Here is a 46,402-nt window from a genome sequence, read left to right as displayed (position 1 = left end):
CCCGCTGCCCAGGGCCAGTCGTAATCCCTTCGAACGCAGGCCTTCATCGCCGGCTGGCAGCTCTACCGCGCTCGCGGACCTCTTGGGGAGCGGGTGCATCGTCTTGCTCATGATGCTCCATCCCACTCAGGAATGTGAACCCCGGCAAACCTGATGCGGGGCAGTCTGCAATCGCCATAATGCCGGTCTTCAGCCGATCGCCAGCCTCGACGCGTGCGCCGCGTGCCTTTTCAAACCGATACCAAGTCTTCCAATGCTGACGCATCACGCCTTGAGATTGCTCAGGCGCTGCTCGGGCTCGTATGAGGCGGATAATTCAAGCGGCACTTGACACCCATCTGCAAACGCGGCTTAACTATCATAGTAATGGCTGCTATTATATAATTATGAAGCAGAGGGAACGAGGATGTTGAAAAACGCGTTGCTGGCAGCAGCAATCATGACGCTGCCGCTCTATCCAGGACTGACGTTGGCTGCGGGAAAGATCGATGTCGCGACGATCGGTGAACCGCCGACGCTGGATCCGATGGTGTCGACCGCCGACGTCGTCGGCATGACCACTCAGCATATCTTCGAAACGCTCTTCACCTATGACGGCGAGTGGAACGTGGTGCCGCTTCTCGCCGACGCCATGCCGGAGATTTCCGAAGAAGGCAGGGTTTACGACATCACCTTGCGAAAGGACGTGCGGTTCCACGATGGAAGCACCATGGATGCCGGCGATGTGCTCGCCTGCATCGAGCGCTGGATGTCGATCGCCTCACGCGGCAAGCAGGCTGCTCCGTATGTCGAAAAGGTTGAGGTGACGGGTGACAATGCGATCCGCATTACACTCAGCAAGCCCTATGCGCCGCTTCTGTCGCTTCTGGCCTTCAACAACTCCGCAGCCGTGATCATGCCGAAGGAGAATCTGGCTGAACCGCTCGTGGCCTTCACCGGTACCGGTCCATACATGTTGAAGGAGCACAAACCGGACCAGTACATCCAACTCGTGCGCTTCGATGATTACGCAGCCCGTACCGAATCCGCGAATGGCTTCGGTGGCAAGCGCGAAACCATACTGGACGAGATCCGCTTCGTGCCTGTGGCGGATGCCAATACCCGCCTGGAAGGCATCCTGTCCGGCCAGTTCGACTTTGCCGATTCACTGCCGGCGGAGAGCTATGGGCGTCTGGAGAGTGCCGACAAGGCGCTGCCGGTCGTGCTGGAGCCCTTCGGCGCGCCGGTTTTCGTCATGAACACCAAGCAGGGAATGATGACGAGCAAGGCGGTCCGCCACGTCATCCAGACGGCGCTGAACCCCGAAGACATGCTGCTCGCGGCCTTTGGCAATGAGAAGTTCTTCAGGGTCAGTGGCTCACTCTATCCGCAAGGCTATATCTGGCACACCGATGAAGGCATCCAGCGCTACGGCAGCGGCGATCCCGTGAAAGCAGGAGAAATGCTGAAGGAAGCCGGTTATGACGGCAAGCCGCTGCGCATCCTGACGAGCCGGCAATACGAGTTCCATTACAAGATGGCACAGGTCGCGGCCGAGTATCTGAAGATGGCGGGTTTTACGGTCGACCTCGGGATTTATGATTGGGCGACGCTGACGCAGCGCCGTGCCGATCCAGCGCTCTGGGACATCTTCATCACCCATGGGCCGTTCCCGGCAGAACCTGCCCTCAACGGCTGGATGTCCGATGATTTTCCAGGCTGGTGGAACTCGGCCGAAAAGCATGCCGTTACCGATCCCTTCCTCGCGGAAGCCGATCCGCAGAAGCGCAAGGCGCTTTTCGCTGAAGTGCAGAAGGCATTTTACGAGGAAGCTCCTGTCTTCAAGGTCGGCGACTTCAATGCCTTGACTGCGGAAGCGAAGACGCTGGAAGGCTTCAAGCCATCGCCTTGGCCGTATTTCTGGAACGTCAGCACCGAAAACGGCAAGTAATCCTGGTTCCTCCCAGGACCTTGTCCCGGCCGGTGCTCACCCACCTCACCGGCCGGGATCCTTTTTATCTTGTTCATTCCGCGACTTGAGCAGGTACTCCCATGACAAGAGCCTTTCCGAGCGGTTTTCTCTGGGGCACCGCCACCTCGGCCTTTCAGATTGAAGGGGCAACCAGGACGGACGGCCGGGGACCGAGTGTCTGGGACGTCTATGCCCACACGCCCGGCCGGACCACGAATGGTGACACCGCCGATATTGCCTGCGACCACTATCACCGCTATCCGGAAGACATCGGCCTGATGCGCGATCTCGGTGTCGGGGCCTATCGCTTGTCGACCGCATGGCCGCGGATCTTTCCCGAAGGCAAGGGACAGGTGAATCAGCGTGGGCTCAATTTCTACGACCGGGTCATCGATCTGCTTTTGCATGAAGGGATCGAGCCCTGGATCTGCCTTCACCACTGGGACATGCCGGTGGCGATCGAAGAGAAAGGCGGCTGGCGGAATCGCGATACCGCAAGCTGGTTTGGCGACTACGCGGCCGAGGTGATCCGCCACTTCTCCGATCGGGTCCAACGCTTCGTGCCGGTCAACGAACCCAATGTCATTCCATGGGTTGCCTACAATCTCGGCCGCCACGCTCCGGGCAAGCAGGATTATGCGAGCTGCCTCGCCTCGATCCACAATCTCAATCTTGCCCACGGCAAGACGGTGACGGCAGTGCGCGCGGAAGCCCCCGCGGCGGAGGCCGGCAATATCGTTTCGCTCGGGCCGGTTCGTCCGCATTACGACGACGAGGCTCATCGTGAGGCATGTGTTCTCGGCGATGCGCTCTGGCGCCGCGTCACAGTCGACCCGTTATGGCTCGGCACCTATCCCGAACCGCTGAGGGACCAGCTCGATGGACTGGTGAAGCCCGGCGACATGGAGGAAATCAGCCAGAAGCTCGATTTCTTCGGCCTCAATCACTACAACCCCGTCTATGTCGCGCCGCATCCCGGTGCCACCTGGGGCGTGGCCGAAACCATGCCGCCGACCGGTGCCGGCCCGCTCACGGACGTCAACTGGGTGGTCGATCCGGGTGCCTTCCTCGAGCAGATCCGGGATACCAGTGCCCGCTACGGCAATCCGCCGATATACATCACGGAAAACGGCGCCTCCTTCCACGATGCGCTGAGGCCCGACCGGACGGTCATCGACAAGGAGCGGATCGCCTATTTCGAGCGTTATCTGAACACCGTTCTGGATGCGATCGAGGAAGGCCACGACATCCGGGGTTATTTCGCCTGGTCGCTGATGGATAATTTCGAATGGGGCCGCGGTTTCAGCAAGCGTTTCGGCCTGGTCTATGTCGACTACCCGACGCTGCAGCGCATTCCCAAACAGTCCTATTACCGCCTCGGCGGCATTATTCGCGAGAATGCTCTGTGAGGGCGGTCTCTTTTCCTGCCGGCACTTCGCATGACCCGCGCTCGGCCGGGCGATGCGTCAGACACGGTGAAGCTGCATGATACGTTATGTATTCCAACGCCTGCTCGGCATGATCGTGGTCATGATGCTCGTAGTGACGATCGTCTTCGTGATCGTTCGCGTCACTCCGGGTGATCCGGCGGCCGTAATGCTGGGACCCGATGCGACCGCCCAGGACGTAGCCGATCTCAGGACCCGTCTCGGCCTCGACCAGCCTATCCTCGTGCAATATGGAAGCTATGTGCTTTCGCTGCTGCAGGGCGATCTCGGGCGTTCGATCTTCCTCAATATTCCGGTTACGGCGGCGCTGGCGCAGCGCGCGGAGCCTACCTTCTTCCTCACGGTCTTTGCACTGATACTTGCGAGCGCCGTCGCTCTTCCCGTCGGCATCTATGCCGCCTACCGCCGCGGTTCAATCATCGACCAGGCGGCAACGGTGATCGCCATGACGGCGGCCAGTGTGCCGAGCTTCTGGCTTGGGCTGATCCTGATCCAGTATTTCGCCGTGAAGTTCGGTGTCTTCCCGGTCTCTGGTTATGGCGGGCCGGGCGCGAGCTTTTTTGAGCGGCTGCATCATCTGGTTCTGCCAGCGGTTTCGCTTGGCCTTGTTTCGTCCGCGCTCATCCTGCGTTTCACGCGTGCGGCCATGCTCGATGTCCTGAACGAGGATTACATCCGCACCGCCCGCTCAAAGGGCCTGGTCGAACGGCGGGTGATATTGAAACACGCTCTGAAGAACGCGCTGATCCCGATCCTGACGGTCATCGGCCTCACCGGTGCCGTGCTCGTGGCCGGTGCCGTGGTCACTGAAACCGTATTCGCGCTTCCCGGCGTCGGCAGTCTCGTCGTTTCAGCCGTGCTGCGCCGTGACTATCCGGTCATCCAGGGAGCACTGCTCGTGATTGCCGGCCTTTACGTTCTCATCAATTTTGTCATCGACATGCTCTATCTGCTGGTCGATCCAAGGGTGCGCTACTGATGGCCGAGGTCCAGATTTCCTCCCCTGCGGGGGCCGCTTTGTGGGTTTTCCTGCGCCGGCTGACCAGGCGCAAACCGGTGCTGATCGCGCTTGCCGTCCTTGTCATCTTCGTCCTGCTCGCCGTGCTCGCGCCGGTGATTGCGCCTTATTCCCCGACCAAGCTGTCGATCGCGAGCCGGCTGAAGGAGCCAAGTCTCGAACATTGGTTCGGGACCGACGAGTTTGGCCGGGATGTTTTCACACGCACGATTTTTGCTGGCCAGGTTTCACTCTTCATCGGGTTTGCGGTGGTGGTGCTGTCGGCGCTGATCGGAGTGACGCTCGGCTTGCTGGCGGGTTTCTTCTCGCGGCTCGACACGCCGATTGCCCGTCTGATCGACGCCATGATGGCGTTCCCGGACATCCTGCTGGCGATTGCGCTGGTCGCGGCCCTCGGCCCATCGATGTCGACGGTCATCGTGGCTCTGTCGATCGTCTACGCACCACGGCTCGCACGCATTGTGCGCGCCTCGACACTCGTCATCCGTGAACTTCCTTTTGTCGAGGCTGCCCAGTCCATGGGCATCTCGACCTACCACATCATGACGCGGCATGTGCTGCGGAACCTCATCTCCCCCATTCTGGTGCAGACCACCTTCCTCTTCGCCAATGCGATCCTCGCCGAGGCCGGGCTTTCCTTTCTCGGCGTCGGCGTCAGCCCCGAAGTTCCGACCTGGGGAACCATGATTTCCTCCGGCCGGCAATATCTCGATCAGGCCAGCTGGATGACGCTTTATCCGGGCCTGGCGATCATCCTGGCCGTTCTCTCACTCCAGATCGTCGGCGATGGAATGCGCGACATGCTGGATCCCCGTTTGCAGAAGGACTTGTAAGATGGTGCAGGCAAGAACCGCCGAACCTCTGTTGATACGCAACGTAAAGCCCGTGGGCTTCGATACGGTGCAGACCGGAACCCCGATCGATGTTGCCATCGGCGCTGATGGCAATATCGAGGCGGCCGCGCCGGGCCTGCCGCAGGCTGGCGGCCGGACGGTTGTCGACGGGCAGGGTGCCTGGATCTCGCCGGGATGGATCGATCTTCATGTTCACATCTGGCATGGAGGCACGGATATCTCGATCCGGCCGTCCGAATGCGGCGCGGAACGCGGCGTCACCACGCTCGTCGACGCGGGCTCTGCGGGTGAGGCCAACTTCCACGGTTTCCGGGAATATATCATCGAGCCGTCGCGAGAGCGCATCAAGGCGTTCCTGAACCTTGGCTCGATTGGCCTGGTGGCCTGCAACCGCGTGCCGGAACTGCGCGACATCAAGGATATCGACCTTGATCGCATCCTCGACTGCTATGAAGCCAATAAGGAGCATATCGTTGGCATCAAGGTGCGGGCGAGCCATGTCATCACCGGCTCCTGGGGTGTGACCCCGGTCAAGCTCGGCAAGAAGATCGCCAAGATCCTCAAAGTGCCGATGATGGTTCATGTCGGCGAACCACCAGCGCTATACGACGAGGTCCTGGAAATCCTTGATCCTGGCGATATCGTCACCCACTGCTTCAACGGCAAAGCAGGCTCCTCCATTCTGGAGGATGAGGATCTGTTCCAGCTCGCCGAACGCTGCGCGTCGGAGGGCGTGCGCCTGGATATCGGCCATGGCGGCGCTTCGTTCTCCTTCAAGGTGGCGGAAGCTGCGATCCAGCGCGGCCTGATGCCGTTCTCGATCTCGACCGACCTGCACGGCCATTCGATGAACCACCCAGTCTGGGACATGGCGACGACGATGTCGAAGCTTCTGTCGGTTGGCATGCCCTTTACGGAGGTCATCCGCGCGGTCACGGCGGCCCCGGCCTCGGTCATCGGCCTGCCGGGCGAAAACCTGCTTTCGGCCGGTAACCGGGCGGAGTTCACGATCTTTAATCTGATCGATTCAGATCTGGAAGCGACTGATTCCAATGGGGATGTCGCCCGGATGAGCAAGCTCTTCGATCCGGTCTACGCCGTGATCGGCAGTGAGGTCATCAAGGCCAGCCGCTACCAGCCGCGCCCGCCGAAACTCGTTCGCCACAGCCATGGTTATTCCTGGCGTTGAGCCGGGTCTGCAATTTCATCAGATGACAGGTGCTTTAGTGTCCTATTCCTCCGCCCTCGAAAATGATCTCTCCGGGGCCGTCTATGCGCGGCTTGCCGAACTGAACATCGAGATCCCGCCACCGGCGCCGCCGATCGCTAATTTCGTTTCCCACAAGATTGAGGGCAACATGCTCTACCTGTCAGGTCAGGGGCCCCGGGAGGCTGACGGCACGCTCCATACCGGCAAGGTTGGTGGCGGCGTCACGACGGAGGAGGCCTATCAGCACGCGCGGCTGACGGGGCTCAATCTTCTTGCTGTCATGCAGGATGCGCTGGGTGATCTTGGCCGGGTCAAGCAGGTGGTAAAGCTTCTTGGCATGGTCAATGCCGTGCCGGATTTTGCCGATCACCCGAACGTCATCAACGGTTGCTCCGATTTATTGATCGAGATCTTCGGCGAAAATGGCCGTCACGCGCGCTCAGCCGTCGGCTTCGGCTCTCTTCCCAACAACATCACGGTCGAGATCGAAGCGATCGTGGCGCTCAAGGAGTAGGGGGCATCAATGGCTGCGCCAACCCATCAGCCTTTCGATATTGGCGGCCGAATCCCGCACCAGGTTGCCGTAATGAGCATCTTGCTGGCTGACCTTCTGTTCGGGAAGCACGATGGAGATGGTGGCCACGCACTCGCCCTGACCGTTGCAGATGGGAGAGGCGATGCAGGCCACAGCGTAGTCGGACTCACCCGCCTGGATCGAAAGCCGGTTCTCGAAGGCCTTCGCCGCCGCAGTCGACAGGGAGGCAGCGTCGATATCTGCACGGCCCGTCGGCGAGGAGCGCGCACCGCGCTTGAAAAGCTCGATGCGCTCATCTTCCGGAAGATGGCCAACAAGCAGGCGGCCGGACGCGGTCCAGTTGAGTGGCACCCGGGTGCCGACACGCGAACTCACCTGAAAATGGCTGGGCCCGTCGGCCATGGCGAGCACCAGCATATGGTGTCCGTCGCGGCCGCAAAGCTGAACCGTTTCCCCGGCCAGCCGGCAAAGATCGTGCATCTCCTGGGTGGCAACGCTCATGAAATCGATCGAGCGGGCATAGGCGAGGCCATAGTGGTAAAGCCGCGGACCAAGCCAGATTGCTCCGTTGGCGGTACGCGTCAACATGTTCTTCTCAACGAGGTCGTCGATGATCGTGTAGACAGTCGACAACGGTGCACCCACCGCTTTTGCGATCCCGTATGCCCCTTCTGGAACGCCGGTTTCGTAGAGATGGTCGATGATCTGCAGTGTGCGGTCGATCGCACTCACCCGGGAGCCGCGGCTTTTTTTCGTGGTGTCAGCCGTGGTTTCGGTAGTCTCGGCCATAGCATGCCTTTCTTCTTCGCCTCGGGTGGTCAAGGGACAACCGCAGGTACTCAATGCGTTATTACATTATTACGTTATGGCGTCCGCTTCTACCGGCGGTGCAGCGTGATCGCAATAGGAGAAATCAATGAGTGAGGATATCCGGGCACGCCTCGGTCTGCGCCCCGTCGTTAATGTATCCGGCACGATGACGAGCCTCGGTGCGTCGATCGTGGTGCCGGAGGCAGTCCGTGCCGTACAGGCCATCATGCCCCAGTTCGTTGAAATCAATGACCTGCAGCGCAAGGCGAGCGCCGTCATCGCGAGATTGACTGGCGCTGAGGCGGGCTTCGTGACTGCCTCCTGCTCCGCGGGCATCAGTCTTGCCGTTGCCGGTGCGATCACGGGGCCGAACCTGCTCGCCATCGAGAAGCTCCCCGATACGCTTACCGACCGCAATCAGGTGATCGTGCAGATGGGCCATGTCGTAAGTTATGGTGCGCCGGTCGACCAGTCGATCCGTCTTGCCGGCGGCAAGGTGGTGATGATCGGCCAGGCAACCTCCACCCATCGGTATCACATGGAGCAGGCGATCACCGACAAGACGGCGGCGGCGGTCTATGTCGTGTCCCACCACGTGGTCAATTACGGGCTGCTGCATCTTTCGGAGTTTGTCGAGATCGCCCACGCCAGAGGCGTGCCGGTGATCGTCGATGCTGCATCCGAATATGATCTGAAAGGCTTTCTCGCCACCGGCGCCGATATCGCGCTCTATAGCGGGCACAAGTTTCTGGGTGGTCCAACCTCGGGCATCGTCGCCGGCAGAAAGGAACTGGTGCGCTATGCCATGCTGCAGAATCTTGGCATCGGGCGCGGCATGAAGGCCGGCAAGGAGAGCATCTACGGCGTGATGGCGGCATTGGAGGCCTGGGAAACCCGTGACCATGAGGGCATTCGCGCCCGCGAAAGTGGTTATCTCAAACTCTGGAAGGAGACGCTCGAGCCCTATCCGGGCGTGACGGCGGTGATCGATCCCGATCCGACCCGCAATCCGCTCGACCGGCTGAAGGTCCTCATCAGGCCGGATGAGGCGCATATTACGGCTTGGGATCTGTCCCGGGCCTTGGCGTCCGGTGACACGCCCGTCATCGTCCGCGATCATGAGGCCGAGCATCATTACTTTTATCTCGATCCCTGCAACCTGCACCCCGGTCAGGAAGAAATCGTGGCACGCCGCCTGAGGGAGGAACTCGACAAGGCCCGCAGTTCCAACGAGGTGATTGCGACACCGATCGAAGATCTGAGCCGCCATCGTTTCGATGGGCTCATGCGTTGGCCCGACTGAGGCAAGCACGAAAGGAATGCCGGCGATGACGACACAACCCGTTCTCTCCGTCCAGAACCTGACCACCTCCTTCTTCAGCGAGGGCGAGTGGAAAAGCGTCATACGCGACGTCTCATTTGACGTCGCGCCGGGAGAGACGCTCGCCATCGTCGGCGAAAGCGGCTCGGGCAAGAGCGTGACGTCGCTGTCGATCATGCGGCTTCTGCAGCGGGAGACCAGCCGCATCGAGGGCAAGGTCTTCCTCGGAGGGCGCGAATTGCTCGGCCTGCCCGAGCGCGAGATGCGCAAGGTTCGTGGTGCCGGGGTGGCGATGATCTTCCAGGAGCCGATGACGAGCCTCAATCCGCTCTTCACCATCGGCGACCAGATCTCGGAAGCGATCCGCTGCCATAGCGATGTGTCCAAGGCCAGCGCGCGATTGGAAGCCATTCGGCTTCTGGAAAAGGTACGCATACCTTCGGCGGCTTCACGCTTCGATGAATATCCGCACCGTTTCTCCGGTGGTATGCGCCAGCGGGCCATGATCGCCATGGCCCTCGCCGCAAAGCCTAAGCTTCTGATCGCCGACGAGCCTACGACTGCGCTGGACGTGACGATCCAGGGCCAGATCCTCGATCTCATCAAGACCCTGCAGGAAGAGGAAGGGACCTCAGTCCTCTTCATTACTCACGACATGGGCGTCGTGGCCGAAATAGCTGACCGGACCGTCGTGATGTTTCGCGGCGAGCAGATCGAAACCGGCAGGACGGCGGACATCTTCCATGACAGCACGGAGCCCTATACCCGGGCGCTTCTGTCGGCTGTTCCCGTCTTGGGCTCGATGGCCGGCTCGACACTGCCCGCCCGTTTTGCCATCACCGATACGGTGACGGGAGCCGTGGAACCACCGAAAGATCTGCCTGACACGGTTGCGCGTGATGCGGCGCCAGTGCTGGAGGTCAGGAATCTCACCAAGCAGTTCGACATCTATTCAGGCTTTTTCGCGCGTCCTGCCGGCCGTGTGCACGCTGTTGGAGATGTTTCGTTCAAGCTCCATGCCGGCGAAACACTATCCCTTGTTGGCGAGTCCGGCTGCGGCAAGTCGACGACCGGCCGCGCCATCATGCGGCTGATCGAGCCGACGAGCGGTTCTGTCCTGATCAACGGGGAAAATGTTCTGGCTTTCGACCGCAAGGAAATGCGCAGTCTCAGACGCTCCGTGCAGATGATTTTCCAGGATCCTTTCGCCAGCCTCAATCCGCGCATGACGGTCGGCGAGGCGGTGGCTGAACCTTATCTTGAACACAAGCTCGGAACGAAGGCCGAGGCACGCGAGATGACGGCGGCGATGCTGGAAAAGGTCGGGCTCTCGCCGGACATGGCCCGGCGCTACCCGCATGAGTTCTCCGGTGGCCAGCGCCAGCGCATCTGTATTGCACGTGCGCTCGCCCTCGAACCGAAGATCATTATCGCCGACGAAAGCGTCTCTGCGCTTGATGTATCCATCAAGGCGCAGGTCATAAATCTCATGCTCGACCTTCAGGAGAGCATGGGTATCGCCTTCCTGTTCATCTCTCACGACATGGCGGTCGTCGAGCGCGTTAGCCATCGGGTAGCTGTTATGTACCTTGGGCAGATTGTCGAAATTGGTCCGCGCGCTTCCATATTCTCCAGTCCGCAGCATCCGTATACGCGAAAGCTGATGGAGGCTGTACCGGTTCCCGATCCGGACAGGCTTGGACGGCGCCGCAATATCGAGGCGGAAGAGTTGAGAAGCCCGATCCGGGAGATCGGCTATTCAAGACCCGAAGCACTCTATAGTGAGGTTGCTGCCGGTCATTACATCTTGAAGGACTTCGCGGGGTAACGGCAGCTTCTCGATGCGCCTTTCTCGTCGAGCATTGGTCAGGCTCGTGCGAACCTGATACCGGTGGGACGGCAAGCCTGGTGCAGAAGGCTGGCGGCTATCCGGCTGCAATTTCCCGCTCGGGGCGATGTTTGTCATTCATTGCCCGGTCAGCCAGTCAATGAAAATCGCGGCTCCGGAATAGAAGCTTGGCCTGTTCACGCGGATGGCGGGCGCCGGGTTTTCCGCCCCTCAGATCAGCGCCGCCGGGCGCGGCAGGCGTTCTGCCCGTGGCATCTATCTCTCCGCCAAACTGGCCGAGGCCGGGCAGGATGTGGGACAGGTCCTCGATCTGTCCGGCGATGAGATGCACCACCTGCCCTTCGCGCTGCAAACGCCCCGTCACGCGCAAAAGCCGCCCGCCGATGACGGCGCGGCGGAAGGCTTCATAAACCTTGGGCCAGACCACCACATTGCTGACGCCGGTTTCATCCTCCAGCGTCAGGAAGATGACGCCCGAGGCGGTGCCGGGGCGCTGGCGGGTGATGACGAGACCGGCCACACTCACCTGCCGTAGGTCCGGCCGGGTCAGCTGGTCATGGGCCGTGAGGCCCGGCAGCGCGGGGCGCAGCAGTTCCATCGGGTGGGCACGCAAGGACAGGCGCAGGGCGACGTAATCCTCCACCACTTCCTCGCCCAGCGACATGGAGGGCAGGGCCACTTCAGGCTCGGCAATCGCTTCCCCGTCCATGCCGGAGAACAGCGGCAAGGTGCGGGCCTGACCCAGCGCCTTGACCTGCCACAGGGCGGTCCGGCGGGTGAGGCCAAGGCAGGTCAGCGCGTCGCCTTCCGCCAGCCGCTGCAGCACATCGCCTTTGAGGCGCGTGCGCTGCCAGATGGTTTCCACATCCGGATAACCGTTGCCCCGGCTGGCGGCGATAACCTGGCAATCCGCCTCGCGCAGGCCCTTGATCTGGCGGAAACCGAGGCGCAGGGCCAGTGCGCCGTCGCTGCGCCGCTCCAGCGTGTTGTCCCATGCGGAGTGGTTGACCGAGACGGGCCGAACCTCCACTCCATGCTCGCGCGCATCGCGCACGATCTGTGCCGGAGCATAAAAGCCCATGGGCTGGGCATTGAGCAGGGCGCAGGCGAAAATGGCCGGGTGGTGGCACTTCATCCAGGCGGAGATATAAACCAGCCGGGCAAAGCTCGCCGCGTGGCTTTCGGGAAAACCATATTCGCCGAAACCCTCGATCTGGCTGAAGCAGCGCTCGGCGAACTCCGGGCTGTAGCCATTGCCCAGCATGCCGGAGATGAACTTGCCCCGGAACGTATGGATCGTGCCCATGCGCTTGAAGGTGGCAAGGCTGCGGCGCAGCCGGTCGGCCTCGCCGGGCGTGAAGCCCGCTGCCACCACGGCAATCTGCAGCGCCTGTTCCTGGAACAGCGGCACGCCCAGCGTCTTGCCCAGCACACCCTTGAGCGCGTCAGAAGGATAATCCACCTTCTCCTTGCCCCGCCGCCGGTTGATATAAGGATGCACCATGCCGCCCTGAATGGGGCCGGGGCGGACGATGGCGACCTCGATCACCAGATCGTAGAAGTCCCGCGGGCGCATGCGCGGCAGGAAGTTCATCTGCGCCCGGCTTTCCACCTGGAAGACGCCGATGGCATCGGCACGGCACAGCATGTCATAGACGGCCGCATCCTCCTCCGGCACGCTGGCCAGCGTCAGCGCCTGCCGCTCGTGCTGGACCAGAAGATCAAAGCCCTTGCGCAGGCAGGTGAGCATGCCGAGAGCGAGCACATCCACCTTGAGGATGCCGAGGGCGTCGATGTCGTCCTTGTCCCATTCGATGACGGTGCGCCCCTCCATCGCGGCATTTTCGATGGGGCACAGCTCGTCTAGCCGGTCACGGGTGATGACGAAGCCGCCCACATGCTGGGACAGATGGCGGGGAAAGCCGATGATTTCCGCAATCAGCTCCAGCGTCATGGCAAGGCGCCGCTCCGACGGGTCCAGCCCGATTTCGCGCAGCCGCGCCGGATCCGGCGGGCCATTGGACCAGCCCCAGCTTTGCCCGGCAATGGCGGCGAGCACATCCTGCGACAGGCCCATGACCTTGCCCACCTCGCGGATGGCGGCGCGGGAGCGGAAATGGATGACAGTGGCGGTCAGCCCGGTGCGGTGGCGGCCATAGCGCTCGTAGATGTGCTGGATCACCTCCTCGCGGCGCTCATGCTCGAAATCGACATCGATATCCGGCGGCTCGCCGCGCTCGGCGGAAATGAAGCGCTCGAACACCATCAGCGTGGTGCCGGGCTTCACCTCGGTGATGCCAAGCGCGTAGCAGACGATGGAATTGGCCGCCGACCCGCGCCCCTGGCACAGGATGTTCCGGCTGCGGGCAAATTGCACGATGTCATGCACGGTGAGGAAATAGGGCGCATAGGCCTTGAGGCGGATGAGCACCAGCTCCCTTTCCACCTTGGAAAGCGTGTCCGCATCCGCGCCATCGGGAAAACGCTCGCGGCTTTCGAGACCGGCCCGCACCAGCCGCTCCAGCCGGCCTTGCGCATCCTCACCGCCGCTCACTTCCTCCGGGTACTGATAGCTGAGATCATCCAGCGAAAAGGCGCAGCGGGCGGCAATCTCCAGCGTGCGGCGGAGCGCTGCCGGATAACGGGTGAAAAGACGGGCCATGCCGGCCCCGTCCTTCAGCCGCCGCTCCCCATTGGGCAGGGCGCGGCGGCCGAGGGTGGCGATAGTGCAGCCCTCGCGCAGGCAGGTCAGCACATCGGCGAGCGCGCGGCGGCCCGCCCGGTGCATCAGCACATCGCCAACGGCGACCAGAGGCGCGGCCGTTGCCAGCGACAGGCGGTACAGCGCATCGAAGCGGGCCTGATCCTGCCCGTCATAGCCGGGCACCGCGCCGGTGTAGACATGGCCGGGGAACTGCTGGACGAGCCGGTTCAGCACGGCCTTCACCTCCAGCGCCGTCTCCGGCTTCGCGGTGAGAAGATCTGGCGGCAGGGCGATGAGGATGAGGCCGCGGCCCCATTCCATCAGGTCGGCGGGATAGAGCGTGCAGGCGCCTTTGACGGCACGGCGCTTGCCGAGGGTCAGCAGGCGCGATAGCCCTGCATAGGCGGGTTTGTCCACCGGCAGGGCTACAAACTCCACCGGACACTCCTGCAGCACCAGCCGGGCTCCGGTGATCAGCTTCGGCAGGGTGGGGCCGGCGGCGGGCCGCGCCGTAGTCTGTTTCCTGTCCTGTGTGCCTTCTACTTCCGGTGCGTGCTGATCCAGGCAGCCCATATCCTGCGGGGCCATGTTCTGGTGGCCCATGTCCTGACGGCTGGACGGATCCACGCGCCGGCGTGAGCGCACATCTGCACGCATGGTGTTTTCCGGCGGATTTCTGACCGTTCCGGCGTCGTGTCCGGGTGGAGATGGCGCAGCCAGCCCTTCTCCGGGGAGCTGTTCCTGAGCCTGTTCCGCCAGCTGCCGCCGCAGCTCGCGCAGGGCTACATGGGCCCGCACCACGCCTGCAAGGCTGTTGCGGTCGGTGATGGCAATCGCCTGCAGCCCCAGTTCCGCCGCCCGCAACACCAGTTCCTCGGGATGCGAGGCGCCGGTCAGGAAGGTGAAGTTGCTGGTGACGCAAAGCTCGGCATAGCCGCCCGCTGCCGGTTCAGGCAAATTCGCCATGGACGTACCATCCCGGATCCTGCGGTGTATGGAACAGCCAGAGGCGGCGGCCCTCGCGGGTTTCGACGAACCAGTAATCGCGCAGGCCCCGGCGCCAGGCGGGATCATCCAGCCACCATTCCGGCGACAGGCGCTCCGGCCCCGAGGCGCGGCCAAGGGTGAAGCGCATGCGCCGCCAGGAGAAACGGGCGGGCGGGCTTGTCCCTTGTGCCGTCAGCGGCTCGGGCGGAAACAGGAGGAGCGGGCGGCGCGGGCCACTCTGGGGAAAAGGCTCCGGCCGGCTGAAGGCGGCGGGGGCGGCGAGATAGCTGCGTTCCGGAATGTGGCTGTCCGCAGGCAGGTGGCGGCGCACGGCATCAAAGCCCAGACGGTTGCCGATGCGGGTGATGAGATCGGCGAGCTTGCCCTCCGCTTCGCCCTCGCCGGCGCTCGTCAGCTGCTGCGGCTGCATCTCCTCCACGATGCTGACGGTCATGCGCAGCTGGTCGAAGCCGAAACCGGCATCCACCTTCTCGATCGAGCGGGCAAACAGGCGGGCGATGGCGACGGGGTCGCGCATGGGCCGGGCAAGGCCCACGTCCAGCTGCGCCAGATCGCCATCCACCCGCCGCAGTTCCACATGCAGCCGCCGGGCGCCGAGATTGACGGCCGCCAGCTTTTCGCACAGCCGCTCCAGCAGGCGGGTCAGGCCGGCCATCACGTCATCGACAAGGCCTACCGGCTCCGGCAGGGTGATGCGGGCGCCGAAATGCGGCGGCGGGCCATCGGGAGAAACGGGCTCTCCGGCCAGGCCGAGCGCCTGATCGAGCCGCAGCATCAGCGAGGCGCCGAAGCGGCGCGCCAGTGGCGCACGCGGCACCTGCGTGAGATCACGGATACTGCGCAGGCCCATTTGCTGCAGGCCGCTGGCCGTCTCCCCATCGATCCGCAGGGCCGAGGGCGGCAGCGCGCCGATGGCGGCGAGCGCCTCACCCGGCGGAGCAATGCCGCCGCCATGGCGCGAGAGCGCATAGGCCGCCCCGCGCGTACCGGCAATGGCGGCGGCGGCTGTCAGTCCGGCATGGCTGAAGCGGCCATGGAGATCGGCGAGAAGCCCTTCCTCGCCGCCGAAAAGATGCGGCACGCCGGTGATGTCGGCCACCAGCCCATCGGCGCCATCGCGCCCCACCATGGGGCCATAGCGCCCGGCCCAGCGGCCAAGGGCGGCCAGAAACTGCCGTTCGCCGGGCAGGTCTGCCGGTTCGCTGACAAGCTGCGGGCACAGGGCGCGTGCATCGGCAAGGCTCATGCCCCGGCGCAGGCCGCGTGTTTCGGCCGTTCTGTTCAGGCAGTGGATATGCTCGCTGTTGCTGCGGTTGAGGCTGATGGCAAACGGCCCGTCATGAGGCCGCAGCCGCAGGATACGGTCGCTCGCCAGTCTGGGAAACCAGATGCACAACACCCGCCGGGCCAGAGCTCTTGTCATTGAGGCGCACCATCCAGTTGCCGTTTGTTCCTCTTTTGTTCTTTATAAGCGACCAGGCCTGCAGAGTCGAGTCCGCCTCATCCCACAAGGGCACGCAGTGCCAGCGGGTTTCGCTGGCGTTGCTGCCGCCCTCCTGTCCGGTGACGAGCAGGCCCAGCGTGCGCCCGCTTTCTGCGGCCAGCTGCAGGCGGCGGCCCTGCGTCAGGGTCAGGGGCTTTTCCGTCAGGGTGATCACCGCATGCATCGCGCCGGAGCGCAGCGCTTCTTCCATGCTCCACAGCTGATCGGTCTGTGTGGGGGCCTGCACGGTGATGAGGCGGCTCGGGTCGATCAGCGGCGCAACGCCTGAGGGCAGCAGTCCGCCGCGCAGATGAGTGGGCACGATCAGCAGCACCGCCTTGTCCGTTCCCCTGCCCTCACGCAGTTGCGCCGCCTGCAGCAGCGCAAAAGCCAGCGCTGCCGGGCCGGAGGCTTCATGCACCCGGTCCGGGGCCAGAACGGGAAGGGAGACTGACGGACTGTTGCTCATCACTTGGCAGGTTTGGGGTAAAACGTGAACATACCCACCTATAGCCTGAAAGCTGCAGCGAGTCTCCCTGTTGAATCTGGCAGGGCGTCTCCGGACCTTTCGCCACGAGAGGTGGGCTCTTCAGGATGTCCAGCCAAGCAACAGTTCCGGCTTCAGTGCTGGCTTGCTGGAAGCTCCACCACCAGCCCGTCCATGGCCTCGCTGACGGTGACCTGACAGGTGAGGCGGCTTTGCGGGCGGGGGTCGATGACGCATTCGATCATCGCCCGTTCCATCTCTTCCGCCTCCGGCAGGGCGATGCCCTGTCCCTCGGGGATGTAGCAATGGCAGGTGCCGCAGGCGCAGGCACCGCCGCATTCGGCGGCGATTTCCTCGATGCCATGGGCAACGGCGGCACCCATCAGGCTCTGGCCGCTTGCGGCCTCCACTTCGGTGCGGGTGCCATCGGCGGACTGGAAGATGATACGGGGCATGGGGGCGTGTCCAGTTGGAAGCTGAAGGCTCAGGCAGGAGCCAGATGCAGGTTAAGGCGCTTGGGCCCGCGCACGGAAAGGCCGCGCTTGTAGTCCACCTGGTCTTCGGCCAGCTCCAGCCTTGCGCAGCGGCGCAGCAGGGTGGCGAAGATGATTTCCATGTCCAGCCGCGCCAGATGGTTGCCCAGGCAGAAATGCGTGCCGCCGCCAAAGGCCAGATGCCGGTTGGGCTTGCGGCCTGCGTCAAACCGGTCCGCATCGGCAAAGGCCGCCGGGTCGCGGTTGGCCGCGCCATAGAGCAGGCCGAACTTCGTCCCGCGCGGATAGGCGGTGCCGGCGATGGTCACGTCTTCCGTGGCGTAGCGGTGGAAGAAGGGCAGGGGCGATTCGAAACGGAACATCTCCTGCACGGCGGTGGGCAGCAGCCCGGGATCGGCCTTCAGCTTCTCCCGCTCGTCCGGAAAGCGGAACAGGCAGTGCATGCCCGATCCCAGCACGTCGATGGTGGAGCCATGCCCGGCCATGAGGATCAGCATACAGGTGGAGATGAACTCGTCCTCGGTGAACTGTCCCGAGGCCTCGGCGCGGATCAGCTCGGAAATCAGGTCCTCACGCGGGGCCTTCTGCCGCTCGGCCTTCAGCGCGGTGAGATAGGTGTAGAACTCGGTGGTGGCGGTTTCGGCCAGCTGCTTGCGGGCGTCCGAGCGGTCGATATCGAAGAACTGGACAATATTCTCGGACCAGATGCGCAGCTGCGGGCAGTCCTCATCCGGCACGCCGAGCAGCCGCCCGATGATGTGGCCGGGCACCTGCGCTGCCAGATCTTCCACGAAGTCGATATCCCGCTGGTCCAGCAGGCGGTCCACCAGCCCGTCCACGTAGGACTGGATGCTGTCGCGCAGCCTTGCGATCATCGCCGGGGTGAACAGGCGGAACACGGCCTTGCGCAACCGGTCATGCACCTCGCCGTCGCTGTCCAGCAGGCTGAACTGCACGAAGCGGGAATGGTGGGGCATGTCGTGCCAGTTTCCGGCGCGCTTTTCAGCGGCGATCTCCTCGGGGCTCACCAGCCCGTCCAGCGAGCGCACCATCCGCTTGTCCATGACAATGGCGGACACATCCTCGAAGCGGGAGGCGAGATGGATCTTGAAATCGGGGAACCATGTCAGCCCCTCGCGCGCCCGCAGCTGCGCATAGGCGGCATAGGGATCCGCCGCAAAGGCAGGCTCCAGCGGCGCAAAGACAAACTCATCCTGTGACGGCGCTGCGCCGGCTGCGGAACCTGACATGACAAAATCTCCCTCAAGAGGCGGAAGATAGCTTCAGAAAATCCGCGCGAAAATGCAAGATCAACGCAAAAGCTGGACAAAACTCGCAAGGCCCCGCATCGTCAGCGCATGATGGACGAGCGTGAAGAGATTGCCTTTCACACCCCCGGTGCGCTGGCGGCGGTGCTGCCCTATGCGCTGCAGGCGGCCGGTCACGGGCTGGCGCTGCCCGGCGCAGAGCCGACACGCAAGCGCTACCGCGATCACGTGCTTCTCATCGCCACGCAAGGGCAGGGCTGGATCGAGACGGGCGGCGCCACACACGCGGTCCTGCCGGGTATGGTGGCCTGGCTCGACACATCAAGGCCTTATGCCCATGGCGCGGCGGGGGAGGGCCGCTGGCGCTATTACTGGATGGGTCTGCGCGGCGCGGGGCTTGATGCGCTGCACCGGGTGCTGGATGTGGCGCGCCAGCCGCTGTTTCTGCCCGAGGCCTGCAGGGACATGGAAGCTGCCTTTACGGCTGTGCTGCGGCTGGCACAGCAGGGCGGGCCTGCGGTGGATGCCCTGGTGAATGCGCAAGTGGCGCTCATCGTCTCGCAGCTGGCGGCCGGGCGCCCGGCGGATGAAGGACGCACGCAGGATCCTCGTATCGCCGCGCTGATGGAGCGCCTGCGCGCCAGTCTTTCCCATCCCTGGCGGATCGGGGACATGGCGGCGCTGACAGGGCTCAGCCCCTCCCAGCTTTTCCGGGCCTTCCGGGCGGCCACGGGCACGACGCCGATGGATTTTCTGCGCCATGAGCGCATCACCGCCGCCAAGCGGGTGCTGACGGAAAGTTCCGGAACCGTGGCAGAGGTTGCCGCCGCCTGCGGCTATGCCGACCCCTATCATTTTTCCCGTGACTTCCGCCGCCTCACCGGGCTTCCACCTGCGCGGTTCCGCAAGGGCGCCGGTTTCTGACGGGCGGCAGCTGCGGCCTTGGCTTTGGCTTGCCATTGGAAACCTCCGCCTGCCACGGTATCTTCTGCCCGAAGAGGACCTGACCTGATGGCAGATGCAATATCTCCTGAAAGACGCATCATTGCAGCGCGGCGGATGATTGCGGCGCTGATCGTGCTGCTGGGGCTTTCGGCCCTGGCGCTTGTGACGATCGGCGACAGGACCCTGACACGGCATTTCATGCAGGAGGCCTCGCTGCAGGCCGGCAGTGCCTTGCGTCTGGCGGTCGCAGCCCTCAGCGGCCATCTCAGCCGCTATGAGCCGCTGCCAACCCTGATCGCCGATCATCAGGACATGAAGGATCTGCTGATGGATCCGGACAATGCCGGCCTGCGCCAGCTGGCAAACCAGTATCTCAAGGACATCAACACGCTGCTGGAATCCTCCGACATCTATGTCATGACAACGGACGGAACGACGATTGCCGCCAGCAACTTTGACGGGCCGGCGAGTTTCGTCGGCGAGAATTTCAGCTACCGCCCCTACTTCCAGGAGGCCGCAGCCGGGCGGCCGGCGCGCTTCTATGCCCTTGGCACCACTTCGGCCAAACGCGGCTATTATTTTTCGGCACCGGTCCGGGTCTCGGGAGAAATCCGCGGGGTGATTGTCTTCAAGGTCGATATCGAAGGCATCGAAAGCTCCTGGCAGGGCGGTGAATACAAGATCCTCGTTTCGGATCCGGAAGGCATCATTTTCATGACCGGCAATCCCGAATGGCTCTATGCCTCGGTGCTGCCGCTGACCCAGGAGCGGCTGAGCCGGACAGAAGAATCCCGCCGCTATTCCGACGCCATCCTGCGGGAGCTGCCGGTGGCGCGGAGCAGTTTTGCCGGGCATGATCTGATGACCATCAGTCAAACCGGCAGCCAGACCGGTGGCCAGTCCGGCGGCAGCCGTGAATATCTGATGCTCGAGCATTACATGCCCGGAGCCGACTGGACCGTGAAGGTGCTGCTCGACACGGCCTCGATCCACACCCAGGCGCGCACCAGCCTTGTCGCCATCCTCCTCTTCCTCTGCCTGTCCGTGCTCGGGGGTTCCGCCGTCATCCAGCGCCGCGCCCGGCTGCAGGAGCGCATGTTCATGCAGATCGAGGCGCAGGCGGAACTGGAGCGGCGGGTGGAGGAGCGCACGGCCGATCTTGCAAGGGTGAACCTGCAGCTGCGCCAGACCCAGGCGGATCTGATCCAGGCCGGCAAACTTGCCGGGCTCGGCCAGATGTCGGCCGCCTTGTCGCATGAGTTCAACCAGCCGCTGGCTGCCGCCAAGACCTATGCAGACAGTGCCGCCCTGCTGATCGAGCGGAACCGCATCGCGGAGGCGCAGGACAATCTCGGCCGCATTTCCAAGCTCATCGACCGCATGGCGTCGATTTCACGGCATCTGCGCAATTTCGCCCGCAAGCCGAACGAGCGGCTTGGGGCGGTGCGGATCGAGGATGCTGTCCGCGATACTCTGGAAATTGTCTCGGCCCGGCTGGCTTCGGCCGATGCAACCGTGACCACCAGCATTCCTGCGGGCCTTCCGCCGGTGCGCGGCGGTCCTGTGCGCCTGCAGCAGGTGCTCGTCAACATCCTGACCAACGCCTGTGATGCAGTCGAGGAGCTGGAGGACCGGGAGATCATGCTCAGCGCCCGCGAGGATGGCGGGCATATCATCATAGAAATCGGCGACCGGGGACCCGGTGTGCCGCCGGCAATCATCGAGCGGATTTTCGATCCCTTTTTCACCACCAAGGGTGTCGGCAAGGGGCTTGGTCTGGGCCTTTCGATTTCCTATAACATCATCAAGGACTTCGGCGGCAGTCTCGCAGTTCTGTCAAGGCCGGGGGGCGGAGCGCTGTTCCGCATCGGGCTCATACAGGCGCAGGTGGAAGCGGGCGCCGGGACTTTGCAAGAGGTGGCCGTATGAACTCCGGCGTGGTGCTGCTTGTTGATGATGAGGAGGATCTGCGCCTCTCCACCAGTCAGGCGCTGGAGCTCTACGGGCTGCAGGTCAAGGCGTTCTCCTCCGCAGAAGAAGTGCTGGCACGCACCGGATTCGGCTTCGACGGGATTGTGGTCAGCGACATACGCATGCCGGGCATGGACGGCATGACGCTGCTGCAACGGATCCGGGAGCTGGATCACGAGATCCCGGTGATCCTGGTGACCGGCCACGGGGACGTGCAGCTGGCCGTGAAGGCCATGCGCGAAGGGGCTTATGACTTCATCGAGAAGCCTTTCACCACCCAGGCGCTTGCGGGCGTGGCGCGCCATGCGCTGGACCGGCGGGCACTGGTGCTGGAGAACCGCCGCCTCAGGGCCGTTGCAGGCAAGCGTGATGATATCGAGACGCGCCTGCCGGGCCGCACCCCGGTGATGGTCGATCTGCGCTACCGGTTGCGGGCCATCGGCGCCAGCGATGCGGATGCGCTGATCATTGGCGAGACGGGGGCGGGCAAGGAAGTCGTCGCCCGCAGTCTGCATGACATCAGCGCCCGCGCCAAGGGGCCGTTCATTGCCATCAATTGCGCGGCGCTGCCGGAAACGCTGATCGAGAGCGAGCTGTTCGGCCATGAGGCGGGAGCCTTTCCCGGGGCGCTGCGCGCGCGTTACGGCAAGTTCGAGCATGCGCGGGGCGGCACAATCCTGCTGGATGAAATCGGCTCCATGCCGGTGGACTTGCAGGCCAAGTTTCTCAGGGTGCTGCAGGAGCGCACGATCACCCGGCTCGGCTCCAATGAGGCCGTGCCGCTGGATCTGCGGTTTCTGGCGACCAGCAAGGTGGATCTGGCGGCGGAAGTGGCGGCCGGGCGGTTCCGCGCCGACCTGTTCTACCGGCTGAATGTGGCGACCATCCGTGTTCCGTCCCTGGCGCAGCGGCGGGCGGATATTCCGCTCCTGTTCCTGCATCTGGTGCGGGAGGCCTGTGCACGCTATGGCCGCGAGGATCTGGAAGTGGCGCCGGAGGTCCTGTCGGAAATCGCCGAGCGTGACTGGCCGGGCAATGTGCGCGAGCTGCGTAATGCGGCGGACCGGCTGGTGCTGGGGCTGGAGACCGGACTGGACAGCGCCGGGGCTCAGGATGCGCCCTCGACCCGGCTGGCCGACAAGGTGGCCGCCTATGAGCGGCAGCTCATTGCCAATGCCATCACGGCTCATGGCGGGGCTTTGAAGCCGGTCTATGAACAGCTCGGCATCTCGCGCAAGACGCTTTACGAAAAGATGCAGAAATACGGGCTCGACAAGAGTCTTGCTCTGGATGCCCGCGAGTAGGGCAAGGCTTCAGTTCTGTTCAGATGGGCCGGATGACCTGCGCATGTGTGGAATTCCACACATGCGAACTGGGCAATGTTACGGATTCCTCCCATCCCTTAACGGAAAATGAAAGAATCCAGCCGTCTGGAGGACCTCCCGGCGTTGCCATGCGTCCCGGCAGGCGCTTAGGTCCGGTCAAGTCCGGCCCAGAGGAGGCGCCGGGCGGACCATACCGGAAGACCGTTGGGAGGATTCCATGAAGAAGCTGATGATTGCCATGGCTGGTGCCATGGCGCTTTGCGTTGCTGCCCCGGCCGTTGCTCAGGACAAGACCGGCTGGCCCGGCAGCATGACCATTGGAACGGCAAGCCAGGGTGGCACTTATTTCATCTACGGCACGGGCCTTGCCGGCCTGATCACCGAGAAGCTTGGCGTCAATTCTTCGGCTGAAGTGACCGGCGGACCGGTGCAGAACGCCACGCTGGTGGAAACGGGCGACCATCTGATGGGCCTCGTCACCATGGGCCCGGCCTATCAGGCCTGGATGGGTGAAAGCGAACTGGCACCGGGTGTCGAGCACAAGAGCCTGCGCGCCCTGTTCCCGATGTATCAGACGCCGTTCCAGGTTGTTGCGCTGAAGTCGTCGGGCATCACGAAGGTGGCTGATCTTGACGGCAAGCGCGTGTCGGTCGGTCCGGCTGGCGGTACGGCCGCAACCTACTGGCCCCGCTACTTTGAAACCGTCGGCGTGAAGCCGGTGATTTCCTATTCCGGCGCCAATGATGCGACCAGCCAGGTCAAGGACGGCCTGATCGACGCCTTCGCTTTCGCAGCCGGCGTTCCGATCTCCGCCTTCGCCCAGATTGCAGCTGAAAACCCGGTCAACATCTTCGGCTTCAGTGAAGACGAGCAGACGAAGATCCTCGAAGCCATGCCGGAACTGGCTGCCTTCGAAGTCCCCGGTGGCCTCTATCAGGGCTTCCCGGACCCGCAGGGCACCGTCAGCCTGTGGAACTTCGCCGTTGCCAATGCCGAAATGCCGGAAACGCTGGCCTATGAAATCACCAAGCTGGTGATGGAAAACAACGACCGCATGGTGCAGATCCACGCCACCGCTGCCGAGACGATCGCAGAGAACATCGACAAGAACTCGTTCCTGCCGTTCCATCCGGGAGCCGTGCGCTACTATGAAGAAAAGGGCATCACCATTCCCGATGCCCTGAAGGGTCAGTAAGACCAAGGCTATAGATGCTGACGCATCAAGCCCTGAGATGAGCCCCCGGCCCTCGTGCCGGGTGGCCAAACTCCGGAGGGCGGCAGCTGCCGGCTGCCGCCATTCTTCGTGAATGATCCGGTATCCATTCGGGACGAACACCATGACACAAGCTGACAACGCCTCAGCGCCCAAGGGCAGCGGGCCGATTCTGGCCCAGAATGTCGATGAAGAACCGGTTGCCAGCAACCAGCGCCTGCATGGCAGCTGGATCAACCTGACAATCACGGTTCTCTGCATTGCCTATACGGCCTTTCACATCGGGGTCATGAACCTCTACCCGCTGGAGACCTGGACCTACCGCCTGATCCACGTCTGCGGCGGGCTGCTGCTCGGGTTCCTGATCTATTCCGCCGTGCAGCTGCCGCATACGGCGCCCGCCGGTGCGCGCCGCAATCCGCTCGACTGGCTGTTCATGGCCGTGGGTGTCGGCGGCATCGGTTATGGCTTTGCCATGGTGGCCTATGCCTGGGGCGGCTACTGGCTTGCCGGCATTCCGCGTCCGCCGGCGTTCGTTTTCGCTAACTTCGGTCTGCCGCTTCTGGTTGGTACGCTTGCGGCTCTGGCCGGGGCCTGGTTCCTGCCGAACCGGGACCGTGCCCGCATCGGCTGGGCGGATTATGCCCTCGGCATCGCGTCCATCGCGGTTCTGGGCTACATCCTCTTCAACGTCGGGCCGATCCGCCTGCGCGCCGGAACGGCCATGGCGCAGCCTGCGGATTATTATGCAGCTCTCGTCGGCGTCATTCTCATTCTGGAAGTGACACGGCGCGTGGCGGGCCTTGCCCTGGTGGCGATTGCCTCGATCTTCATCCTCTATTCCTTCGCAGGCCCCTATCTGCCCGGTTTCCTCAACCACCGCGGATATGAGGCACGGCGTTTCTTCACCTACATCTTCACCGATCAGGGCATCCTGAGCGATCCGGTGGCGGTGTCCTCCACCTACATCATCCTGTTCATCACCTTCGCCGCCTTCCTGCAGGCCTCCAAAGTGGGCGACTATTTCGTCAACTTCGCCTTTGCAGCGGCAGGCCGCGCCCGCGGCGGACCGGCCAAGGTGGCGGTTCTGGCCTCGGGCCTGATGGGCATGATCAACGGCACATCGGCCGGCAACGTGGTGTCGACCGGCTCACTCACCATCCCGCTGATGAAGAAGGTCGGCTATCCGGCCAAGACCTCGGCTGCCGTGGAAGCGGCTGCCTCTTCCGGCGGACAGATCATGCCGCCGATCATGGGCGCCGGCGCCTTCATCATGGCCGAAGTGACGGGCATCCCCTACACGGATATCGTCATTGCGGCGATCATCCCCTCGGTGCTCTATTTCGCTTCGGTTTACTTCATGGTCGATCTTCAGGCGACGAAGATGGGCATGAAGGGCCTTCCCAAGGAAGAGCTGCCGGTCTTCAAGGAACTGCTGAAGCAGGTCTATCTCTTCATCCCGATCATCATGCTGATCTACACGCTGTTTGCCGGCTATTCGGTGATCCGTGCCGGTACGGTGTCGATGATGGCCGCAGCCGTTGTCAGCTGGCTGACGCCGCACCGGATGGGGCCGCGCCTTCTCGCCAAGGCCTTTGATCTGGCGGCGCGCATGTCGATCCAGCTGGTGGCGGTGTGTGCCTGCGCCGGTATCATCGTCGGCGTGATCGCGCTCACCGGTGTCGGCGCCCGCTTCTCCAGCCTGCTGCTTGGCATTGCCGAACAGAACCAGCTTCTGGCGCTGTTCTTTGCCATGTGCATTTCCATCGTGCTGGGCATGGGCATGCCGACGACGGCTGCCTATGCGGTCGCCGCCGCTGTCGTGGCTCCGGGCCTCGTCAATCTCGGCATCCCGGTGCTGACGGCGCATTTCTTCGTGTTCTACTTCGCGGTCATGTCCGCCATCACACCGCCGGTGGCGCTTGCCGCCTATGCGGGGGCGGCCTTGTCGGGGTCGGATCCGATGAAGACGTCGGTCGAAAGCTTCAAGATCGGTCTTGCCGCTTTCGTCGTGCCCTTCATGTTCTTCTATTCGCAGGCCCTGCTGATGCAGGGCACCTGGATGGAAGTCCTGCATGTCTTCGTCACGGCCAGCATCGGCATCTACATGCTCGCGGCGGCGGTGCAGGGCTGGTACTTCGGCAAACTCGCCTCTGTCCTGCGCGTGGTGCTGCTGATCGGCGCCCTGTGCATGATCCAGGGCGGCCTGATCTCCGATCTCGCCGGCCTTGCCATCGGTGTGGCGCTGCTTGCCTATCAGAAGCGCTTCGTCACGCCGGGCATGCTCGCCCGCGGCTCGGACTGATCCGGCCGGCGGGGCATGTGCCAGCGAACCATGTGAATGAAATGAAGCGGCGCCATCCATCCGATGGCGCCGCTTCTTCTTTATGCGCCATAGCGCCGTAATGGCGATTTTCAGGGCGTGATGGCGATTTTCAGAACGCCGTCGCGCTGATTGGCGAAGAGGTCATAGGCCGCTTCAATGTCATCCAGCTTGAACCGGTGCGTCACTAGTGAGCTGGTGTCGAGGCGGCCGGAGGCAATGACATCCATCAGCCGGCGCATGCGCTCCTTGCCGCCGGGGCACAGGGATGTGACCAGCTTGTGATCTCCAAGTCCGGCGAGGAAGGGGCCGAGCGGGATGGTGAGGTCGCTGGAATAGACGCCGAGCGAGGAGAGGGTCCCGCCGGGGCGCAGCACCCGCAGCGCGGCTTCAAAGGTCTCCTGCCGGCCGAGGGCCTCGATGGCAACATCCACGCCGCGCCCATCCGTCAGCCGCATGATTTCGTCCACCGGATCGCCCTTGCTGAAGTCGACGATGTGGTCCGCGCCCATGCGGCGGGAGATTTCCATGCGGGCAGGGACGGATTCCACCCCGATGATGGTCGTTGCGCCCATCAGCCGCGCACCCGCCGTGGCGCACAGGCCGATGGGGCCTTGCGCAAACACCGCCACCGTGTCGCCGATCTTGATGGCGCCGCTTTCCGCCCCGGAGAAGCCGGTGGACATGATGTCCGGGCACATCAGAACCTGCTCGTCCGTCAACCCGTCGGGGATGGGCGCCAGATTGACCATCGCGTCGGGGACCAGCAGATATTCGGCCTGAGCGCCATCAATCGTGTTGCCGAAGCGCCAGCCGCCCATGGCCTTGAAGCCATGTTTCGTGCCGGCGCCATCCTGGGACATGCAGCCGCACAGGCAGGCCGCGCTGTGGCCGCTGGGGGTGATCGCGCCGGCAATCACCCGCTGTCCTTCCTGGTAGCCCTTCACGGCGGAGCCTAGCTTCTCGATGATGCCGACCGGCTCATGCCCGATGGTCAGCCCCCGTTCCACCGGGTATTCACCCTTGAGAATATGCACGTCCGTGCCGCAGATCGTCGTGGTGGTGATGCGGATCAGCGCGTCCAGCGGCCCCACATCCGGCACCGGCTTTTCATCAAGAACGATGCGGTTGGGTCCGGCGAAGATCGCTGCCTTCATCATCTGTGCCATTGTGTCCTCCTTCTGCCCCCAATGCAGGTCAGCCGGAACAGGCCTGCCGGGCAGGTCCCGGACGTCCGGCAAACCATCCTGCCGCCTGGCGGCTTCCCGATCACCTTGGTTGAAACCCTGACGTTTCACGGCGGCGCTTCACGCTCTGTGGACCGGTCTGGAAAGGCTCGCCGCCCGGCTGATGCTGCGCTACAAGCAGCGTCTGCGGACAGGGAAGGCAGGCCCGATGAAGACACAGGTTTCCACCCATCTCATCCATGAGAAAGACGGCAGGCACCTGATGATCCGGCGTGCGGGCAGTGCTTATTATCCCGGCTTCCTGAGCCTTGTGGCGGGTCACGTGGAGCCGCCCGAGACCCCGCTGGAAGCCCTGCTGCGTGAGGCCGCGGAGGAAATCGGCGTGAGGCTTGCGCCCGGCGATGTGTCCTTTGCCAAGGTGCTGCACCGCCGCCTGCCGGACCGGATCTATATCGATTATTTCTTCAAGGCGGAGCACATGCCCGATGCCTTGCAGATCTGCGAGCCTGACAAGATTTCCGAAATCGGCATGTTTGACCTTCAGGCCGTGCGGGACCAGATCGTGCCCTATGTCTGGGCCGTCCTCACCAGCCCGCAGACCTATCAGGAGTTTGAAGAGGGCGGCCTTATGCCAAGGCTTTAGATGCTGACGCATCACACCTTGAAATGGCTCAGGCGCCGCACGGGCTTGACCAACTCTTGATGGGCCATACCGTTTCCCGATGAGACAGGCCCATCGGGAAACGGTGTCAGTCCGGGCTGGCGGGGAAGACGAGGACGTCCACCGGGGCGGATTGCAGCACCTTGGCCGTGACGCTGCCAAGGATCATCCGTGCCAGCATGCCCTTGCCGTGGTTGGCCATGACAATGAGATCAGCCCCCGCCTCGTCTGCCGCCTGCAGGATTTCATGCGCCTGGGTGGTTTCATCGTGCCGGACCATCAGCCCGGCCTGCAGGCCGCTGATCCCCTGGACGAAGGCGGCAAGGCGGCTGCGGGCGGCGCTTGCCTGATCCGACAGGTAGAGATCCCGGTCTTCCTTGTGCAGCGTGCCGGACATGGTCAGCCGGAGGGCCGGCACATCAAACACATGCAGCACGCTGGCCGGTGTTGCGGTGAGGCCAAGTGAGACAAAGCGGGAAAGCGCTGCGCGGGACTGGTCCGTCAGATCCGTGGTCAGCAGCGCATGGCGCCAGGGGGCGGCCGGAGGGCCGTTGACCATCAGAACCGGGCAATTTGTGGTGCGGATCGTGCGTTCTGCCGTGGTGCCGGCGAAAGCATCACGCAGGACCTGCCGGCGGTGAGGGCCGAGCACCAGCAGGTCCGGCCGCCGCTGTTCCGCTGCCTGCACGATGCCGGAAAACGGATCAGCCAGAACCGTATCGACCGTGCAGGCGATGCCATCGGCCGCCCGCAGGGACTGGGCAAGGTCCATGAGAAGACTGCGCGTGTCGGACAATTCCCGGTCCACGATCCGCCGCGGCCGGTCGTCATCAACCACGTGGACCAGATCCAGAGCCGCGCCATGGGCCCGGGCCAGCAGCACGGCGCGGCGCAGCGCCCGGTCGGACCGTTCGGAAAAATCTGTCGCCAGCATGATCCGCTGAAGCACGGGCTGTCTCCCTTGGCTGTTCAGGTCGTCTTTCCATCATACGAGCACGCATTGGCAGCTTCTGAATTGATCCATCTCAATCAAACGATGTCAAACGCCGCTATGCTTCACCGAACTGAAGTCAGGGACAGTCAGGATGCCTTGCGAAACCTATCAGACCGTCCGGGAGGTCGCTGACCGCCTGAAGATTGCCGAAGCCACGGTCCGGCACTGGATCAAGGCCGGAGAACTCAGGGCCATCGATATCGGCAAGGGCTGGCGGATCGCGGATACGGATCTGGCCGAGTTCCTGCGCCGCCATGAAACCGTGCCAAGGACCTGCGGACCGTCTGAAACGCCGCATGCGGAGGGGCAAAGCGAATGAGTGTTTTCACCGAAGTCTCGCTGCTTCTTGTGCTGGCTGCCGCCGTCGGCCTTGCCGGCACGCTGCTGCGCCAGCCGCTTATCGTCAGCTTCATTGCTGTCGGGCTGGTCGCCGGGCCATCGGCACTGGATGTCGTTCACTCCGGGGAGCAGATCAAGCTGCTGTCCGAACTCGGCATTGCGGTTCTGCTGTTCCTCGTCGGCATCAAGCTGGATGTGAAGCTGGTCCGGTCCCTTGGCCTTGTTTCGGTCATGACCGGCCTGGGGCAGGTGCTCTTCACCGCCTTCTTCGGCTATCTGATCGGCCTTGCGCTGGGCCTTGGCCATGTCACCAGCCTCTATGTGGCGGTGGCCCTGACGTTCTCCTCCACCATCATCATCGTCAAGCTGCTGTCCGACAAGCGCGAGATCGATGCGTTGCATGGCCAGATTGCCCTTGGTTTCCTTATCGTGCAGGATCTGTTCGTGGTCTTTGCCATGATCGTGCTGTCGGCCATCGGCATCGGTGCTGCCGGAGAGGGTGGGCATGGGGATGGCTCCATCGTCACCATCATGGGTGCGGGGCTTGCCATGGTGGCAGCGGTGGCATTGTTCGTGCGTTATCTTGCCAATCCGCTCACCGCATGGCTGGCCCGGGTGCCGGAGCTGCTGGTGATCTTCGCGCTTGCGCTGGCGGCGATGTTTGCAGCCATCGGTGATCAGATCGGCCTTGGCAAGGAAGTGGGCGGCCTGCTGGCCGGTGTGGCGCTGGCCTCCACCGCCTACCGGGAAACCATTGCAGCCCGGCTCGGGCCGCTGCGCGATTTCCTGCTGCTCTTCTTCTTCATTGCGCTCGGTGCCACGCTGGATCTGTCGCAGCTGGGCAGTCATGTGACCGGGGCCGTGGTGTTCTCCCTGTTCGTGCTCATCGGCAATCCGCTGATCGTTCTGGCGATCATGGGGGCACTCGGCTACCGCAAGCGCACCGGCTTTCTGGCCGGCCTGACGGTGGCGCAGATCAGCGAATTCTCGCTGATCTTCATCGCCATGGGCGTGACGCTGGGCCATGTGCCGGACGAGGCGCTGGGGCTGGTGACCATGGTTGGCCTCGTCACCATCGCCGCCTCGACCTACATGATCACCTATTCCCATCAGCTCTATGCCCTGTGCGAGCCCTGGCTCGGCCTGTTCGAGCGGCGCAATGCCCACCGGGAGGCAGGGGAGACGGCGGCTCTGCCCAAGGGGCGGTTCCAGATCATTCTCTTCGGCCTCGGGCGCTTCGGCACGGCCATCGGCATGCGGCTGCAGCGGCGGGGCATCCGGGTGCTGGGCATCGATTTCAATCCGCAGGCCGTGCAGCGCTGGAAGGAACTTGGCCTTGCCGCCGAGTTCGGGGATGCGACCGATCCGGAATTCGTCGCCGAACTGCCATTGCGTGAGGCTGTCTGGATTGTCTCCACGGTGCCGATCCACCCGGCCGGGATCAGCCATGAGGATGCCCGCCGGACATTGATCCAGCTGACGCGGGCGGCTGGCTTTACCGGGCGCATCGCGGCGGCCTCCCACACCGCCCATGATACGGGCGTCCTGTCCGGTTCGGGCGTCAATCTGGTGCTGGAGCCGTTCCAGGATGCGGCGGACCGGGCGGCAGAGCTGCTGTGCGGTGCCGAGGAGGAGGAGCGGACCGAGATCCCTGAAATTGCCTCGGAAGGCCGCGCCACGGCCTGAGAAAGGATCTGAAAAGAGAATCGCATGGGGGCAAGGCCCTCTGACATCTGATGACGAAGGAGCCAGAGACTGCATGACCCTGACCTCTCCGCACAGCCAGACCGCACAGGCCTGCCTTGATCAATTGTCCGCAGGCCCCGGGGGGCTGTCCCCGGAAGAGGCGGCCAGCCGCCTGGAAACCCACGGCCCCAACCGCCTGCCGGAAGCTGCCGGGCGCAGCGCGCTTGTCCGTTTCCTCTCCCAGTTCCGCAATGTGCTGATCTATGTGCTGCTGGGGGCGGCTGTGGTGACGGCCCTGCTGCAGCACTGGGTCGACACCGCCGTCATTCTGGCGGTGGTGGCGGGCAATGCCATGATCGGCTTCCTGCAGGAAGGCAAGGCGGAGGCGGCGATGGCCGCCATCCGCAGCATGCTGGCGCCGCGGGCGGCTGTCCTGCGCGGCGGGCAGCGCGTTTCGGTGGATGGCACGACGCTGGTGCCGGGCGATGTCGTGCTGCTGGAGGCCGGGGACAAGGTGCCTGCGGATCTGCGGCTGCTGCAGGCCCATGGGCTGAGCGCGCAGGAAGCCATCCTGACCGGCGAATCGGTTCCCACGGACAAGACCGCCGCCCCGGTGGCGGAGAATGCTCCGCTGGGGGACCGGCGGTCCATGCTCTGGTCCGGCACGCTGGTGACGCAAGGTTCCGGGCGCGGCCTCGTGGTGGCAACGGGTACGCATACGGAAATCGGCCGCATCGGCGGGCTTCTGTCCGGCGTGGAGACCCTGAAGACGCCGCTCGTGGAGCAGATGGATCACTTTGCCCGCTGGCTCTCGCTGCTGATCGTTCTGGCCGCCGCGATCCTGCTGGCCTGGGGGTATTTCCTCGGCGGCCATCCTTTTGCATCCCTGTTCATGGCGGTTGTCGGCGTGGCTGTGGCCGCCATTCCGGAAGGCCTGCCGGCCGTCACCACCATCACGCTGGCCATCGGTGTCAGGGCCATGGCGCAGCGCCATGCCATCATCCGCCGCCTTCCGGCCATCGAGGCCATCGGCTCGGTCTCGGTGATCTGCACCGACAAGACCGGAACCCTGACCCGCAACGAGATGGCCGTTGTCAGCGTCGAGACACCGGACGGTGTGTTCGAGGTGGAAGGCGACGGCTATGCCCCCTCCGGGGCGATCCAGCCGCGCGGAGATCTCTCGCAGCTCGCCCGGACGGCCGCGCTTTGCAACGATGCGGCTCTTGCCTGCAAGGCCGGGCACTGGATCGTCGAGGGCGATCCGATGGAAGGGGCGCTGCTTGCGCTGGCGGGCAAGGCTGCGGGCGAGATCAATGCCGAGCGGCTGGATGTCATCCCGTTCGACAGCCGCCACCGCTATATGGCGGTCCTGGCGGAGGCCGGCGGCGAGCGCGTCACCCATGTGAAGGGAGCGCCGGAGCGGGTGCTGCGCATGTGCCACGGGATTGACCTGCCGCATTGGCATGACCGGGCCGAAGCCATGGCAAAACGGGGCTTGCGTGTTCTGGCCCTTGCCATGCGGCACGAGACGGGTCCGGAAATCGACCGGAACAGCCTTGACGGAAGTCTGACGTTCCTGGGCCTGGCCGGGCTGATCGACCCGCCGCGTCCGGAGGCGATCGAGGCCATGGCCGAATGCCGGACGGCCGGAATCCGGGTGAAGATGATCACCGGTGACCACGCCGGAACGGCGGCGGCCATCGCCCGGCAGATCGGCCTTGAAAATCCGCACCGGGTGCTCACCGGGGCGGATCTCGACAGGCTGGATGACCCTCAGCTTGCCATGGAAGTGGTGGATTGCGATGTCTTCGCCCGCACCAGCCCCGAGCACAAGCTGCGGCTGGTTGCGGCCCTGCAGGCGCGGGGCCTCTCCGTGGCCATGACGGGAGACGGGGTGAATGATGCCCCGGCCCTGAAGCGTGCCGATGCGGGCATTGCCATGGGGCTGAAGGGCTCGGAAGCGGCCAAGGAAGCCGCCGATCTCGTGCTTGCCGACGACAATTTCGCCTCTATCGCCGCCGCTGTACGCGAAGGGCGCACGGTGTGGGACAATCTGAAGAAGGTGATCAGCTGGACGCTGCCGACCAATGCCGGTCAGGCCCTGCCGATCATTCTGGCGCTGTTTCTCGGCCTTGCCCTGCCGATCACGGCCGTGCAGGTGCTGTGGATCAATCTGGTCAGCAGCGTGACGCTGGGGCTGGCGCTGGCCTTTGAACCCTCGGAGTCCGGCACAATGGCGCGCCCGCCGCGCCGCCGTGATGCGCCGCTGCTGACGGGGGATCTGGTCTGGCACATCGTGCTGGTCGGCAGCCTTTTCGTTGCAACCGTTTTCGGTATGTTCAACTATGCGCTGGCGCGCGGCTACTCACTGGAACTGGCGCAGACCATCTCGGTCAACACCGTTGTCGTGCTCGAGATTTTCCACCTCTTCTTCATCCGCAACATCTACGGCACCTCCCTCACATGGGCGGCGGTGAAGGGGACGAAGGTGGTTTGGACGGTGGTTCTGGCGGTCACCGCCGCGCAATTCGCCGTCACCTATCTGCCACCCTTGCAGATGCTGCTGGGGACTGAGGCCGTGCCTTTCCTGGACGGGCTTCTGATTGTCGGGGCCGGGGTGGTTTTCTTTGCGCTGGCGGAGATCGAAAAGCAGATCCGGCTGGGGTTGAGGGTCATGCCTGGCAAGGCTTGACCGGCCCGTGCAGCGGCGGGTTTGCTGCGCCAGCCCGCCGCTCACCTGAACGTGTTCGTATCCTTAACGCACCGGTAATAACTTCGGTTGATCTTGACGCATATCCATGCAACCACCCGCTCCGGGGGGCTCAGGACCGGAAGCTGAAGATACTGCCAGAATGAGTTCGCTGTTCCATCTGCCCGGCACATCCATCCAACCCCAAGGCCGTTCGAGACAGGGTCTGCGGCCCTTGCGCAGGCTCGTCCTTGCGGGCGTCATGGCGCTTGCCCTCGCCGGCTGTGCGGGGTCGGACTACGAAAACCTGTCGCGCAATGCGCCGCGCCTTTCCAGCGCCACGATCTCCGAAATGGCGAAGAAGGACATGAAGCCGGAAAGCCCGGTGCTGGTCCGCATCTTCAAGCAGGAGAGCGAGCTGGAGGTGTGGAAGGTGGACAAGACCGGGCGTTATGCCCTGTTCAAGACCTATCCCATGTGCCGCTGGTCCGGGAAGCTGGGGCCGAAGCGCAAGCAGGGAGACCGTCAGGCGCCCGAGGGCTTCTATCATGTGTCGGCGGGGATGCTGAACCCGCAGTCGCAGTATTACGTCTCCTTCAATCTCGGTTATCCGAACCGGCTGGAATCGGCACTGGGCTACACGGGTGATGCGCTCATGGTGCATGGTGCCTGTTCGTCCTCAGGTTGCTATGCGATGACAGATCAGGCGGCGGGTGAGATTTATGCCATCGTGGCCAAGGCGCTGGCCTCCGGTCAGGCCGCGTTCCAGGTGCAGGCCTTTCCTTTCCGCATGACGGCGGAGAACATGGCGCTGCACCGGTCCGATCCGGAAATGCCGTTCTGGCGGACGCTCAAGGAAGGCTATGACAGCTTCGAACTGACGAAGCAGCAGCCGAAGGTGGCCGCCTGCGGCAGGCGCTATGTCTTCAACACCGAGTTCAAGGACGGCACGCCGCGCAATCCGCTGGCGCCGTGCCCGGAGGTGGCCGTTCCGCCGGAACCGGAACTGGTGGCCCAGCTGGACGCGGAAAAGCTGAAGGTGGACGAGGCGATTGCCTCAAGCCGCAGAAACCATGTGGTGTCCTATGTGGACGGCGGCATGCATCCGAGCTTCCGCGCGCTGCTGCGCCGTGACGGGCCGGAGCAGCTGGCCGCCCGCACCTCGAACCGCGCCTATCCGGTCAGCCGCCCGGAAGCCGCGCTGGCCGACCCCTTCAAGATGCTGGTGGAGCCGGAAGACCGGCACGCGGGCAAGGACTGAGCGCAATCCGAATGTACGAACGGGGAGCCTTGGCTCCCCGTCAATCTGCCGCACACCCCTCCATCGTCTTCCCGGCCAAGCGGAGCGCAAGCCGGGACCGGTGAGCCGGGGTGCGTGATGTTTGTTCCCAAGGAACATAGCTGATGGTCCGTGGCTCACCGGTACCGGATCTCCGCTTCGCTGCGTCCGGTATGACGAACGAGGGGTGCCGGTCTGCCTAAAAGGCTGCCGGGGAGCAGGAACTCCTCGTTGTTGTTTTATGCTGGCACCTGCCGCAGCTGGCGGCCGGCGGTGAGGCTGGAGACGGCGGCAACGATCGAGGCCGTGTCGATGCCGAAGTGGCGGTAAAGATCGCCGATGGTGCCGGTCTGGCCGAAATGCTCCACCCCGAGTGCCAGCGACTGGTGGCCGCAGACACTGCCGAGCCAGGAGAGCGTCGCCGGGTGGCCGTCGATCACCGTGACGAGCTTGCAGTGGCGCGGCAGGTTCCACAGCAGGCGTTCTGCATGGCTTGCCGGGCCGAAGGGCGGCAGTTCGTCCTTGCGGCGCAGACGCTGGGCCGCCGTCCAGCCCGCATGCAGGCGTCCGGCAGAGGTGACCGCCAGCACCGCCACATCGCGGCGGCCTTCACCGATATAGCCGGCAGCGGCAATGGCTTCCGGCGCCACGGCGCCCTGATAGGCAATCACCACCTCGCAGTTCGGCCCCGGCGGGCGCAGCCAGTAGGCGCCGTTGATGACATCGCCGGCGAAGCCTTCCCCTGCCGGAAGCGCAGCCTGTTCGATGGGCCGGGTGGTGAGGCGCAGATAGACCGCGCCGCCCTTGGCATCCGGCAGCAGGCTCACCGGATCAGGCGTCGCGTCACCCTCGCGCTGCATGTAGTCGAATGCCCAGCCCATGATCAGCGCCAGCTCGGCGGCAAAGGCGGGCTCGAAGGCGGCCAGCCCATCCTGCGACATGCCGATGAGCGGGGTGTTGATCGACTGGTGCGCGCCGCCTTCGGGGGCAAGCGTCACCCCTGAGGGCGTTCCGGCGATGAGGAAGCGGGCATCCTGATAGCAGGCATAGTTGAGGGCATCGAGGCCACGGCAGACGAAGGGATCGTAGACCGTGCCGACTGGCAGCAGCCGCTTGCCGAAGAGGGGCGAGGCGAGCCCCGCCGCTGCAAGCTGCAGGAAGAGGTTCATCTCCGCAATGCCCAGCTCGATGTGCTGGCCTTCCGGGGCGAAGTCCCACTTCGCGGTGGAAGGAATGTTCTGGGCGCGGAAGAGATCGGCCCTGGCGTTCCGGGCCCAGAGCTTGCGCCGGTTCACCCAGGGGCCGAGGCCGGTGGTGCCGGTCACATCCGGCGACAGAGTGACGATACGCTCCGCCAGATCGCTCTTCTGGCGGCCGATGTCATCCAGAATGCGGCTGAAGGCCATCTGGGTGGAGGTCTCGCGTTCGCCCGAAGGGGCGGGCAGGGCAGGAACGCTGACCCTGTCACTGCTGTGACGGCGGCGGCCTGCGGCGAAGAAGGGCGCGGAGTTCAGAAAGGCCTGCAGCCCGGCCCGGTCCTTAACGCCTGCGAAAGGCTCCCATTCCTGCCCTTCCGGCACGCCCATATGGGCCTGCCAGTCCTGCATCTGCGCCTTGGTCATCAGGCCGCCGTGGTTGTCCTTGTGCCCGGCAATCGGCGTGCCCCAGCCCTTCACCGTATAGGCGAGGAAGCAGACCGGCCGGTCATGGGTGATGCCGGCGAAGGTCTGTGCCATGGTCTCGACGCAGTTGCCGCCGAGGTTTTCCATCAGCGCGGCGAGGTCTGCGTCGCTGCGCCGGCCGATGAGCGCGGAAACATCGCCCTGATCGCCCAGATCATCCATCAGCCGCTGGCGCCAGACGGCGCCGCCGCTGAAGGTGAGGGCGGAGTAAAGCTGGTTCGGACAGGCGTCGATCCAGGCGCGCAGGCGCTCGCCGCCCGGCTCGGCAAAGGCGGCGCGCTGCAGCACGCCATATTTCACCTTCACCACATCCCAGCCGAAGGCCTCGAAGATCTTTTCGATGCGGGCCCACAGGCCCTCATGCACCACGCCGTCGAGGGACTGGCGGTTATAGTCGATGATCCACCAGACATTGCGCAGGTCGTGCTTCCAGCCTTCCTGCAGGCACTCATGCACATTGCCTTCGTCCACCTCCGCATCGCCCATCAGCGCGATCATGCGGCCCTGGCGCAGATCCTTGCCCCAGGGCTTGCCGGAGATATAGTCCTGCACGATGGAGGCGAAGGATGTGATGGCAACGCCAAGGCCGACGGAACCGGTGGAGAAATCCACGTCATCCACGTCCTTGGTGCGGCTCGGATAGCTCTGTACCCCGCCATAACCGCGAAAATTCTCCAGCTTCTCGCGGGCGATGTTGCCCATCAGGTAGTGCATCGCATGGAACACCGGCCCCGCATGGGGCTTCACCGCCACCCTGTCCTCCGGCCGCAGGGCCGAGAAATAGAGCGCCGTCATGATCGACACCATCGAGGCGGATGAAGCCTGATGGCCACCAATCTTGATGCCATCCGCCTTGGGCCGCAGATGGTTGGCGTTGTGGATCATCCAGTGCGACAGCCAGAGCAGGCGCTGCTCGATGGTCTTGAGATGCTGATGGGACATTGTTGTTCTCTCCTTCCGGCATCCCATCATGGGATGAAGCAGGGGAGTGTGTCCTTGCTATTTCCGCCTTTCAGGCGCAGTGTTTTGCCGGTTTTCTCCAATTTTGGAGTTTGAATGGTGGAAACAGCCAGGATTGATGAATTTGATGTCCGTATCCTGCGGGAGCTGGGCACCAATGGCCGCCTGAGCGTGCAGGAGCTGAGCGAGCGGGTGGGCCTGAGTCCCACGCCCGTGGCAAGGCGCGTGCGCCAGCTGGAGGCGGCGGGCATCATCACCGGCTATGCGGCGCTGATCGACGAGGCGGCGCTGGGCTTTTCCGTTTCCGTCTTCGTGTCGGTGAAGCTTGACCGGCAGGTGGATCAGGCGCTGGCCCAGTTCGAGGAGGCGGTGCGCGCCTTCCCCGAGGTGGTGGATTGCTGGCTGATGACGGGCAACCGGGACTATCTGCTGCGGGTGGTGACGGATGGACTGGCCGGATTCGAGGCGTTTCTGACCGGCCGCCTGACAAAGCTTGCCTGCGTCTCCAGCATCGAAAGCTCCATCCCCCTGCGCCGCGTCAAGTCCGGCATCAGCCGCACGCCGTGACGCCTGCCTCCCGAAGCTGCATTGATTTCGGGCGGCGGTTCGAAAAGCGCGCTGCACTTTCCGCCGAATTGATCTACAACGCTCGCCCACTGACTGGAAAACAAGATTGGTCCTCAAAATGAAGTCTTTTGTCCTGACCCTGTCCTGCGAAGACCGTCCGGGAATCGTGGCCGCCATCACCACCGAGCTGGCCGATCTGGGCGCCAATATCGCCGAGAGCGATCAGTTCTGGGACCGGGTGACCAACCGCTTCTTCATGCGGATCGAGTTCATTGTCCCGGTGGAGACAACCCGTGACGCGATTGCCAACGCCATCTCGCCGGTGGTGAACCGCTTCGACCTCAAGACCGAACTCACCGACCTCTCACGCCGCAAGAAGATGATCATCATGGTCTCCAAGTTTGACCATGCGCTGCTGCATCTTCTCTATCAGATCCGCGTCGGCTGGATGGATGCGGAGGTCGTCGCCATTGTTTCCAACCACGAGGACAGCGCGCGCACCGCTACTCATGAAGGCATTCCGTTCCACTACTGGCCGGTGACCAAGGCCAACAAGGCCGAGCAGGAAGACAAGCTGCTGGCGCTGGTGAAGGAGACCGGTGCCGATCTGGTGGTGCTGGCCCGCTACATGCAGATCCTGTCCGACACCCTGTCCAAGCGGCTGTTCGGCAAGGTGATCAACATCCACCACTCGTTCCTGCCGAGCTTCAAGGGCGCGCGGCCCTATCATCAGGCGCATGAGCGCGGCGTGAAGATGATCGGTGCGACAGCTCACTACGTGACGGCGGATCTCGACGAGGGTCCGATCATCGAGCAGGACGCGGAGCGGGTGAACCACTCGCTGTCGGCCAATGATTTCACGGCCCGCGGCCGCGACATCGAGGCGCGGGTGCTGGCCCGTGCCGTGAAGTTCCACCTGGAAAACCGGGTGATCATCGTCGGCAACAAGACCATCGTCTTCAACCGCTAAGGCTCAGGCCTTCAAGCCGGAAAGCCGGTCCACCGCCTGCAGGAGCAAGTCCACATCCTGCGGGCGGGACAGGCGGTGATCGCCATCGGGGATCAGCGTGAAGGTGACGTCATCTTCCGCCAGCGCCTCCAGAAGGCGGCTCGCATGCTGCCAGGGTACGTCCGGGTCCTCGCGCCCCTGCAGGATGGTGACCGGGCAGCCTGTGGCGAGGCGCTTGTCCAGAAGCAGGTGATTGCGGCCATCCTCGATCAGTTGGCGGGTGATGGCGTAAGGCCCGTCTCCATAGGCGGAGGGGCGCTCAATCCGGCCATCTCGCATCAGCCGCTCCCGGCCCTCCTCATCCAGCCGCATCTTCCAGATGAGTTCCTCGGTGAAGTCCGTGGCCGGAGCAATGAGCACGAGGCCGCGAATGCGGCTCGGCTGCCCGGCGGCCAGTGCGGCTTTGCGATGCTCCTGTGTTAGCCGCAGCGCCAGCCAGCCGCCCATGGACGAGCCGATGACAACCTGCGGGCCGCTGGTGCAGCGGTCAAACACGGCGAGTGCTTCTTCCAGCCAGCGCGAGATGGTGCCGTCTTCGAAAGCGCCGCCCGACAGGCCGTGGCCGGAGTAATCCATGCGCGTCACCGCCTGCCCGCGCGCCGTCGCATGGGCCGCCAGCGCCTCGGCCTTGGAGCCGTTCATGTGGGATTTGAAGCCGGAGAGCCAGAACAGGCCGGGCTGCCTGCCCGGTTCCGCCGTCACCGCGATCTGCCGTTCATCCGCGCCATGGCCGAGGGTGAGGAATTGAAGGCCGTCCTGATCCAATGTAAGGCTCCGTTGTAACAGTCCTGCTGCGGGCCGGTGTGGCACAGGCGGGCGGCAAATTGAAGGGCCCTGCCTGTGAAGAGCGACACCACCACCCGCCCGGCCGTGCTTCAGGTCATCCCGGATCTCAACACCGGCGGGGCCGAGCGCACCACGGTGGATGTGGCCGCCGCGCTGGTGGCCAAGGGCTGGCGGGCGGTTGTCGTCAGCGAAGGCGGGCGGCTGGTGCCGGAGCTGGAAGCCCTTGGCGTCAAGCACATCATCCTGCCGGTGAAGTCCAAGAACCCGCTGACGATCCTTGCCAATACGAGGCGCCTCAAGCAGGTGGCGCTGGCGGAGGGCATTTCGCTCATCCATGCCCGCAGCCGGGCTCCGGCCTGGTCGGCGCTGATGGCTGCGCGCGGGCTCGGGCTTCCTTTCGTCACCACCTATCACGGCATCTACAAGCAGAAGGGCGCGCTAAAGTCCTGGTATAATTCCGTGATGGCGCGGGGCGACTGTGTCATCGCCAATTCCCGCTACACAGCAGACCTCATTGCTGCCCGTCATGAATTTGCCCGCGGCAAGATCACGGTCATCTACCGGGGCTCGGACATCGCCGCGCTGGCGCCCGAGGCCGTGACGCCTGAGCGGCGCGCGGCGCTGGTGGAGGCCTGGGGCGTGGACGGGTCCCGGCCCATTCTTTTGCAGCTGGCCCGGTTGACCGGCTGGAAGGGGCAGAAGGTGCTGATTGCTGCCATGGCGGAGCTGAAGGCAACGGGAGCAGCTCTGCCGCTTGCCATCATTGCCGGGGATGATCAGGGCCGCAGCGGCTATCTGGCCGAACTGAAGGCGCAGATCGCCGCAGCCGGTCTGGAAACCGACGTGCGGCTGGTGGGGCACTGTGCCGATGTGCCCGCCGCACTTTCCCTCTCCTCACTCTCCGTGGTGGCGTCGATTGAACCCGAGGCCTTCGGCCGGGCGGCGGTGGAGGCGCAGGCGGCCCGCGTGCCGGTGATCGTGTCGGATCTGGGCGCCGTGCCCGAAACGGTGCTGGCGCCGCCGGAAGTGCCGGAAGACGCGCGCACCGGCTGGCGCGTGCCGCCGGGGGATGCCGCCGCGCTGGCCGGTGCCATTGCCGGCGTTCTGGCGCTTGCCCCTGATGCAAGGGCGGCGCTGGTGGAGCGGGCGCAGGAGCATGTGGCGCGGCATTTCACGGTGGAAGCCATGTGCGCTTCCACGCTTGAAGCTTATGCCGGGCTGCTTGGCCGCAGGGCAGAATGATCGCCGGCTTGCAAGAAAGGTTGACTTTCTCTGCGCTTCGGCCAATGCTTTGTCTGTTCCTGCCACACTGGATGTGGCCGCGGCCTCGGCGCAAGCGCGCGGGGCTGAAGCGCATTGGAGTGGTGCTCTGTTCCTGTTCTGGAATGGTGCTCTGTGCCCTTGCGGGAACAGTCAAACGACCGTGCTGCAACGATAGAGGAGATAGCGACCATTCGCCGTCCGTTCCGCGCCCCGCCTCCCACGAAGGATGGCCCGCGCACCAATGACGAAATTCGCGTTCGCGAAGTCCAGCTGATTGATCACGAAGGCCAGAACCGCGGCATTGTCCCGACCGGTGAAGCCCTCGAAATCGCGATGGAGGCCGGTCTCGACCTGGTCGAGATTCAGCCGAATGCGCAGCCGCCCGTATGCAAGATCCTTGACTACGGCCGGTTCAAGTATCAGTCGCAGAAGAAGGCTGCTGAAACGCGCAAGAAGCAGAAGACCGTCGAGATCAAGGAGATCAAGATGCGTCCGAACATCGACACTCATGACTATGAAGTGAAGATGAAGGCGATGATGCGTTTCTTCTCTGAAGGCGACAAGGTGAAGGTCACGCTCCGGTTCCGCGGCCGTGAAATGGCTCACCAGGATCTTGGCATGAAGCTGCTGATGCAGGTGCGCGACGAGACGGCGGAAATCGCCAAGGTCGAGTCCTCGCCCCGCCTCGAAGGCCGCCAGATGGTGATGGTTCTGTCGCCGATCCAGCGCTGAGCCTTTTTCCGGCAAAAGATTCGTGCGGCGGCTGCGGAGCAATCCGTGGCCGCCTTGCTTTTTTGATGCAGGTGATCCTGTGCCCGCATGAATCCGGTTGCAAAGGCGGCAGGCTGTCCCTATAAGCCTCCGGTCCAGAGTCGTCCGGCTCTCCGTGGACCAATTGTCTGTTGCCGTTTTCTGAGCTGTTTTCCTGAAACATGTCAGACTGCGCAGGCAGGTCCCAAGAGAACCAGGGCATGCCGTGGCGGCTTCTCGATGCACCAACAAACGAGCGGGCTTTGGCCCGCGCCAATGAAAGGATGCAAAATGCCCAAGCTGAAGACCAAGTCTGGAGCCAAGAAGCGCTTCAAGCTGACCGCGACCGGTAAGGTCAAGACCGGTCAGGCTGGCAAGCGTCATGGTATGATCAAGCGCACGGCCAAGTTCGTCCGCAACGCACGTGGCACCACCACGCTGTCGCCGCAGGACGCCCGGATCGTGAAGCAGTACATGCCGAACGCCTAACGCCACCTGACAATCAAGGAGACTACCAATGGCGCGTGTCAAGCGGGGCGTAACGGCCCATGCCCGTCATAAGAAGGTTATCAAGGCAGCCAAGGGTTACTATGGCCGCCGCAAGAACACCATCCGCGTGGCCAAGCAGGCCGTCGAGAAGGCAGCACAATATGCCTATCGCGACCGCAAGGTCAGGAAGAGGAACTTCCGCTCGCTCTGGATCCAGCGCATCAACGCTGCCACCCGTGAGTTGGGCCTGACCTACGGCCGCTTCATCGACGGCCTCAACAAGGCTGGCATCGAAGTCGACCGCAAGGTTCTGTCCGATCTCGCCATCCATCAGCCGGAAGCCTTCAAGGCTCTGGTCGAGAAGGCTCAGGGCGCTCTGGCTGCCTAAGCAGCCCGGCCCTCGCGGCATGATCGCAAGGCGCTCCCGGAAACGGGGGCGCCTTTTTCTTTTGGGGGTTGGGGGCGCATAATACCAAGGCTTTCGAAACTGACGTATCGCGTCTTGGAAATGCGCAAGCCCCTCCATCGTCATGCCGGACGCAGCGAAGCGGAGATCCGGTACCGGTGAGCCCCGGACCACCGGCTCTGGCGCAAGGGAGCAACGTCATGCGCCCCGGCTCACCGGTCCCGGCTCTCCCTCTGCTCGGCCGGGATGACGCCGGAAAGGGCGTGCTTGACGGATGGCCGCTCCATTGCCGCAGCCATCCCGTCCCATTTCACGTCCCCATTCTGTGCCAAAGCGGGGCCGGGTGCCGGGACGGGACAGGCTGGCGGACCGGAGGCATGGGCCGGACCTGCGCACTATGCCCGCCCCGGGGCGCTTGGACGGCGCAAAGGGCCGCTGGATGGGGCTGGCGGGGGCGGGAAGATTCAGACGGAATCTCAGTGCCTTGACCGTTTCAGGCCTGCCTGCGGCCTGCGGCGTTAACCATTAAATGAAATTTCTCAATAAATTCAATGTCAAAAAGTTAACGCGATCCGGCCTGCTGGCACATGCCTTGCGACTTTCAGGACAAGCCCTGTGAGGGCGTCCCGAAGTGAAACAGGCAGAGGCAGATCCGTTGCGTATCGATCCTATCCGAGCCCAAGAGCGTGCCGCCGCCCGCCGCAGTGCCAGGGCGAGAGCCAAGGCCGAAGCTGCCACCGCCGCGCAGGCCGAAGAGCTGCGCCGCACGCCGCCCTCCGTCCCCGTTCCCATGGTGCTGCGCACCGAGGAGCGCACCGCCAGCTTCACCATGTACCGGCCCGATGCGGCGTTTCTGGCCCAGCTCATCGCCATGCGTGATGCCGGTGCGCTGAATGATGACGCGGGCAGCGAGGCCACGGTGAGCTACCGCCGCACGGCAGCCAGCCCGCGCCGCCGGCCGGCCGGTTTCGTGGTGTCAGCCAGTTTCTGAAGACAGGCATCAGTGCTGATACGAGGTCCCCGGGTGGGGACTTCAGGAGGGGGCGGTTTCGGGGGGAGCCGCCCTCTCGCCTTTTCGGTTCAGTATCCCGCCGCGTGGCCATCCTTGCGCGGGTCGGAACCGCCGATGAACAGGCCGCGCTTGCGGTCGATGCGGATGGCCTGCGAGCCGCCAATCGGTGCAGGTGCCTGCTTCACGATGTGGCCCTTGGCGCGCAACACGTCGAGGCTTGCTGCCGGAATGCCGCTCTCGGCCTGCAGGAAGCTGAAACCGTCATCCATGAAGATGCGCGGGAAGTCGATCGCCTGCTGCACGTCCATGCCATAGTCGATCATGTTGGTCAGCACATGGGTGTGGCCGCAGGCCTGATACTGGCCGCCCATGACGCCGAAGGACATCCACGGCGCACCATCCTTCAGCACGAAGGCGGGAATGATGGTGTGCATGGGCCGCTTGCCGCCCTCGATGGTGTTGGGATGGCCCGGCGCCACCTTGAAGCTGGCGCCCCGGTTGTGCAGCAGCACGCCGGAGTTGGGCGCCAGAATGCCCGATCCGAAGCTGTGGAAGATGGAGTTGATGAAGGACACCGTCAGGCCGCTGCTGTCGGCGACGGTCAGATAGACGGTATCCGTCTGCGGCGGGGCGCTGGGCAGGGGCAGGTCCTGCGTGCGGGCCGAAGGGTTCAGCAGCGGCGACAGCCTTTCGATCATGTCATCGGCGAAGAGGGACATGTGGCAGGCATCCATATGTCCCGGATCGGCGACGAACCGGTCGCGCATGGCATAGGCGATGCGGGCCGCCTCCATTTCCAGATGCAGCCGCTCGCCGCCCAGCGGATCGAGGCTGGAAAGGTCGTGGCGTTCCAGCAGGCCCAGCATGATCAGCGCCACGATGCCCTGGCCGTTGGGCGGCAGCTCGGCCACGGTATAGCCGCGGTAGTCGCGGGTGACGGGGGCAACGGCGGTGGTGTGGCAGGCGGCCAGATCCTCCAGCGTCATATAGCTGCCGCGCGCCTTCAGCGTTGCAACGATGTCCTCGGCCACTGCGCCGGTGTAGAAAGCGTCCGCACCCCCGCTGGCGATGGCGGCCAGCGTGTCTGCCAGCGCCGGGAACCGCATGATGTCGCCCGCTTCCGGCGCTTTGCCGCCGGGCAGATAGGTCTTGGCGGCCGCTTCATCGGCCGAGAGCTTGGCAATGGAGGCCGGCCAGTCGAGCGCGACGCGCGGCGCCACGGCAAAGCCGTCGCGGGCATAGGCAATGGCGCGCTTGAACAGGGTGGCGAAGGAGCGGGTGCCGTGGGCCTTCAGCAGGGTCTCCCAGGCGCGCACCGCACCGGGCACCGTCACCGCGTGGGCGCTTTCCGGGTTGATGCTGGTCAGCCCGGCATCGCGCAAGGCTGCGGAGGAAACGCCCCTGGGCGCTGCGCCGGAACCGTTGAATCCCGCCATGCGGCCATCAGCCTCGGTGACGATGGCAAAGCAATCGCCGCCGATGCCGGTCATATGCGGCTCGACCACGCATTGCACGGCGACGGCGGCAATGGCCGCGTCCACCGCGTTGCCGCCATCCTGCAGCACCTCCAGAGCGGCGGCCGTCGCCAGCGGGTGGGATGTGGCGGCAAGGCCGTTGGTGGCATAGACCGGCGAGCGGCCGGGCATTTCAAAGTTTCGCGCCAAGATCGTATTCTCCCTCGCCCATTGTTTCCCTCCCGGCGCAGATCTTTACCCGCTGCTGCCGCTGTGTCCCGTCCGTAAGATCTGGTAGCCAGATGGAAGGGCAGGGCGGTGATGCCCTGCATTGAGCAAGTCTAGAGGAGAAGCCGGCTCATGAGCAAACTGACACTTTCGTCCGCACAGACAATCATCTCTGCCGCTTTGGCAAAGGCGGAGAGCCTGAAGCTGAAGCCGCTGACCGTGGCGGTGATCGATGCCGGCGGGCATCTGGTCGCCATGGTCCGGCAGGACAATTCCTCGATCCTGCGGCCGCAGATTGCCTTCGGCAAGGCTTATGGTGCTGTCGGTGTCGGCGCGGGCTCGCGCTGGCTCAACACGGCAGCTGCCGAGCGGCCGCATTTCGTCCAGGCGCTCAACGGCATTTCGGGCGGTGCCATCGTGCCGGTGCCCGGCGGCGTGCTGATCCGCGATGGCGCAGGGGAAATCCTCGGCGCCGTGGGCATCTCCGGCGATACCTCGGACAATGACGAGGCCTGCGCCGTGGCAGGCATCGAAGCAGCCGGTTTCAAGCCGGACTGCGGCTGAGAGGGCCGGTTCTTGCCATCGGACGTAAGGGGGAGCACCGCATTCTCCTTTTGCCGCAGAGCCCCTCTCCCCCCTTGAGGGGGAGATGTCTGCGCCAGCAGACAGAGGGGGGTATCAGCGTCTCAACTGGGTTCTGCCTCTCGCATAAATGGACAGTCCGTTACCCCCCTCTGCCCCCTG

The 46,402-nt window shown here is 63.9% G+C and carries 37 protein-coding genes; 26 read left to right on the top strand and 11 right to left on the bottom strand.

Annotation, left to right across the window (positions count from 1 at the left end):
* The first annotated feature begins 406 nt into the window (after positions 1 to 406).
* From AC0CMF_RS24205 to AC0CMF_RS24180, 6 genes are all read left to right on the top strand, one after another.
* Positions 407 to 1,930: an ABC transporter substrate-binding protein gene (locus AC0CMF_RS24205; protein WP_472482501.1), complete on the top strand. Its 1,524-nt coding sequence runs from the start codon at positions 407 to 409 to the stop codon at positions 1,928 to 1,930.
* A 101-nt stretch (positions 1,931 to 2,031) separates the two neighbouring features.
* Positions 2,032 to 3,360, top strand: a complete 1,329-nt coding sequence (locus AC0CMF_RS24200) for a GH1 family beta-glucosidase (RefSeq protein ID WP_123195374.1) — start codon at positions 2,032 to 2,034, stop codon at positions 3,358 to 3,360.
* 76 nt (positions 3,361 to 3,436) lie between these two features.
* On the top strand, positions 3,437 to 4,378 hold the full coding sequence (locus AC0CMF_RS24195; RefSeq protein WP_058898503.1) for an ABC transporter permease: 942 nt from the start codon (positions 3,437 to 3,439) through the stop codon (positions 4,376 to 4,378).
* On the top strand, positions 4,378 to 5,250 hold the full coding sequence (locus AC0CMF_RS24190) for an ABC transporter permease (protein WP_122522698.1): 873 nt from the start codon (positions 4,378 to 4,380) through the stop codon (positions 5,248 to 5,250). Before AC0CMF_RS24195 ends, AC0CMF_RS24190 begins: the two co-directional genes overlap by 1 nt.
* 1 nt (position 5,251) lies before the next feature.
* Positions 5,252 to 6,460 (top strand): amidohydrolase/deacetylase family metallohydrolase, encoded by a 1,209-nt coding sequence (locus AC0CMF_RS24185; protein ID WP_058898505.1) that lies wholly within the window; start codon positions 5,252 to 5,254, stop codon positions 6,458 to 6,460.
* Between the two features lie 22 nt (positions 6,461 to 6,482).
* Positions 6,483 to 6,995, top strand: a complete 513-nt coding sequence (locus tag AC0CMF_RS24180) for a RidA family protein (protein WP_058898506.1) — start codon at positions 6,483 to 6,485, stop codon at positions 6,993 to 6,995.
* A gap of 6 nt (positions 6,996 to 7,001) precedes the next feature.
* Here AC0CMF_RS24180 and AC0CMF_RS24175 read toward each other — a convergent pair whose 3' ends face one another.
* The gene (locus AC0CMF_RS24175) at positions 7,002 to 7,805 is read right to left on the bottom strand and encodes an IclR family transcriptional regulator (protein ID WP_374629056.1); all 804 of its coding nucleotides are present in this window, start codon (positions 7,803 to 7,805) and stop codon (positions 7,002 to 7,004) included.
* A gap of 127 nt (positions 7,806 to 7,932) precedes the next feature.
* Here AC0CMF_RS24175 and AC0CMF_RS24170 point away from each other — a divergent pair, with 127 nt between their 5' ends.
* Together AC0CMF_RS24170 and AC0CMF_RS24165 are read left to right on the top strand one after the other, a co-directional pair.
* A complete protein-coding gene (locus AC0CMF_RS24170; RefSeq protein ID WP_058898508.1) occupies positions 7,933 to 9,129 on the top strand; it encodes an aminotransferase class V-fold PLP-dependent enzyme in 1,197 nt (398 codons plus the stop codon).
* Between the two features lie 16 nt (positions 9,130 to 9,145).
* Positions 9,146 to 10,975, top strand: coding sequence for an ABC transporter ATP-binding protein (locus AC0CMF_RS24165; RefSeq protein ID WP_374629057.1), 1,830 nt, complete (start codon positions 9,146 to 9,148; stop codon positions 10,973 to 10,975).
* 157 nt (positions 10,976 to 11,132) lie between these two features.
* Here AC0CMF_RS24165 and AC0CMF_RS24160 read toward each other — a convergent pair whose 3' ends face one another.
* From AC0CMF_RS24160 to AC0CMF_RS24140, 5 genes are all read right to left on the bottom strand, one after another.
* Positions 11,133 to 14,666 carry an error-prone DNA polymerase gene (locus AC0CMF_RS24160; protein ID WP_374629058.1) on the bottom strand — a complete coding sequence of 1,178 codons (3,534 nt, stop codon included), beginning with the start codon at positions 14,664 to 14,666 and terminating at the stop codon, positions 11,133 to 11,135.
* Entirely contained in the window at positions 14,650 to 16,131 is a 1,482-nt protein-coding gene (locus AC0CMF_RS24155; RefSeq protein WP_374629059.1) for a Y-family DNA polymerase, read from the bottom strand. The genes AC0CMF_RS24160 and AC0CMF_RS24155 overlap by 17 nt, the downstream gene beginning before the upstream one ends.
* Positions 16,046 to 16,660, bottom strand: a complete 615-nt coding sequence (locus tag AC0CMF_RS24150) for an ImuA family protein (protein ID WP_374629060.1) — start codon at positions 16,658 to 16,660, stop codon at positions 16,046 to 16,048. The genes AC0CMF_RS24155 and AC0CMF_RS24150 overlap by 86 nt, the downstream gene beginning before the upstream one ends.
* Positions 16,661 to 16,812: 152 nt before the next feature.
* Entirely contained in the window at positions 16,813 to 17,133 is a 321-nt protein-coding gene (locus tag AC0CMF_RS24145; RefSeq protein ID WP_374629061.1) for a 2Fe-2S iron-sulfur cluster-binding protein, read from the bottom strand.
* Between the two features lie 29 nt (positions 17,134 to 17,162).
* Positions 17,163 to 18,422, bottom strand: coding sequence for a cytochrome P450 (locus tag AC0CMF_RS24140; protein WP_374629062.1), 1,260 nt, complete (start codon positions 18,420 to 18,422; stop codon positions 17,163 to 17,165).
* A 108-nt stretch (positions 18,423 to 18,530) separates the two neighbouring features.
* On the opposite strand from AC0CMF_RS24140, the gene AC0CMF_RS24135 reads away from it, so the two are divergent.
* The 5 genes from AC0CMF_RS24135 (at position 18,531) to AC0CMF_RS24115 (ending at position 26,199) form a co-directional block, all read left to right on the top strand.
* A complete protein-coding gene (locus AC0CMF_RS24135) occupies positions 18,531 to 19,364 on the top strand; it encodes a helix-turn-helix transcriptional regulator (protein ID WP_374629063.1) in 834 nt (277 codons plus the stop codon).
* Between the two features lie 87 nt (positions 19,365 to 19,451).
* The gene (locus AC0CMF_RS24130; protein WP_374629065.1) at positions 19,452 to 21,314 is read left to right on the top strand and encodes a sensor histidine kinase; all 1,863 of its coding nucleotides are present in this window, start codon (positions 19,452 to 19,454) and stop codon (positions 21,312 to 21,314) included.
* Complete coding sequence (locus tag AC0CMF_RS24125; protein WP_374629066.1) at positions 21,311 to 22,660, top strand: sigma-54-dependent transcriptional regulator; 1,350 nt, start codon at positions 21,311 to 21,313, stop codon at positions 22,658 to 22,660. Before AC0CMF_RS24130 ends, AC0CMF_RS24125 begins: the two co-directional genes overlap by 4 nt.
* A 238-nt stretch (positions 22,661 to 22,898) precedes the next feature.
* A complete protein-coding gene (locus AC0CMF_RS24120; protein ID WP_050473847.1) occupies positions 22,899 to 23,876 on the top strand; it encodes a TAXI family TRAP transporter solute-binding subunit in 978 nt (325 codons plus the stop codon).
* 142 nt (positions 23,877 to 24,018) lie between these two features.
* The gene (locus AC0CMF_RS24115) at positions 24,019 to 26,199 is read left to right on the top strand and encodes a TRAP transporter permease (protein ID WP_050473848.1); all 2,181 of its coding nucleotides are present in this window, start codon (positions 24,019 to 24,021) and stop codon (positions 26,197 to 26,199) included.
* A 110-nt stretch (positions 26,200 to 26,309) separates the two neighbouring features.
* Here the strand turns inward: AC0CMF_RS24115 and AC0CMF_RS24110 are convergent, their stop codons facing one another.
* Positions 26,310 to 27,386, bottom strand: coding sequence for an NAD(P)-dependent alcohol dehydrogenase (locus tag AC0CMF_RS24110; RefSeq protein ID WP_050473849.1), 1,077 nt, complete (start codon positions 27,384 to 27,386; stop codon positions 26,310 to 26,312).
* A 226-nt stretch (positions 27,387 to 27,612) separates the two neighbouring features.
* Here AC0CMF_RS24110 and AC0CMF_RS24105 point away from each other — a divergent pair, with 226 nt between their 5' ends.
* The gene (locus tag AC0CMF_RS24105) at positions 27,613 to 28,047 is read left to right on the top strand and encodes an NUDIX domain-containing protein (RefSeq protein ID WP_374629067.1); all 435 of its coding nucleotides are present in this window, start codon (positions 27,613 to 27,615) and stop codon (positions 28,045 to 28,047) included.
* A 106-nt stretch (positions 28,048 to 28,153) separates the two neighbouring features.
* Here the strand turns inward: AC0CMF_RS24105 and AC0CMF_RS24100 are convergent, their stop codons facing one another.
* A complete protein-coding gene (locus AC0CMF_RS24100; RefSeq protein ID WP_208982725.1) occupies positions 28,154 to 29,014 on the bottom strand; it encodes a universal stress protein in 861 nt (286 codons plus the stop codon).
* Between the two features lie 136 nt (positions 29,015 to 29,150).
* Here AC0CMF_RS24100 and AC0CMF_RS24095 point away from each other — a divergent pair, with 136 nt between their 5' ends.
* The 4 genes from AC0CMF_RS24095 (at position 29,151) to AC0CMF_RS24080 (ending at position 35,034) form a co-directional block, all read left to right on the top strand.
* Positions 29,151 to 29,378, top strand: a complete 228-nt coding sequence (locus tag AC0CMF_RS24095; RefSeq protein WP_374629068.1) for a helix-turn-helix domain-containing protein — start codon at positions 29,151 to 29,153, stop codon at positions 29,376 to 29,378.
* Positions 29,375 to 31,084 carry a cation:proton antiporter gene (locus AC0CMF_RS24090; protein ID WP_050473852.1) on the top strand — a complete coding sequence of 570 codons (1,710 nt, stop codon included), beginning with the start codon at positions 29,375 to 29,377 and terminating at the stop codon, positions 31,082 to 31,084. Before AC0CMF_RS24095 ends, AC0CMF_RS24090 begins: the two co-directional genes overlap by 4 nt.
* A 73-nt stretch (positions 31,085 to 31,157) precedes the next feature.
* Positions 31,158 to 33,776 (top strand): cation-transporting P-type ATPase, encoded by a 2,619-nt coding sequence (locus AC0CMF_RS24085; protein ID WP_472482500.1) that lies wholly within the window; start codon positions 31,158 to 31,160, stop codon positions 33,774 to 33,776.
* Positions 33,777 to 33,936: 160 nt separating this feature from the next.
* Positions 33,937 to 35,034, top strand: a complete 1,098-nt coding sequence (locus tag AC0CMF_RS24080; RefSeq protein ID WP_374629071.1) for a L,D-transpeptidase family protein — start codon at positions 33,937 to 33,939, stop codon at positions 35,032 to 35,034.
* A gap of 257 nt (positions 35,035 to 35,291) precedes the next feature.
* Here AC0CMF_RS24080 and AC0CMF_RS24075 read toward each other — a convergent pair whose 3' ends face one another.
* Positions 35,292 to 37,676: a transketolase gene (locus AC0CMF_RS24075; protein ID WP_374629072.1), complete on the bottom strand. Its 2,385-nt coding sequence runs from the start codon at positions 37,674 to 37,676 to the stop codon at positions 35,292 to 35,294.
* Between the two features lie 114 nt (positions 37,677 to 37,790).
* Between AC0CMF_RS24075 and AC0CMF_RS24070 the strand changes: the two genes are divergently transcribed.
* Together AC0CMF_RS24070 and purU are read left to right on the top strand one after the other, a co-directional pair.
* Entirely contained in the window at positions 37,791 to 38,261 is a 471-nt protein-coding gene (locus tag AC0CMF_RS24070) for an Lrp/AsnC family transcriptional regulator (RefSeq protein WP_374629073.1), read from the top strand.
* Positions 38,262 to 38,379: 118 nt separating this feature from the next.
* On the top strand, positions 38,380 to 39,231 hold the full coding sequence (gene purU, locus AC0CMF_RS24065; protein WP_374629074.1) for a formyltetrahydrofolate deformylase: 852 nt from the start codon (positions 38,380 to 38,382) through the stop codon (positions 39,229 to 39,231).
* Positions 39,232 to 39,234: 3 nt separating this feature from the next.
* On the opposite strand, the gene AC0CMF_RS24060 is transcribed toward purU, so the two are convergent.
* Complete coding sequence (locus AC0CMF_RS24060; RefSeq protein ID WP_472482499.1) at positions 39,235 to 40,035, bottom strand: alpha/beta hydrolase; 801 nt, start codon at positions 40,033 to 40,035, stop codon at positions 39,235 to 39,237.
* 75 nt (positions 40,036 to 40,110) lie between these two features.
* On the opposite strand from AC0CMF_RS24060, the gene AC0CMF_RS24055 reads away from it, so the two are divergent.
* The 5 genes from AC0CMF_RS24055 to AC0CMF_RS24035 all read left to right on the top strand — a co-directional run bounded on the left by AC0CMF_RS24055 (position 40,111) and on the right by AC0CMF_RS24035 (position 43,955).
* Complete coding sequence (locus AC0CMF_RS24055; protein ID WP_374629075.1) at positions 40,111 to 41,298, top strand: glycosyltransferase family 4 protein; 1,188 nt, start codon at positions 40,111 to 40,113, stop codon at positions 41,296 to 41,298.
* A gap of 210 nt (positions 41,299 to 41,508) precedes the next feature.
* The gene (infC, locus tag AC0CMF_RS24050; RefSeq protein WP_026355866.1) at positions 41,509 to 42,051 is read left to right on the top strand and encodes a translation initiation factor IF-3; all 543 of its coding nucleotides are present in this window, start codon (positions 41,509 to 41,511) and stop codon (positions 42,049 to 42,051) included.
* Positions 42,052 to 42,360: 309 nt separating this feature from the next.
* A complete protein-coding gene (rpmI, locus tag AC0CMF_RS24045; protein ID WP_019965302.1) occupies positions 42,361 to 42,558 on the top strand; it encodes a 50S ribosomal protein L35 in 198 nt (65 codons plus the stop codon).
* A gap of 28 nt (positions 42,559 to 42,586) precedes the next feature.
* The gene (gene rplT / locus AC0CMF_RS24040; protein ID WP_019965303.1) at positions 42,587 to 42,946 is read left to right on the top strand and encodes a 50S ribosomal protein L20; all 360 of its coding nucleotides are present in this window, start codon (positions 42,587 to 42,589) and stop codon (positions 42,944 to 42,946) included.
* A gap of 673 nt (positions 42,947 to 43,619) precedes the next feature.
* Positions 43,620 to 43,955, top strand: a complete 336-nt coding sequence (locus AC0CMF_RS24035) for a hypothetical protein (protein ID WP_206110722.1) — start codon at positions 43,620 to 43,622, stop codon at positions 43,953 to 43,955.
* An 89-nt stretch (positions 43,956 to 44,044) separates the two neighbouring features.
* Here AC0CMF_RS24035 and ggt read toward each other — a convergent pair whose 3' ends face one another.
* Entirely contained in the window at positions 44,045 to 45,622 is a 1,578-nt protein-coding gene (gene ggt, locus AC0CMF_RS24030) for a gamma-glutamyltransferase (protein ID WP_374629149.1), read from the bottom strand.
* 168 nt (positions 45,623 to 45,790) lie between these two features.
* Between ggt and AC0CMF_RS24025 the strand changes: the two genes are divergently transcribed.
* Positions 45,791 to 46,222, top strand: a complete 432-nt coding sequence (locus AC0CMF_RS24025; protein WP_050473862.1) for a GlcG/HbpS family heme-binding protein — start codon at positions 45,791 to 45,793, stop codon at positions 46,220 to 46,222.
* The last annotated feature ends 180 nt before the right edge of the window (positions 46,223 to 46,402 follow it).

The organism is Pannonibacter sp. CBAS1226, assembly GCF_055685825.1.
This window is presented reverse-complemented; position numbering and strand designations above follow the sequence as displayed.

What these genes read in the sequence shown, in the direction of transcription:
- AC0CMF_RS24205 (WP_472482501.1), top strand. Translation starts at nt 407, where the DNA reads ATGTTGAAAAACGCGTTGCTGGCAGCAGCAATCATGACGCTGCCGCTC.
- AC0CMF_RS24200 (WP_123195374.1), top strand. Translation starts at nt 2,032, where the DNA reads ATGACAAGAGCCTTTCCGAGCGGTTTTCTCTGGGGCACCGCCACCTCG.
- AC0CMF_RS24195 (WP_058898503.1), top strand. Translation starts at nt 3,437, where the DNA reads ATGATACGTTATGTATTCCAACGCCTGCTCGGCATGATCGTGGTCATG.
- AC0CMF_RS24190 (WP_122522698.1), top strand. Translation starts at nt 4,378, where the DNA reads ATGGCCGAGGTCCAGATTTCCTCCCCTGCGGGGGCCGCTTTGTGGGTT.
- AC0CMF_RS24185 (WP_058898505.1), top strand. Translation starts at nt 5,252, where the DNA reads ATGGTGCAGGCAAGAACCGCCGAACCTCTGTTGATACGCAACGTAAAG.
- AC0CMF_RS24180 (WP_058898506.1), top strand. Translation starts at nt 6,483, where the DNA reads ATGACAGGTGCTTTAGTGTCCTATTCCTCCGCCCTCGAAAATGATCTC.
- AC0CMF_RS24175 (WP_374629056.1), bottom strand. Translation starts at nt 7,805, where the DNA reads ATGGCCGAGACTACCGAAACCACGGCTGACACCACGAAAAAAAGCCGC.
- AC0CMF_RS24170 (WP_058898508.1), top strand. Translation starts at nt 7,933, where the DNA reads ATGAGTGAGGATATCCGGGCACGCCTCGGTCTGCGCCCCGTCGTTAAT.
- AC0CMF_RS24165 (WP_374629057.1), top strand. Translation starts at nt 9,146, where the DNA reads ATGCCGGCGATGACGACACAACCCGTTCTCTCCGTCCAGAACCTGACC.
- AC0CMF_RS24160 (WP_374629058.1), bottom strand. Translation starts at nt 14,666, where the DNA reads ATGGCGAATTTGCCTGAACCGGCAGCGGGCGGCTATGCCGAGCTTTGC.
- AC0CMF_RS24155 (WP_374629059.1), bottom strand. Translation starts at nt 16,131, where the DNA reads ATGACAAGAGCTCTGGCCCGGCGGGTGTTGTGCATCTGGTTTCCCAGA.
- AC0CMF_RS24150 (WP_374629060.1), bottom strand. Translation starts at nt 16,660, where the DNA reads ATGAGCAACAGTCCGTCAGTCTCCCTTCCCGTTCTGGCCCCGGACCGG.
- AC0CMF_RS24145 (WP_374629061.1), bottom strand. Translation starts at nt 17,133, where the DNA reads ATGCCCCGTATCATCTTCCAGTCCGCCGATGGCACCCGCACCGAAGTG.
- AC0CMF_RS24140 (WP_374629062.1), bottom strand. Translation starts at nt 18,422, where the DNA reads ATGTCAGGTTCCGCAGCCGGCGCAGCGCCGTCACAGGATGAGTTTGTC.
- AC0CMF_RS24135 (WP_374629063.1), top strand. Translation starts at nt 18,531, where the DNA reads ATGATGGACGAGCGTGAAGAGATTGCCTTTCACACCCCCGGTGCGCTG.
- AC0CMF_RS24130 (WP_374629065.1), top strand. Translation starts at nt 19,452, where the DNA reads ATGGCAGATGCAATATCTCCTGAAAGACGCATCATTGCAGCGCGGCGG.
- AC0CMF_RS24125 (WP_374629066.1), top strand. Translation starts at nt 21,311, where the DNA reads ATGAACTCCGGCGTGGTGCTGCTTGTTGATGATGAGGAGGATCTGCGC.
- AC0CMF_RS24120 (WP_050473847.1), top strand. Translation starts at nt 22,899, where the DNA reads ATGAAGAAGCTGATGATTGCCATGGCTGGTGCCATGGCGCTTTGCGTT.
- AC0CMF_RS24115 (WP_050473848.1), top strand. Translation starts at nt 24,019, where the DNA reads ATGACACAAGCTGACAACGCCTCAGCGCCCAAGGGCAGCGGGCCGATT.
- AC0CMF_RS24110 (WP_050473849.1), bottom strand. Translation starts at nt 27,386, where the DNA reads ATGGCACAGATGATGAAGGCAGCGATCTTCGCCGGACCCAACCGCATC.
- AC0CMF_RS24105 (WP_374629067.1), top strand. Translation starts at nt 27,613, where the DNA reads ATGAAGACACAGGTTTCCACCCATCTCATCCATGAGAAAGACGGCAGG.
- AC0CMF_RS24095 (WP_374629068.1), top strand. Translation starts at nt 29,151, where the DNA reads ATGCCTTGCGAAACCTATCAGACCGTCCGGGAGGTCGCTGACCGCCTG.
- AC0CMF_RS24090 (WP_050473852.1), top strand. Translation starts at nt 29,375, where the DNA reads ATGAGTGTTTTCACCGAAGTCTCGCTGCTTCTTGTGCTGGCTGCCGCC.
- AC0CMF_RS24085 (WP_472482500.1), top strand. Translation starts at nt 31,158, where the DNA reads ATGACCCTGACCTCTCCGCACAGCCAGACCGCACAGGCCTGCCTTGAT.
- AC0CMF_RS24080 (WP_374629071.1), top strand. Translation starts at nt 33,937, where the DNA reads ATGAGTTCGCTGTTCCATCTGCCCGGCACATCCATCCAACCCCAAGGC.
- AC0CMF_RS24075 (WP_374629072.1), bottom strand. Translation starts at nt 37,676, where the DNA reads ATGTCCCATCAGCATCTCAAGACCATCGAGCAGCGCCTGCTCTGGCTG.
- AC0CMF_RS24070 (WP_374629073.1), top strand. Translation starts at nt 37,791, where the DNA reads ATGGTGGAAACAGCCAGGATTGATGAATTTGATGTCCGTATCCTGCGG.
- purU (WP_374629074.1), top strand. Translation starts at nt 38,380, where the DNA reads ATGAAGTCTTTTGTCCTGACCCTGTCCTGCGAAGACCGTCCGGGAATC.
- rpmI (WP_019965302.1), top strand. Translation starts at nt 42,361, where the DNA reads ATGCCCAAGCTGAAGACCAAGTCTGGAGCCAAGAAGCGCTTCAAGCTG.
- rplT (WP_019965303.1), top strand. Translation starts at nt 42,587, where the DNA reads ATGGCGCGTGTCAAGCGGGGCGTAACGGCCCATGCCCGTCATAAGAAG.
- ggt (WP_374629149.1), bottom strand. Translation starts at nt 45,622, where the DNA reads ATGCCCGGCCGCTCGCCGGTCTATGCCACCAACGGCCTTGCCGCCACA.
- AC0CMF_RS24025 (WP_050473862.1), top strand. Translation starts at nt 45,791, where the DNA reads ATGAGCAAACTGACACTTTCGTCCGCACAGACAATCATCTCTGCCGCT.